The organism is Streptomyces sp. NPDC107550 (assembly GCF_055639095.1).
On record NZ_JBVKBC010000007.1, the window covers coordinates 115,343 to 169,816 of the forward strand.

54 protein-coding genes, 1 tRNA gene, 1 pseudogene and 1 riboswitch (2 of these 57 only partly in view) are annotated in these 54,474 nt (G+C 70.7%); of the genes and pseudogenes, 35 read left to right on the forward strand and 21 right to left on the reverse strand.

All coding sequences use genetic code 11. The annotated features are described in order from the left end of the window. The 3 genes from ACZ7LY_RS12605 to ACZ7LY_RS12615 all read left to right on the forward strand — a co-directional run. Positions 1–1,309, forward strand: partial view of a DEAD/DEAH box helicase gene (locus ACZ7LY_RS12605; protein WP_471624537.1) — the 3' portion only. It extends 482 nt beyond the left edge of the window; only the last 1,309 of its 1,791 coding nucleotides appear in the window; the start codon falls outside the window, past its left edge; it ends in the stop codon at positions 1,307–1,309. 315 nt (positions 1,310–1,624) lie between these two features. After that, positions 1,625–2,266 carry an IclR family transcriptional regulator gene (locus tag ACZ7LY_RS12610; protein WP_471624538.1) on the forward strand — a complete coding sequence of 214 codons (642 nt, stop codon included), beginning with the start codon at positions 1,625–1,627 and terminating at the stop codon, positions 2,264–2,266. Positions 2,267–2,675: 409 nt separating this feature from the next. Then, a complete protein-coding gene (locus ACZ7LY_RS12615; protein ID WP_471624539.1) occupies positions 2,676–3,473 on the forward strand; it encodes a S16 family serine protease in 798 nt (265 codons plus the stop codon). Between the two features lie 30 nt (positions 3,474–3,503). Here ACZ7LY_RS12615 and ACZ7LY_RS12620 read toward each other — a convergent pair whose 3' ends face one another. Genes ACZ7LY_RS12620 through ACZ7LY_RS12640 form a run of 5 tightly spaced genes read right to left on the reverse strand, consistent with a single transcriptional unit; the run spans position 3,504 to position 7,762 of the window. After that, positions 3,504–4,472, reverse strand: a complete 969-nt coding sequence (locus ACZ7LY_RS12620) for a glycine betaine ABC transporter substrate-binding protein (RefSeq protein WP_471624540.1) — start codon at positions 4,470–4,472, stop codon at positions 3,504–3,506. Next, on the reverse strand, positions 4,469–5,332 hold the full coding sequence (locus ACZ7LY_RS12625; protein WP_471624541.1) for an ABC transporter permease: 864 nt from the start codon (positions 5,330–5,332) through the stop codon (positions 4,469–4,471). Before ACZ7LY_RS12625 ends, ACZ7LY_RS12620 begins: the two co-directional genes overlap by 4 nt. Next, entirely contained in the window at positions 5,329–6,597 is a 1,269-nt protein-coding gene (locus ACZ7LY_RS12630) for a betaine/proline/choline family ABC transporter ATP-binding protein (RefSeq protein ID WP_471624542.1), read from the reverse strand. The genes ACZ7LY_RS12625 and ACZ7LY_RS12630 overlap by 4 nt, the downstream gene beginning before the upstream one ends. Next, entirely contained in the window at positions 6,590–7,237 is a 648-nt protein-coding gene (locus ACZ7LY_RS12635; protein WP_471624710.1) for an ABC transporter permease, read from the reverse strand. The genes ACZ7LY_RS12630 and ACZ7LY_RS12635 overlap by 8 nt, the downstream gene beginning before the upstream one ends. A 54-nt stretch (positions 7,238–7,291) precedes the next feature. Beyond that, positions 7,292–7,762, reverse strand: a complete 471-nt coding sequence (locus ACZ7LY_RS12640) for an Lrp/AsnC family transcriptional regulator (protein WP_471624543.1) — start codon at positions 7,760–7,762, stop codon at positions 7,292–7,294. 146 nt (positions 7,763–7,908) lie between these two features. Here ACZ7LY_RS12640 and hppD point away from each other — a divergent pair, with 146 nt between their 5' ends. The 4 genes from hppD (at position 7,909) to ACZ7LY_RS12660 (ending at position 12,196) form a co-directional block, all read left to right on the forward strand. Further along, a complete protein-coding gene (gene hppD / locus ACZ7LY_RS12645; protein WP_471624544.1) occupies positions 7,909–9,066 on the forward strand; it encodes a 4-hydroxyphenylpyruvate dioxygenase in 1,158 nt (385 codons plus the stop codon). 503 nt (positions 9,067–9,569) lie between these two features. Continuing rightward, complete coding sequence (locus tag ACZ7LY_RS12650; RefSeq protein WP_471624545.1) at positions 9,570–10,940, forward strand: FAD-binding oxidoreductase; 1,371 nt, start codon at positions 9,570–9,572, stop codon at positions 10,938–10,940. A gap of 166 nt (positions 10,941–11,106) precedes the next feature. Then, positions 11,107–11,940 (forward strand): helix-turn-helix domain-containing protein, encoded by an 834-nt coding sequence (locus ACZ7LY_RS12655; protein ID WP_471624546.1) that lies wholly within the window; start codon positions 11,107–11,109, stop codon positions 11,938–11,940. Further along, a complete protein-coding gene (locus tag ACZ7LY_RS12660) occupies positions 11,924–12,196 on the forward strand; it encodes a DUF397 domain-containing protein (RefSeq protein ID WP_471624547.1) in 273 nt (90 codons plus the stop codon). Before ACZ7LY_RS12655 ends, ACZ7LY_RS12660 begins: the two co-directional genes overlap by 17 nt. A gap of 26 nt (positions 12,197–12,222) precedes the next feature. Here the strand turns inward: ACZ7LY_RS12660 and ACZ7LY_RS12665 are convergent, their stop codons facing one another. Beyond that, on the reverse strand, positions 12,223–12,699 hold the full coding sequence (locus tag ACZ7LY_RS12665) for an SsgA family sporulation/cell division regulator (protein ID WP_471624548.1): 477 nt from the start codon (positions 12,697–12,699) through the stop codon (positions 12,223–12,225). Positions 12,700–12,965: 266 nt separating this feature from the next. Here ACZ7LY_RS12665 and ACZ7LY_RS12670 point away from each other — a divergent pair, with 266 nt between their 5' ends. Both ACZ7LY_RS12670 and ACZ7LY_RS12675 read left to right on the forward strand, forming a co-directional pair. Continuing rightward, a complete protein-coding gene (locus tag ACZ7LY_RS12670) occupies positions 12,966–14,426 on the forward strand; it encodes an RDD family protein (RefSeq protein ID WP_471624549.1) in 1,461 nt (486 codons plus the stop codon). A 98-nt stretch (positions 14,427–14,524) separates the two neighbouring features. After that, positions 14,525–15,232: an RDD family protein gene (locus tag ACZ7LY_RS12675; RefSeq protein ID WP_471624550.1), complete on the forward strand. Its 708-nt coding sequence runs from the start codon at positions 14,525–14,527 to the stop codon at positions 15,230–15,232. Between the two features lie 316 nt (positions 15,233–15,548). Here the strand turns inward: ACZ7LY_RS12675 and ACZ7LY_RS12680 are convergent, their stop codons facing one another. Then, positions 15,549–15,854 (reverse strand): hypothetical protein, encoded by a 306-nt coding sequence (locus ACZ7LY_RS12680; RefSeq protein ID WP_471624551.1) that lies wholly within the window; start codon positions 15,852–15,854, stop codon positions 15,549–15,551. 321 nt (positions 15,855–16,175) lie between these two features. Between ACZ7LY_RS12680 and ACZ7LY_RS12685 the strand changes: the two genes are divergently transcribed. Both ACZ7LY_RS12685 and ACZ7LY_RS12690 read left to right on the forward strand, forming a co-directional pair. Beyond that, positions 16,176–18,569: an immune inhibitor A domain-containing protein gene (locus tag ACZ7LY_RS12685; protein WP_471624552.1), complete on the forward strand. Its 2,394-nt coding sequence runs from the start codon at positions 16,176–16,178 to the stop codon at positions 18,567–18,569. 135 nt (positions 18,570–18,704) lie between these two features. Further along, complete coding sequence (locus ACZ7LY_RS12690; RefSeq protein ID WP_471624553.1) at positions 18,705–19,022, forward strand: hypothetical protein; 318 nt, start codon at positions 18,705–18,707, stop codon at positions 19,020–19,022. Between the two features lie 37 nt (positions 19,023–19,059). Here ACZ7LY_RS12690 and ACZ7LY_RS12695 read toward each other — a convergent pair whose 3' ends face one another. Continuing rightward, positions 19,060–19,650, reverse strand: a complete 591-nt coding sequence (locus ACZ7LY_RS12695) for an isochorismatase family protein (protein ID WP_471624554.1) — start codon at positions 19,648–19,650, stop codon at positions 19,060–19,062. A 107-nt stretch (positions 19,651–19,757) separates the two neighbouring features. Beyond that, the gene (locus ACZ7LY_RS12700) at positions 19,758–21,086 is read right to left on the reverse strand and encodes a nicotinate phosphoribosyltransferase (protein WP_471624555.1); all 1,329 of its coding nucleotides are present in this window, start codon (positions 21,084–21,086) and stop codon (positions 19,758–19,760) included. 145 nt (positions 21,087–21,231) lie between these two features. Between ACZ7LY_RS12700 and clpS the strand changes: the two genes are divergently transcribed. The 8 genes and pseudogenes from clpS to ACZ7LY_RS12740 all read left to right on the forward strand — a co-directional run. After that, entirely contained in the window at positions 21,232–21,549 is a 318-nt protein-coding gene (gene clpS, locus ACZ7LY_RS12705; protein WP_471624556.1) for an ATP-dependent Clp protease adapter ClpS, read from the forward strand. A 27-nt stretch (positions 21,550–21,576) separates the two neighbouring features. Beyond that, positions 21,577–22,182: a DUF2017 domain-containing protein gene (locus tag ACZ7LY_RS12710; RefSeq protein ID WP_471624557.1), complete on the forward strand. Its 606-nt coding sequence runs from the start codon at positions 21,577–21,579 to the stop codon at positions 22,180–22,182. A gap of 355 nt (positions 22,183–22,537) precedes the next feature. Continuing rightward, entirely contained in the window at positions 22,538–23,986 is a 1,449-nt protein-coding gene (locus ACZ7LY_RS12715; RefSeq protein WP_471624558.1) for an amino acid permease, read from the forward strand. 109 nt (positions 23,987–24,095) lie between these two features. Beyond that, positions 24,096–24,512, forward strand: coding sequence for a M67 family metallopeptidase (locus ACZ7LY_RS12720; RefSeq protein ID WP_471624559.1), 417 nt, complete (start codon positions 24,096–24,098; stop codon positions 24,510–24,512). A gap of 90 nt (positions 24,513–24,602) precedes the next feature. Then, on the forward strand, positions 24,603–24,704 hold the full coding sequence (locus tag ACZ7LY_RS12725; protein WP_471624560.1) for a putative leader peptide: 102 nt from the start codon (positions 24,603–24,605) through the stop codon (positions 24,702–24,704). Positions 24,705–24,796: 92 nt separating this feature from the next. Beyond that, on the forward strand, positions 24,797–25,075 hold the full coding sequence (locus tag ACZ7LY_RS12730) for a MoaD/ThiS family protein (RefSeq protein ID WP_471624561.1): 279 nt from the start codon (positions 24,797–24,799) through the stop codon (positions 25,073–25,075). Positions 25,076–25,095: 20 nt separating this feature from the next. After that, positions 25,096–26,046, forward strand: coding sequence for a PLP-dependent cysteine synthase family protein (locus tag ACZ7LY_RS12735; RefSeq protein ID WP_471624562.1), 951 nt, complete (start codon positions 25,096–25,098; stop codon positions 26,044–26,046). Positions 26,047–26,437: 391 nt separating this feature from the next. Then, a pseudogene (locus ACZ7LY_RS12740) lies at positions 26,438–26,647 on the forward strand (LysR family transcriptional regulator); the annotation flags it as partial. Between the two features lie 39 nt (positions 26,648–26,686). On the opposite strand, the gene ACZ7LY_RS12745 reads toward ACZ7LY_RS12740, so the two are convergent. Continuing rightward, the gene (locus ACZ7LY_RS12745; protein ID WP_471624711.1) at positions 26,687–27,163 is read right to left on the reverse strand and encodes a hypothetical protein; all 477 of its coding nucleotides are present in this window, start codon (positions 27,161–27,163) and stop codon (positions 26,687–26,689) included. A gap of 435 nt (positions 27,164–27,598) precedes the next feature. Between ACZ7LY_RS12745 and ACZ7LY_RS12750 the strand changes: the two genes are divergently transcribed. Continuing rightward, the gene (locus ACZ7LY_RS12750; RefSeq protein WP_471624563.1) at positions 27,599–28,351 is read left to right on the forward strand and encodes an MBL fold metallo-hydrolase; all 753 of its coding nucleotides are present in this window, start codon (positions 27,599–27,601) and stop codon (positions 28,349–28,351) included. Between the two features lie 88 nt (positions 28,352–28,439). On the opposite strand, the gene ACZ7LY_RS12755 is transcribed toward ACZ7LY_RS12750, so the two are convergent. From ACZ7LY_RS12755 to ACZ7LY_RS12765, 3 genes are all read right to left on the reverse strand, one after another. Then, on the reverse strand, positions 28,440–29,690 hold the full coding sequence (locus ACZ7LY_RS12755) for a PTS transporter subunit EIIC (RefSeq protein ID WP_471624564.1): 1,251 nt from the start codon (positions 29,688–29,690) through the stop codon (positions 28,440–28,442). Between the two features lie 295 nt (positions 29,691–29,985). Continuing rightward, positions 29,986–31,233 carry a PTS transporter subunit EIIC gene (locus tag ACZ7LY_RS12760; RefSeq protein WP_471624565.1) on the reverse strand — a complete coding sequence of 416 codons (1,248 nt, stop codon included), beginning with the start codon at positions 31,231–31,233 and terminating at the stop codon, positions 29,986–29,988. A gap of 263 nt (positions 31,234–31,496) precedes the next feature. Continuing rightward, on the reverse strand, positions 31,497–32,786 hold the full coding sequence (locus tag ACZ7LY_RS12765; RefSeq protein ID WP_471624566.1) for a PTS transporter subunit EIIC: 1,290 nt from the start codon (positions 32,784–32,786) through the stop codon (positions 31,497–31,499). 189 nt (positions 32,787–32,975) lie between these two features. Between ACZ7LY_RS12765 and ACZ7LY_RS12770 the strand changes: the two genes are divergently transcribed. From ACZ7LY_RS12770 to rdgB, 4 genes are all read left to right on the forward strand, one after another. Next, complete coding sequence (locus tag ACZ7LY_RS12770; protein ID WP_471624567.1) at positions 32,976–33,209, forward strand: PTS sugar transporter subunit IIB; 234 nt, start codon at positions 32,976–32,978, stop codon at positions 33,207–33,209. A gap of 523 nt (positions 33,210–33,732) precedes the next feature. Then, a complete protein-coding gene (gene rph / locus ACZ7LY_RS12775; protein ID WP_471624568.1) occupies positions 33,733–34,467 on the forward strand; it encodes a ribonuclease PH in 735 nt (244 codons plus the stop codon). Between the two features lie 122 nt (positions 34,468–34,589). After that, positions 34,590–34,985, forward strand: coding sequence for a hypothetical protein (locus ACZ7LY_RS12780; protein WP_471624569.1), 396 nt, complete (start codon positions 34,590–34,592; stop codon positions 34,983–34,985). Positions 34,986–35,007: 22 nt separating this feature from the next. Continuing rightward, positions 35,008–35,613, forward strand: coding sequence for an RdgB/HAM1 family non-canonical purine NTP pyrophosphatase (rdgB, locus tag ACZ7LY_RS12785; RefSeq protein ID WP_471624570.1), 606 nt, complete (start codon positions 35,008–35,010; stop codon positions 35,611–35,613). A gap of 50 nt (positions 35,614–35,663) precedes the next feature. On the opposite strand, the gene ACZ7LY_RS12790 is transcribed toward rdgB, so the two are convergent. From ACZ7LY_RS12790 to bcp, 3 genes are all read right to left on the reverse strand, one after another. Further along, positions 35,664–35,736: transfer RNA gene (locus ACZ7LY_RS12790), tRNA-Leu, on the reverse strand. Positions 35,737–35,798: 62 nt separating this feature from the next. Continuing rightward, complete coding sequence (proP, locus tag ACZ7LY_RS12795; RefSeq protein ID WP_471624571.1) at positions 35,799–37,301, reverse strand: glycine betaine/L-proline transporter ProP; 1,503 nt, start codon at positions 37,299–37,301, stop codon at positions 35,799–35,801. 128 nt (positions 37,302–37,429) lie between these two features. Beyond that, positions 37,430–37,906, reverse strand: coding sequence for a thioredoxin-dependent thiol peroxidase (bcp, locus tag ACZ7LY_RS12800; RefSeq protein WP_471624572.1), 477 nt, complete (start codon positions 37,904–37,906; stop codon positions 37,430–37,432). A gap of 150 nt (positions 37,907–38,056) precedes the next feature. Between bcp and ACZ7LY_RS12805 the strand changes: the two genes are divergently transcribed. The 3 genes from ACZ7LY_RS12805 to ACZ7LY_RS12815 all read left to right on the forward strand — a co-directional run bounded on the left by ACZ7LY_RS12805 (position 38,057) and on the right by ACZ7LY_RS12815 (position 39,299). Next, positions 38,057–38,413 carry a DUF3618 domain-containing protein gene (locus ACZ7LY_RS12805; protein ID WP_471624573.1) on the forward strand — a complete coding sequence of 119 codons (357 nt, stop codon included), beginning with the start codon at positions 38,057–38,059 and terminating at the stop codon, positions 38,411–38,413. Between the two features lie 43 nt (positions 38,414–38,456). Beyond that, positions 38,457–38,801, forward strand: a complete 345-nt coding sequence (locus tag ACZ7LY_RS12810; RefSeq protein WP_471624574.1) for a GroES family chaperonin — start codon at positions 38,457–38,459, stop codon at positions 38,799–38,801. 79 nt (positions 38,802–38,880) lie between these two features. Then, positions 38,881–38,946, forward strand: a riboswitch (guanidine-III (ykkC-III) riboswitch). Positions 38,947–38,978: 32 nt separating this feature from the next. Beyond that, positions 38,979–39,299: a DMT family transporter gene (locus tag ACZ7LY_RS12815; protein ID WP_471624575.1), complete on the forward strand. Its 321-nt coding sequence runs from the start codon at positions 38,979–38,981 to the stop codon at positions 39,297–39,299. On the opposite strand, the gene ACZ7LY_RS12820 is transcribed toward ACZ7LY_RS12815, so the two are convergent. Beyond that, positions 39,244–41,598, reverse strand: a complete 2,355-nt coding sequence (locus ACZ7LY_RS12820) for a transglycosylase domain-containing protein (RefSeq protein WP_471624576.1) — start codon at positions 41,596–41,598, stop codon at positions 39,244–39,246. The genes ACZ7LY_RS12815 and ACZ7LY_RS12820 overlap by 56 nt on opposite strands. Before the next feature lie 82 nt (positions 41,599–41,680). Here ACZ7LY_RS12820 and ACZ7LY_RS12825 point away from each other — a divergent pair, with 82 nt between their 5' ends. The 4 genes from ACZ7LY_RS12825 (at position 41,681) to ACZ7LY_RS12840 (ending at position 45,116) form a co-directional block, all read left to right on the forward strand. Next, entirely contained in the window at positions 41,681–42,571 is an 891-nt protein-coding gene (locus ACZ7LY_RS12825) for an ABC transporter permease (RefSeq protein ID WP_471624577.1), read from the forward strand. Positions 42,572–42,662: 91 nt separating this feature from the next. Further along, a complete protein-coding gene (locus ACZ7LY_RS12830) occupies positions 42,663–43,427 on the forward strand; it encodes an ABC transporter permease (RefSeq protein WP_471624712.1) in 765 nt (254 codons plus the stop codon). A gap of 7 nt (positions 43,428–43,434) precedes the next feature. After that, complete coding sequence (locus ACZ7LY_RS12835) at positions 43,435–44,436, forward strand: ABC transporter ATP-binding protein (RefSeq protein ID WP_471624578.1); 1,002 nt, start codon at positions 43,435–43,437, stop codon at positions 44,434–44,436. Next, positions 44,433–45,116: a DUF1707 SHOCT-like domain-containing protein gene (locus ACZ7LY_RS12840; RefSeq protein WP_471624579.1), complete on the forward strand. Its 684-nt coding sequence runs from the start codon at positions 44,433–44,435 to the stop codon at positions 45,114–45,116. The genes ACZ7LY_RS12835 and ACZ7LY_RS12840 overlap by 4 nt, the downstream gene beginning before the upstream one ends. Positions 45,117–45,426: 310 nt before the next feature. On the opposite strand, the gene ACZ7LY_RS12845 is transcribed toward ACZ7LY_RS12840, so the two are convergent. Next, the gene (locus tag ACZ7LY_RS12845) at positions 45,427–46,749 is read right to left on the reverse strand and encodes an SGNH/GDSL hydrolase family protein (protein WP_471624580.1); all 1,323 of its coding nucleotides are present in this window, start codon (positions 46,747–46,749) and stop codon (positions 45,427–45,429) included. A gap of 226 nt (positions 46,750–46,975) precedes the next feature. Here ACZ7LY_RS12845 and ACZ7LY_RS12850 point away from each other — a divergent pair, with 226 nt between their 5' ends. Both ACZ7LY_RS12850 and ACZ7LY_RS12855 read left to right on the forward strand, forming a co-directional pair. Then, complete coding sequence (locus ACZ7LY_RS12850) at positions 46,976–48,352, forward strand: DUF445 domain-containing protein (protein ID WP_471624581.1); 1,377 nt, start codon at positions 46,976–46,978, stop codon at positions 48,350–48,352. Between the two features lie 430 nt (positions 48,353–48,782). Then, entirely contained in the window at positions 48,783–50,249 is a 1,467-nt protein-coding gene (locus ACZ7LY_RS12855; RefSeq protein ID WP_471624582.1) for an MFS transporter, read from the forward strand. On the opposite strand, the gene ACZ7LY_RS12860 is transcribed toward ACZ7LY_RS12855, so the two are convergent. Next, on the reverse strand, positions 50,239–51,486 hold the full coding sequence (locus ACZ7LY_RS12860) for an MFS transporter (RefSeq protein ID WP_471624583.1): 1,248 nt from the start codon (positions 51,484–51,486) through the stop codon (positions 50,239–50,241). The genes ACZ7LY_RS12855 and ACZ7LY_RS12860 overlap by 11 nt on opposite strands. A gap of 161 nt (positions 51,487–51,647) precedes the next feature. Here ACZ7LY_RS12860 and ACZ7LY_RS12865 point away from each other — a divergent pair, with 161 nt between their 5' ends. After that, entirely contained in the window at positions 51,648–52,616 is a 969-nt protein-coding gene (locus ACZ7LY_RS12865; RefSeq protein WP_471624713.1) for a GlxA family transcriptional regulator, read from the forward strand. Next, a complete protein-coding gene (locus tag ACZ7LY_RS12870) occupies positions 52,613–52,981 on the forward strand; it encodes a VOC family protein (RefSeq protein ID WP_471624584.1) in 369 nt (122 codons plus the stop codon). Before ACZ7LY_RS12865 ends, ACZ7LY_RS12870 begins: the two co-directional genes overlap by 4 nt. A 165-nt stretch (positions 52,982–53,146) precedes the next feature. Here the strand turns inward: ACZ7LY_RS12870 and ACZ7LY_RS12875 are convergent, their stop codons facing one another. Together ACZ7LY_RS12875 and drmB are read right to left on the reverse strand one after the other, a co-directional pair. Beyond that, a complete protein-coding gene (locus ACZ7LY_RS12875) occupies positions 53,147–53,476 on the reverse strand; it encodes a hypothetical protein (protein ID WP_471624585.1) in 330 nt (109 codons plus the stop codon). Between the two features lie 140 nt (positions 53,477–53,616). Beyond that, positions 53,617–54,474, reverse strand: the final stretch of a protein-coding gene (gene drmB / locus ACZ7LY_RS12880) for a DrmB family protein (RefSeq protein ID WP_471624586.1). Its footprint extends 1,002 nt past the window's final position; 858 of the gene's 1,860 nt are visible here — the last part of the coding sequence; its start codon lies off the right edge, out of view; its stop codon occupies positions 53,617–53,619.

Genomic DNA, 54,474 nt, shown 5'->3' on the forward strand with positions numbered 1-54,474 from the left:
GGCGTTCGAACCGGCCACCCGCCGTCTCGCGCTCACCGGTACGCCGTTCCGCTCGGACACGAACCCGATCCCGTTCGTGCAGTACGAGGAGGGCAACGACGGCATCCGCCGCTCAGCCGCCGACTACACGTACGGCTACGGAAGTGCCCTCGCCGACGGCGTCGTCCGCCCGGTGATCTTCCTCTCCTACAGCGGCAACATGCGCTGGCGCACCAAGGCGGGCGACGAGATCGCGGCGCGCCTCGGCGAGCCGATGACCAAGGACGCCGTCAGCCAGGCGTGGCGTACGGCGCTCGATCCGCGCGGCGAGTGGATGCCGAGCGTGCTGCGCGCCGCCGACGCCCGGCTGACCGAGGTCAGGAAGGCCATCCCGGACGCCGGCGCGCTCGTCATCGCCTCCGACCAGGACTCCGCGCGCGCGTACGCCAAGCTCATCCGCGAGATCACCGGGTCCAGGGCGACCCTCGTCCTGTCCGACGACACGGGCGCCTCCAAGCGCATCGACGAGTTCAGCCAGAGCACCGACCGGTGGATGGTCGCCGTGCGCATGGTGTCCGAGGGCGTCGACGTGCCGCGCCTCGCGGTCGGCGTGTACGCGACGACGATCTCGACGCCGCTGTTCTTCGCGCAGGCCGTGGGCCGTTTCGTACGGTCCCGCAGGCGCGGCGAGACCGCGTCCGTGTTCCTGCCCACGGTCCCCGACCTGCTCGGCTTCGCCAACGAGATGGAGGTCGAACGCGACCACGTCCTCGACAAGCCGAAGAAGGACGGGGAGGAGGACCCCTACGCCGAGTCCGAGCAGGAGATGGACGAGGCGAACAAGCAGCAGGACGAGGACACCGGCGAGCAGGAGCAGTTCTCCTTCGAGGCGCTGGAGTCCGAGGCCGTCTTCGACCGCGTCATGTACAACGGCGCCGAGTTCGGCATGCAGGCCCACCCCGGCAGCGAGGAGGAGCAGGACTACCTCGGCATCCCCGGACTCCTCGAACCCGACCAGGTGCAACTGCTGCTCCAGAAGCGGCAGCAGCGGCAGATCGCGCACAGCAAGAAGAAGCCCGACACCGAGGCCGACCTCCTCGAACTGCCCGCCGAGCGGCGGCCCGTCGTCTCCCACAAGGAGCTGATGGAACTGCGCAAGCAGCTCAACACCATGGTCGGCGCGTACGTCCACCAGAGCGGCAAGCCGCACGGCGTCATCCACACCGAACTGCGGCGCGTGTGCGGGGGGCCGCCGAGCGCGGAGGCGACCGCGGGGCAGTTGCGCCAGCGCATCGACAAGGTGCGCGAGTGGGCCACGCGGATGGCGTGACGGGCCGGACGTGACCGGACGCGACCGGACCCCGCAGGAACCTGTGCGGGGTCCAAGTACGGGCAATCGCCCACAACTGGGGCCGGTTACTGACCGGATTCTGGACGGAGTCTTCCGCTCAGCGGGACGACCTCGCTAGATTCCCGGCTATACGCACGCCCCGTGGCAGCGCCGCCGCGGAGCGCAGCCGGTACGTACGAAGTAGAGCCAGCGCCTGATCACCGACCGGCGGCCTCTGACGCGCGTCGCCGCGGGACCGGTGGCGCGACCGCCGTGCAGGAGACCGCCGACCCTCACCACGAAGGAGTGGGCGTCGTGACCGCGGAGACCTCCCAGACGCTCGACCGGGGACTGCGCGTCCTCAAACTGCTCGCCGACACCGATCACGGGCTGACCGTGACCGAGTTGTCCAACAAGCTCGGTGTGAACCGCACGGTCGTCTACCGGCTGCTCGCCACGCTCGAACAGCACGCGCTCGTGCGGCGCGATCTCGGCGGGCGGGCCCGGGTCGGGCTCGGGGTGCTGCGGCTCGGACGGCAGGTGCATCCGCTCGTACGGGAGGCTGCGTTGCCGGCGTTGCGGGCGCTGGCCGAGGACATCGGGGCGACGGCGCACCTCACTCTCGTGGACGGGTCGGAGGCGCTGGCCGTGGCGGTCGTCGAGCCGACCTGGACGGACTATCACGTGGCGTACCGGGCGGGGTTCCGGCATCCGCTGGACCGGGGGGCGGCGGGGCGGGCCATTCTCGCCTCCCGGCAAGGCGTGCTGCCTGAGGTGGGGTACACGCTGACGCATGGGGAGCTTGAGGCGGGGGCGAGTGGGGCGGCGGCGCCGTTGTCCGGGGTGAGCGGGATCGAGGGGAGCGTGGGGGTTGTGATGCTGGCGGATGCGGTTCCCGAGCGGGTCGGGCCTCGGGTACTCGACGCTGCCCGCGAGGTATCGGAGGCCCTCCGCTGAACGCCGGCCCGCGCCTTTGAACCCGGGGTTCTCCGGCTGACGGCACTGTAGTGACCGCGCTGCGCAGTTCCCCGCGAGGTCGCTGTCCAGCGCGGGCGGGGTTTGCGGTGGCCGTTTCGCGCAGTTCCCCGCGCCCCTAGGCAGTCGTTCACCTGCGGCCCGGTGGGTGGCTGGTCGCGCAGTTCCCCGCGCCCCTGAAGCATGCACTTCGTGCAGCTTCCCCAGGGGGGGGGAGGCGGCGACGTAGTCGCCCCTCCAGGGGCGCGGGGAACTGCGCGACCAGCCACGACGAAAGTCGGGGATCCCCACCGGCCGGGGCCGCCCACCTACCCAGGGGCGCGGGGAACTGCGCATCGAGGTCACGATGGGCAGGCCCACCCTTCCAGGGGCGGCGGGATAGATTGGGCCCGTGTTCAGTCGTCGTCGTCTGTCGAGGCCCGCCGCGCTCACCCTGTGCGCCCTCCCCGTAGCCGCCCTACTGGCGGTAGCCACCCTCGCCCCGCTCCCGTTCTCCGTGGCCCAGCCCGGCCCCACGACGAACGTCCTCGGCGACTCCGGCGGCAAACCCGTGATCCAGATCACCGGCGCCCCCACCCGCCACCCCGAGGGCAAACTCCGCGCGGTGACCATCGTGGCGACGGGCCCGGACGCCTCCCTGCACCTGGGCGACCTCGTGGACGCCTGGTTCCGCGACGACCGCGCGGTGATGCCCCGGGGCTCGGTGTATCCGTCGGGCGGCACGACGAAGGACATCGAGGCGCACAACCGCCAGGAGATGAAGGGCTCGCAGGACGCGGCGACGGAGGCCGCCCTCGGCTACCTGGGCAGGAAGTCCTCCGACGTGAAGGTCAGCCTCCAGCTCGGGGACGTCGGCGGCCCCAGCGCGGGCCTGCTGTTCTCGCTCGGCATCGTGGACATGCTGGACGGCGACGGCAGCGGCGGCGATCTGACCGGCGGCAGGTCGATCGCCGGCACGGGCACGATCGACGACGGCGGCAAGGTCGGCGCGGTCGGCGGCGTCGCCCTGAAGGTGCAGGCCGCGCACCGCGACGGCGCGAGCGTCTTCCTCGTACCGAAGGCGGAGTGCGCCGACGCGAAGACGTCGGCGCCGAAGTCGATGCGGCTGATCCCGGTGACGACGCTGGACGGCGCGGTCGGCGCGCTGACGAAGCTGGAGAAGCACCCGGGCGCCGTCCCCACCTGCTGACCGGCCCGAACACCGCCGCGTCCGCCCGCGTCACTTCTTGACGAAGCCCTCCTTGATCAGCCAGTCGCGGGCCACGTCGTGCGGGTCCTGTCCCTCGACGTCGACCTTGGCGTTGAGGTCCTGCGCGACCGTGTTGTCGAGCTTCTTCGTGATCGGCTCGATGACCTCGGCCATCTTCGGGTACTTCGCCAGCGTCTTGCTGTTGATCTCCGGCGCGACGTTGTAGTTCGGGAAGAACTTCTTGTCGTCCTGCATCACGGTCAGCCGCATCGCCTTGACGCGTCCGTCGGTCGTGAAGACCTCCCCGTACGTGCAACTGCCCTTCGCCGCCTGCGTGTAGATGATGCCGGTGTCCATCTGCGTGACGTTGCGGGCGGGGATGGACATCCCGTACTTCTTCTCCATGCCGGGCAGGCCGTCCGCGCGGTTGGCGAACTCGCTCTCCACGCACAGCGTCACCGCCCCCGGCTTGGACTTGGCGAGCGCGGCGACGTCCGAGAGCGTCTTCGTGCCGTACTTCTTGAAGTTGGCGGCGTTCATCGCCAGCGCGTACGTGTTGTTGAGGCGGGCCTTGGGCAGCCAGGTCACGCCGTTCTTCTTGTCGGCGTCGCGCACCGCCTCCCACTGCCGCTGCGGGTCGGTGATGGGGCCGCTGTTGCCGAGGTACGTGATCCAGGCCGTGCCCGTGTACTCGTACATGGCGTCCGCGCCGCCGGACTTGACGGCCTCGCGGGCGCCGATGGAGCCCTGGATGCCGGTGCGGTCGAGCACGTCCGCGCCGGCCGCCTTGAACGCGATGCCCATGATCGCGCCGAGCACGAGCTGCTCGGTGAACTCCTTGGACGTGACGGTGATGTTGGCGCCCTTGAGCGGTTCGCCCTGCCCGACCGAGCCGGGCTTGACCGTGTCCACGAGCGGGCTGCCGCTGGTGAGCCCGCAGCCGGCGAGCAGCGCCAGGCCGCTCACGGTGGCCGCCGCCACCCGCATCCGGTACCTCATGTGCGTACCTCCAGACCGCGCGGACGCAACAGGAGTTCGGCGAGCGAGGCCAGCCAGTCCACGAGCAGCGCGAGGGCGATGGTCAGGATCGAGCCGAGCATCAGCACCGGCATGCGCTGGTTGGTGATGCCGGTCGTGATGAGGACGCCGAGCCCGCCGCCGCCGCCGAACGTGGCGAGCGTCGCCGTACCGACGTTGAGGACGAGGGCCGTGCGCACGCCCGCGAGGATCAGCGGGACGGCCAGCGGCAGTTCGACCTTGGCGAGCACGCCCAGCGGCGACATGCCGATGCCGCGCGCCGCTTCGAGGAGCGTCGGGTCGTTGGCCTTGAGGCCCGCGATGGTGTTGGAGAGCACCGGCAGGATCGCGTAGATGATGATGCCGATCAGCGCCGAGCGCTCGCCGATGCCGAGCCAGATCACGAGCAGCGCGAGCAGGCCGATCGCGGGGGTCGCCTGGCCCATGTTGGCGATGGCGAGCGCGACCGGCGTCGCCTTCCTGAACATGCGCCGCGTCAGCAGGATGCCCAGCGGGATGGCGATGATCAGCACGAAGAACGTGGAGATCACCGTGAGGACGATGTGCTGGCGCAGCGCCTTGCCCACCTGCCCGCCGGAGAGCGCGTTCTTCGAGATCGCGTCCAGGTCGGCGTTGTGGAACCACAGCCAGGTGAACAACAGGACCAGCACCAGCACCGCCGGCAGGAACGTCAGCTTCTGCCAGGTGATGCGGCGCGCGGGCCGCGGCGCGGGCGGGCGCGCCTCCTGCTCGCCGCGGCCCTCGTCGCGGAAGGCGAGGCCCTTGACCTCGTGCTCTCCCTCGGGCCGCTCGCCGCCGCCCTTGTGTGCGGGGGTGCTCACGCCTTCGCCTCCCCGTCCGGAGCCTCGAAGCCCTCCTGCGCCTGGTGCGTCTGCTGGGCGCGCTGCTCCTCCAGCTCGTGCTGGTGCTCGACCGCTTCGAGCCGGTCGGCTTCCAGCAGTTCGTGCACCGAGTTCATCAGGGTCTCCATGTCGACGACGCCCTCGTACTCGCCGCGCCGGCCGGTGACCGCGACCCGGCCCGCGTTGTCGGTGAGGACCGCCTCCAGCGCGTCGCGCAGGGTCGCGTCCCAGGTCACCGTGTCGTGGACGAGGGTGCCCGCGCGGGCGAGGGAGCCCTTGGCGCGCATCAGGTCGCCGCGCCGCAGCCACTTGTAGGGGCGGCGCCGCTTGTCGAGGAGCAGCAGCTCGTTCGTACCGGCGGCGCGCAGCTTTTCGAAGATGTCCTGGAGCGGGTCGTCGACCAGGACCGTCGGATAGTCGGTGACCTCGACGTCGCGTACGCGGGTGAGGTTGAGGCGCTTGAGGGCGGCGCCCGCGCCGACGAACCCGGACACGAAGTCGTCGGCCGGGTTGGTGAGGATCGCCTCGGGCGTGTCGAACTGGGCGATGTGCGAGCGTTCGCGCAGCACCGCGATCCGGTCGCCGAGCTTGATCGCCTCGTCGAAGTCGTGGGTGACGAAGACGATCGTCTTGTGCAGCTCGTGCTGGAGGCGGATCAGCTCGTCCTGGAGGTGGTCGCGGGTGATCGGGTCGACCGCGCCGAACGGCTCGTCCATGAGCAGGACGGGCGGGTCGGCGGCGAGCGCGCGGGCCACGCCGACGCGCTGCTGCTGGCCGCCGGAGAGCTGGCGCGGGTAGCGGCCGTGGAACTCGGCGGGGTCCAGGCCCACGAGGTCGAGCATCTCCTCGACCCGTGACTTGATACGGGACTTGGACCAGCCGATCATCTTCGGCACGAGCGCGATGTTCTGGGCGACCGTCATGTGCGGGAACAGGCCCGAGGACTGGATCGCGTACCCGACCTTGCGGCGCAGCTTCACCGGGTCCATCTCGGTGACATCCTCGCCGCCGATGCGGATGCGTCCGCTCGTCGGCTCGATCAGCCGGTTGATCATCTTCAGGGTCGTGGACTTTCCGCAGCCGGACGGGCCCACGAAGATGATCAGCTCGCCGGCCTTGATCTCCATGTTGACGCTGTCGACGGCCGGGTCGGAGGAGCCCGGGTAGCGCTTGGTGAGGGACTCCAGCTCGATGCTGGCCCCGGAAGCCTGCGCCGGGCGGCTCTCGGTGGTGGTCTCAGGCACGGATCCCCCTCGGGATGGTCAGCCGTCCGATGAGGACGTACGCGGCGTCGAAGAGAAGGGCGAGGACGATGATGCCGAGCGTCCCGGCGAGCACCTGGTTGAGCGCGTTCTTGCTGCCCAGGGAGGCGATGCCGCGGAAGATCTCGTTGCCGAGGCCCGGCCCCGAGGCGTACGCGGCGATGGCGGCGATGCCCATCAGCATCTGGGTCGAGACGCGGATGCCGGTCAGGATGGGCGGCCAGGCCAGCGGCAGTTCCACCTTGACCAGCCGGGCCAGGCGCGACATGCCGATGCCCTTCGCCGCGTCGATCAGGGCGGGGTCCACGCCGCGCAGCCCGACGATGGCGTTGCGGACGATCGGCAGCAGCCCGTACAGCGTCAGCGAGATGACGGTCGGCGCGACGCCGAGGCCCACGATCGGGATGAGCAGACCGATCATGGCGAGCGACGGGATGGTCAGGATGGTGGAGGTGGCGGTCGTCGCCAGGTTCCCCGCCCAGTCGCTGCGGTACGTCACGACCCCGATGAGCACGCCGATGAGGGTGGCGACGACCATGCACTGGAAGACGGCGCTGGCGTGCTGGCCGGCGTCGGCCAGCAGCTGCTGGTGCCGGTTGACCAGATAGTCCCAGAAGTTCATCGGCATCCCCGGAAGTCCATCGCGCCTCACTCCCGGGCGGTGCTCGGATAGCCGTCAGGAATCTCCTGACGCCTGTTCCACCAGCGGGATGATCCGCAGCGGAACAGGATTTTCCATGACGATCGCCGTGGAAGCCCGGACGATGCCATCAAAGCCGACAACCCGGTCGATCACACGTTGAAGATCGGCGTTCGAGCGGGCCACCAGCCGGCACAGCATGTCGCCGCGGCCCGTCGTCGTATGCAGTTCGAGGACCTCGGGGACGGTCGCCAAATGGGCTCTGACGTCGGCACCTTGGCCCTGGCGGATCTCAAGTGTGGCGAACGCGGTCACGGGGTACCCGAGGGCGGCCGGATCCACCTGCGGGCCGAATCCGCGGATGACTCCGTTCGAGGTAAGGCGGTCCAGGCGCGCCTGGACCGTGCCCCGGGCGACGCCGAGACGGCGCGACATCTCCAGCACGCCGATGCGCGGTTCGCGCGCCAGCAGCACGATGAGCCGCCCGTCCAGATGATCGATCGCCATGCGCGTCCCTCCGGGTCCCTCGCGGGGCCGATGCCGGGTGGTCATTGTGTACAACAAGCCCGCCGAACCGGGCCCGGTGCTGGTCATATTGCCCAGCGAAAACGCAAACTATTGCGCACCTTGCGGAACGGCGGGAGCCTCCAGACATGACGCAGACCACACACTCGTCCGAGCAGCACACCCCCGACACCGCCCGGCAGGCCGACCCCTTCCCGGTGAAGGGCATGGACGCGGTCGTCTTCGCCGTGGGCAACGCCAAGCAGGCCGCCCACTACTACTCGACGGCCTTCGGCATGAAGCTGGTCGCCTACTCCGGCCCCGAGAACGGCAGCCGCGAGACCGCCGGCTACGTCCTCACCAACGGCTCCGCCCGCTTCGTGTTCACGTCCGTCATCAAGGCGTCCACCGAGTGGGGCCACTTCCTCGCCGACCACGTCGCCGCCCACGGCGACGGCGTCATCGACCTCGCCATCGAGGTCCCCGACGCCCGCGCCGCGTACGCCTACGCCGTCGAGCACGGGGCGCGCGGGCTGACCGAGCCGTACGAGACGAAGGACGAGCACGGCACCGTCGTGCGCGCGGCCATCGCCACGTACGGCAAGACCCGGCACACCCTCGTCGAGCGTTCCGGCTACGACGGCCCCTACCTGCCCGGGTTCGTGGCCGCCGACCCCATCGTCGAACCGCCCGCCAAGCGCACCTTCCAGGCCATCGACCACTGCGTCGGCAACGTCGAACTCGGCCGGATGAACGAGTGGGTCGCGTTCTACAACAAGGTCATGGGCTTCACGAACATGAAGGAGTTCGTGGGCGACGACATCGCCACCGAGTACAGCGCGCTGATGTCCAAGGTCGTCGCCGACGGCACGCTCAAGGTCAAGTTCCCGATCAACGAGCCGGCCGTCGCCAAGAAGAAGTCCCAGATCGACGAGTACCTGGAGTTCTACGGGGAGGCCGGCGTCCAGCACATCGCCCTCGCCACGAACGACATCGTCTCCTCGGTACGGGCCATGCGCGCGGCCGGTGTCCAGTTCCTCGACACGCCCGACTCGTACTACGACACGCTGGGGGAGTGGGCGGGGGAGACGCGGGTGCCGGTCGAGACGCTGCGGGAGCTGAAGATTCTCGTCGACCGGGACGAGGACGGGTACCTCTTGCAGATCTTCACCAAGCCCGTGCAGGACAAGCCGACCGTCTTCTTCGAGATGATCGAGCGGCACGGGTCCATGGGGTTCGGCAAGGGCAACTTCAAGGCGCTGTTCGAGGCGATCGAGCGCGAACAGGAAAAGCGCGGCAACCTCTGACCGAGGGGGGCGCGTATTAGGTCCGGGCCCATTGCAGCGCGGGCCTGCGCGGTAGTCCTCCACCTGCGGCCCGGTGGCTGGCTGATCGCGCAGTTCCCCGCGCCCCTGACGGGGCGGATCTGTGCGTGGTCATCCTTCGCCCGGTGGGGGCTGGTCGCGCAGTTCCCCGCGCCCCTGAAGCATGCGCTGCGCGCAGCTTCCCCTATGGAGGCGGCGGCGAAGCCGCCCCTCCAGGGGCGCGGGGAACTGCGCGAGACGCCCCACCGGCCGAAAGGTGAAAGACAACGCCGAGGGGCAGCCCCGTAAGGGGCGCGGGGAACTGCGCGAGAGGCCCCACCGGCCGAAAGGTGAAGGACGACGGTGAGGGGCAGCCCCGTCAGGGGCGCGGGGAACTGCGCGATCGGCCACCGCCGGGCCGCACGTGGAGGACGACCTGATCAGGGGCGCGGGGAACTGCGTGAGAGCCTGTTCACAGGGGACCGCCCCGGTGGGAGGGTGTGATCATGAGCCGGAAACTCGTAGAACTCCTCCGCACAGAACTCCCCGCGGAAGCGCTCCTCACCGACCCGGAGATCACCGCCTCCTACGCCCACGACATGGCCAGCTTCTGCGCCGCAGGCACCCCCGCCGTCGTCACCCTGCCCCGCACCGTGGAACAGGTCCAGCACATCATGCGCACGGCGACAGCCCTCCGCGTCCCGGTCGTCCCGCAGGGCGCCCGCACGGGCCTGTCCGGCGCCGCGAACGCCGAGGACGGCTGCATCGTCCTCTCCCTCGTCAAGATGGACCGCATCCTGGAGATCAACCCCGTCGACCGCGTAGCCGTAGTCGAACCCGGCGTCATCAACGCCACCCTCTCCCGCGCCGTCGCCGAACACGGCCTGTTCTACCCGCCCGACCCGTCGAGCTGGGAGATGTGCACGATCGGCGGCAACATCGGCACCGCCTCCGGCGGCCTGTGCTGCGTCAAGTACGGCGTCACCGCCGAGTACGTGCTCGGCCTCGACGTCGTCCTCGCCGACGGCCGCCTCCTGCGCACCGGCCGCCGCACCGCGAAGGGCGTCGCGGGTTACGACCTGACCCGCCTCTTCGTCGGCTCCGAGGGCAGCCTCGGCATCGTCGTGGGCGCCACCCTCGCCCTGCGCCCGCAGCCGCCCCGCCAGCTCGTGCTCGCCGCCGAGTTCGCCTCGGCGGACGCCGCCTGCGCAGCCGTCTGCGCGATCATGGAGGGCGGGCACGTCCCGTCACTCCTCGAACTCATGGACCGTACGACGGTCAAGGCCGTCAACGCGCTGTCCCGGATGGGCCTGCCCGAGACCACGGAGGCGCTGCTCCTGGCCGCGTTCGACACCCCGGACCCCGCCGCCGACCTCGCCGCCGTGGGCGCGCTGTGCGAGGCCGCCGGGGCCACCCAGGTCGTGCCCGCCGAGGACGCCGCCGAGTCCGAACTGCTGCTCCAGGCCCGCCGCTTGTCGTTGACCGCCCTGGAGGCCGTCAAGGGCACCACCATGATCGATGACGTGTGCGTGCCGCGTTCCCGGCTCGGTGAACTGCTCACCGGCGTCGAGCGCATCGCGGAGAAGTACGGCCTGACCATCGGTGTCTGCGCGCACGCCGGCGACGGCAACACGCACCCCACCGTCTGCTTCGACGCGAGCGACGCCGACGAGGGCCGCCGCGCCCGCGAGTCCTTCGACGAGATCATGGCGCTCGGCCTCGAACTGGGCGGCACCATCACCGGCGAACACGGCGTCGGCGTCCTCAAGAAGGAGTGGCTGGCACGCGAACTCGGGCCGGTCGGCGTCGAGATGCAGCGGGCCGTGAAGGCGACGTTCGACCCGCTGGGCATCCTCAACCCGGGAAAGCTGTTCTGACCTGCGCGTCGATGGGTTGAGGGGCGCGTGCGCCTGGCCGGTGCGGACCAAACAGAACTTTCTGTTGGGTGTGGAGTCGGGGTGATTCGGGGTTGAGTCCGCTCACGTGTGGCTACCGTCAGTGACGGCGGGGATGCCACTGTGACAACTGTTGGGGGTCAGCCTCATGGCACCAATCCGGCAACTCGACGCGAGCGCGTCACCACTCGACCACTTCGGCTCGGAACTGCGCTTCTGGCGCGAGTCCCAGGGCCTCAGTCAGATTCAACTCGGCAAGCGGCTGTACTGCACCGCCTCGCTCATCGGGCAGATCGAGACCGCGCACAAGGTACCCACCCGGGACTTCGCGGACCGCCTGGACGCGGTCTTCGAGACGGGCGGTTCGTTCGGCCGCCTGGTCGGCCTGGTTCTGCGGTGTCAACTGCCGTCGTGGTTCCGGGAGATCGCCCGGCTGGAGGCCCAGGCGACCTACATCTCCGTGTACGAGGCGCAATTGGTGTACGGGCTTCTTCAAACGGAGGCGTACGCGCGCGCGGTGCTCGACGTGACGGAGACGGATCAACTCGACGGCCGAGTCGCCGCCCGCCTCGACCGGCAGCGGGTGCTGCATGGGGACAACTCGCCTGCCCTGTGGGTCGTCATGAGCGAGGCGGTGCTGCGCAACGAGATCGGCGGCCGCCAGGTGATGTGGAACCAACTCGCCCACTTGTTGAGCTTCCGGCGCCGGGACGACGTGAACCTCCAGATCGTGCCGTTCTCGACGGGGGCGCACCACGGACTCCTGGGCACCTTCACCCTCATGCGCTTCGAGGAAGACCCTGACATCGTCTATACGGAGGACTTCGTTCAAGGGCATGCGACCGCCAGCCCTGAGGCCTTCAAGGCAGGTTCGCTCCGTTACGCTCACCTCCAGGCCACCGCCCTCTCAGTGGAGGCGTCGGCGGCGCTGATCAGCCGCGTGATGGAGGAGAGTTATGGCGAACATGTGGGAGCCGACTGACGCTGTGTGGCGTAAGTCGAGCTACAGCGGTGACACGGGCGGCCAATGCGTCGAGTGCGCTCCTCTCAACGGCGCGGCATGGCAGAAGTCCTCGTACAGCAGTGACACGGGCGGCAACTGCGTGGAGGTCGCCGCCCAGCCTCACCGCGTGGCCGTCCGTGACTCGAAGAACCCGGAAGGCGGTGCTTTCGCCGTAAGCCCGAACGCGTTCGCCCAGTTCACCGCGTACGTGCGCGGTGAGGGCGCGGGCCGCTAGCGAGCGCCGCCGTCCCGAACGTCCTGTCACTGGTCGTCTGACCCGGATTCGTCCGCCGACCAGGGGTCACGCAGGTACAGGTCGTCGGCCGGGAGGGGTGCGAGCAGCTCGGCGAGGCCGTCGTCGATGCCGAGCCGCTCGGCCTCAGAGCCCGGAGGGACCACCCGCAGCGTCCGCTCCAGCCAGGCCGACACCTGCGCGGCGGGCGCTTCCAGGAGCGCGTCGCCGTCGGGTGAACTCAGCGCCATCAGGACGACACTGCGCCCGTCGACCTTCGTCGGCCACACCCGCACGTCCCCGTGCCCGCACGGCCTGAACACCCCCTCGACCAGCAGCTCGCGGGCGAACGTCCAGTTGACGGGGTGTTCGGAGCCGATGTGGAAGGTGATGTGGACGGCGTACGGGTCGTTCGTGCGGTACGTCAGCCGGGCGGGCACGGGGATGCTGCGCTCGGGCGACAGCACCAGCTTCAGCTCGAGTTCGCGTTCCACGACGCTGTGCATGTCCTGCGTTTCCTCTCCTCGGGCGGGCCCCGGAGTGGGCCCGTGACAAGGGAGAGCGCGAGACGTACGCGGCATTACGCGGGTTCGCAGAACTTTTTTTCGCGGATTTCTCCGGGGGCGTCGCGCGCGGGGGCGCGTGGGGGCGTGAAGTGGGGGCGCGTTGCCCGGAAAGTGGGGCGTACCGGCGGACGGGCCCGTGCGGGCGCGGCCGTCTGATAGACGTAGAGGCCACAACAAGACCCCCGAGCAGATACGGGACGACGGACATGAGCGCCCCAACCCCGGCCCCCGGTGACGACAGGCCCCGCGAAGGCTATTACCCCGACCCGTCCATTCCCGGATACGTCCGGTACTGGAACGGGGCGGCCTGGGTCCCCGGCACGAGCCGCCCGGCCCCGTCCGACGGCGAACCCCTGCCGGCGCCCCCCGGCGCGGCCTCCGCGCCCGCCCCGGCCCCGGCTCCGGAGCCCGCGCCCGCTGAGGAGACCGGGCCCGTGTTCCTCGACGAGGAGCCGTCCGTCGTCACGGAGACCGGCCCCGACGAGTCCGACGCCGCCGAGTCCGCGTCCGCCTGGCAGGCCGACGTGGCGCGCCAGTCCGGGTTCGGCGGGGAGCAGGACCGCCGCGTCTCCTGGGGCGCCCCCGACACCGAGGCGTCCGCGCCCGCCGCGTCCGCCGAGCCCTCCGTGCCCGAGCCCGCCGCGCCGGCCGCCGAGAAGCCCGTACGAGAGCCCGTACGAGAGGCCGTACCGGAGTCTGCTCCGGAGCCCGCGCCCGGGCGCACCGACGGGACGGTCACGTTGCGGGCCGTGCAGCCGGGCGCTGCCGGATCCGCGCCGCGTGGCGACGGCACGATGACGATCCGGGCGGTGCCGCCGCAGGGCACGGGCGGGAAGCCGGAGCGTGCGGAGGGCGCGAAGGCGGAGGATCGGGCGCGGGCGGGCCTGCACCCCCAGCCCGATCCCCGGGTCGCCCCGCAACAGGCGCCGCTCCCTGCCCAGCCCGCACCGCAGCCACAGCCGCAAGTCCAGCCTCAGCCGGGGTACGGGTATCCGCCGCAGGCTCCCCAGCCCGCCGCCGGATACGGCTACCCGCCGCAGGCCGCCGCTCCTGCCCCCGCGCCCGTGCCGACGCCCGTCACGCAGGGGCCCGGTGGCGGTTCGGCGTCCTGGGCGCAGGGGCCGGTGACGCCGTTCAAGCCGGTGGCCGCCGACCCGTTCCTCGCCGTCGCGCAGGCCGCCGCGTCCGCGCGCCCGGCCGGGCTCGGCAGGCGGTTCGTGGCGCGGCTGATCGACTCGCTGGTCCTCGGGGCGCTCACGGCGGCGGTGGCGCTGCCGCTCGGGGTGCGGGCCGCCGACCACATCGACGGCAAGATCGACGCGGCGAAGGCGTCGGGGCGGCAGGTCACGGTCTGGCTGCTCGACGGCACGACCGGCACGTACCTCGCTGTCGTGCTCGCGGTGCTGCTGCTCGGCGGGGTGCTCCTGGAGGCGCTGCCGACCGCGAAGTGGGGGCGCACGCTCGGCAAGAAGGTCGTGGGGGTGCGGGTCGTCGACATCGAGGAGCACGACAGCCCGACGTTCGGCGCGGCGCTCAAGCGCTGGCTCGTCTACAGCGTGCCGGGCCTGCTGGCGGTCGGGGTGCTCGGGGTGGCGTGGGGCGCGTTCGACCGGCCGTGGCGCCAGTGCCTGCACGACAAGGCGGCCCGTACGTTCGTCGCCGGGTAGGGCGCGGCGGGCGCCGGGCGGGCCGCGAGGTGACGGCGGGTCATCCGTACGGCGGCCCGCCGGGTGCGCCGGGGCCCGGTTCGCGGTCCACTCGGGCCATGAGTACCGAACCGCCGCCCTACGGCTCAGGCCCCTCGCCGGACGACGACCCGTTCCGCAAGCCGCCCCCGCCTCCGGGCGGCGGCGACCCGTACGGCTCCCAGCCGCCGCCCCCCGGCAACCCCTACAGCGGGGGTGCGCAGCCGCCGCCGTACGGCGGTGATCCGTACGGGGGTGATCCCTATGGGGGCGGGGGCGGCGGATACGGAGGCGGGGGCGGCTACGGGGGCGGATACGGGGGGCAGGATCCGCTCGCCGGGATGCCGCCGCTGGCCGACAGCGGGAAACGGGTGCTGGCCCGGATCATCGACCTGATCATCGTCGGAATCGTCACGGGGCTGCTGTCGTGGCTGTTCGGCACGGCCGGCTTCCGTACGGACCCGGACAAGATCCAGTACGGGAAACAGTTCGGGCAGTCGCTCATCGCGGCGGTGCTGTATGTCGCGTACGACACGATCCTGACGGCGCGTACGGGACAGACGCTCGGCAAGAAACTGATGAAACTGCGGGTGGCCTCGCTCGGCAACGGGGCGACTCCCAGCGTGCAGGCGAACCTGATCCGGGCGATCGTGCTGTGGGTGCCGGCGACGTTCTGCTGCGCGTGCTTCTGGCTGGCGATCAGCGGCGGCTGGAGCTTCTTCGACAAGCCGTACAAGCAGGGCCTGCACGACAAGGCGGCGAAAACGGTGGTAGTCAGCACGGCGTGACGGCGCCCCGACCTCACCGCTGAGGTCAGCCCCGTCAGGGGTGCGGGGGACTGCGCGCCCAGCCACATCTCACCCGGCACTCTGGGGCGCTGCCCCAGGCCCCGCTCCTCAATCGCCGGAGGGGCTTGATTTACCGGCGTTGGGGTCAGCCCCATTAGGGGCGCGGGGAACTGCGCGAGAAGCCTCACCGGGGCTGAACCGGATGTACAACGTCAACGCACCCGGCGCTGAGGTCAGCCCCGTCAGGGGCGCGGGGAACTGCGCGCTCGGCCACATCGCACCCGGCACTCTGGGGCTCCGCCCCAGCCCCCGCTCCTCAATCGCCGGAGAGGCTTGATGGGCCCGGGGCTGAAACCCTGCCGGGTACGGAGTTCCGGCCCGCGCCCCGCGCCACGAGAACACGGCCCGGCGCGGACACCCCCGCAGATTCCGAGGGCTCCGCCCCCGCCGGCTTGCGTACCGGCACGCTGAGGGCGACGAACACGCCGAGGATGAGCGCCGAGACGACGATCACCGGGATGCCCGGGCCCGAACTCGTACGGGACAGCAGGGACATGGCGACCGTGGAGCAGACGACGGTGGCCGAACCATAGGCGAGCTGTGCGACAGTCGGGCGAGGCATGGGCGTTGTCCGTCCTCGTGACATCGGGGGCCTGTTCTCACGGGACCTGTGCCCGACCCGCCCGCGCGGTAAGCCCGCCCTAACCCGGGGGGCCGGTGCACGGGGGGCGCACGGATTCACCGCGTCCAGCAAGTGGACGGCGGATGCGCCGGACGCATATGCGCCGCCGCGCGCGCGAGGCGTCCGGATTGCGGACAGCGCGGCCTGCTTAGCGCAACGGATTCGCCGCCGTCAAGGACTGTTATTTCTCCTTCACCTCCGGTCAAATGGCGTCACTTGTGATACGTGGCGCTGGACGCCACGGAGGAGGGGACCACTCAAGTGACCACCAAGAGACGGGCGTTGAGAACCGCCGCCGTCGTCGTGACCCTGGCCACCACCGCGGCCACCGGGGCACTCGCGGCGACCGCCGCCCAGGCCGACACCCCGGCCGCCACCAGCACCGCCGACGGCAAGACGTACGGCGGCAAGGGCCATGTCTTCGACGGCCCGTTCAGCAAGCAGATGGACCAGCAGCGCCAGGCGGCCCTGCAGAACGTGCTTCAGGGCACGTCGAAGGTCCAGGAGAAGCACGGCTCGAAGGTCGTCGACCTCGGCAAGGGCAAGTACGTCGAGATGGGCCGCGAGCGCACCGACAAGATCTTCACGATCCTGACGGAGTTCGGCGACAAGGTCGACAACACCACCCTCGTCGACCGCCAGGACGACAACACCGACGAGCTGAAGCCCAAGTACGGCGGCACGCCCGGCCCGTTGCACAACCAGATAGCCGCGCCCGACCGCACCAAGAACAACAGCACGGCGTGGAAGAAGGACTACGACGCCCAGCACTTCAAGGACCTGTACTTCGGTACGGGCAAGGGCGTCGACTCCCTCAAGACGTACTACGAGAAGACGTCATCGGGCCGCTACTCGGTGGACGGCCAGGTCTCCGACTGGGTCAAGGTGCCCTGGAACGAGGCCCGTTACGGCTCCAACTACTGCGGCGCCGACAACTGCCCGAACGTCGAGGACCTCGTGCGCGACGGCGTGAACGCCTGGGTCGAGCAGCAGAAGGCCGCCGGCAAGACCGACGCCGCCATCAAGGCCGACCTCGCCCAGTACGACCAGTGGGACCGTACGGACCACGACAACGACGGCAACTTCAACGAGCCCGACGGCTACATCGACCACTTCCAGATCGTCCACGCGGGCGAGGACGGGTCGGCCGGCGGCGGCGCGCAGGGCGGCGACTCCCTGTGGGCGCACCGGGGTTACGTCTACAGCCGCGACGACGGCGACACCGGACCGGCCGGCTTCAAGGCGGGCGGCACGCCCATCGGCGACACCGGCATCTGGGTCGGCGACTACACGATGCAGCCGGAGAACGGCGGCCTCGGCGTCTTCGCCCACGAGTACGCCCACGACCTGGGCCTGCCCGACCTGTACGACACGACGTACCGGGGCGAGAACTCGGTCGGCTTCTGGTCGCTGATGTCGGCGGGCTCCTGGCTCGGCACCGGCAAGAACGAGATCGGTGACATGCCGGGCGACATGACCGCCTGGGACAAGCTCCAACTGGGCTGGCTCAACTACGACAAGGCGAAGGCGGCGACCCGTTCGACGCACAAGCTGGGCGTGGCCGAGTACAACACCAAGCTCAAGCAGGCGCTCGTCGTCGAACTGCCGAAGAAGAACGTCACCACCGACATCGTCAAGCCCGTCCAGGGCGCGAAGCAGTGGTGGTCCGACTACGGCGACGACCTCTCCAACACCCTGGAGCGCACGGTCGATCTGACCGGCAAGTCCAAGGCCGCCCTCGAACTGGACGGCTGGTGGAACATCGAGAAGGACTACGACTTCCTCTACACGCAGGTCTCCACGGACGGCGGCGCGAGCTGGAAGACCATCGACGGCACCGCCGACGGCAAGGTCATCCCGCGCGACGGCGGCGAGAAGCCCGCGCTCACCGGTGACTCGACCGGCTTCCAGCACCTCGTCTTCCCGCTGGACGCCTACGCCGGCCAGAAGATCGGCGTCCGCTTCCGCTACAAGACCGACGGCGGCGCCGGCGGCATGGGCTTCACCGCCGACAACCTGACGGTCAAGGCGGACGGCGCGACCCTGTTCTCGGACGACGCCGAGGGCGACGACAACGGCTGGACCGCGCGCGGCTTCTCCCGCGTCGGCGCGAACATCAACGGCGACTTCCCGCAGTTCTACATCGCCGAGAACCGCCAGTACGTCAGCTACGACAAGACCCTCGCGGTCGGCCCGTACAACTTCGGCTGGCGCGACGGCGGCGAGAAGCAGAACTGGGTCGAGCACTACCAGTACCGCCCGGGTCTGATGATCTGGCAGTGGGACACCTCGCAGCGCAACAACAACGTCGGCGACCACCCCGGCCGCGGCCTGATCCTGCCGATCGACGCGCACGCCAAGCCGCTGTACTGGGCGGACGGCAAGACGAAGATCACCAACAAGATCACGCCGTACGACGCGGCCTTCGGCCGGTACCCCGTGCCCGGCATGACGCTGCACCGCCTGGGCGTCGAGAAGAAGATCCCGGCGCAGGCCGGCGTCCCGTTCTTCGACGACCACCAGGGCACGTACTGGTACGCGGAGAACCCGACCGGGAGCGTCCAGACGACTGACACCAACACCCGCATCTCGATCGTGAAGCAGCCCCTCGACGGCTCCTCGATCACGGTGAAGGTGGGCCCCTCCACCAAGTGACCCGGTAAAACCGCAGGTCAGAACGCGTATCGGCCGCGACTTCGCCAGCCAGGGCTAGCGGGTCGCGGCCGATCGTGTTTAGGTGCGTCCTGTGAGTTCCTTATTGACACCGCGTCTCACGGGGGTGTGACAGTCATGTCCGCAGGAGGGTTCTGCAAGCTGCCGGGCGGCAGCGTCGTCGTCGCTCTGACCCTGCCCGCACCGGGCCGTCCCGACGGTGCCGTACGGGTCCTGGTGCACGCGGCGAACCGCGCCCGCGCCCTGACCCGCCTGCGCAACCTCGGCCTGCGCGCGGTCTACCTGCGGGGCAACGCGCACCCGCCCACCCCGGACGAGATCACCGCCGTCCTGCACCACCCGGACGGGCTGCTGTGGCGGGAGGCGCCCGTGGAGCGCGCGGGGGAGCTGTGGCACCCCATACGCAGCCTCCTCAGACCCGTCGGCACCGCCTGAGCCCGCGCGGGACCTGCCCGCGTCCGGGGCGCCCGGCTCAGGCCACGACCGGCTTGCCGGTCAGTTCCACGCCCGCCGCCCGCAGCTCCGCGAGCGCCGCCTCGGTCGTCGCGGCGGCCACCCCGGCGGTGAGGTCGAGCAGCACCCGCGTACGGAACCCCTCGCGCGCCGCGTCGAGAGCGGTGGCCCGTACACAGTGGTCGGTGGCGATGCCCACCACGTCCACCTCGGTCACCTCGTGGCCGCGCAGCCAGTCGGCCAGCGCCGCGCCGTTCTCGTCGGTGCCCTCGAAGCCGCTGTACGCGGCCGAATAGGCGCCCTTGTCGAAGACCGCGTCGATGGCGCCGGAGGCGACGGCCGGCGCGAAGTTCGCGTGGAAGCCGACCCCCTCCGTCCCGGCGACGCAGTGCGCGGGCCAGGAGTGCACGAAGTCGGGGTTCTCGGCGAAGTGGGCGCCGGGCGCGATGTGGTGGTCACGGGTGGCGACGACGTGCTGGTAGCCGCCGCCGGCGCTCTGGCCGACGAGATCGGTGATCGCGGCAGCGACGTCGGCACCCCCCGTCACCGCGAGGCTGCCGCCCTCGCAGAAGTCGTTCTGCACGTCGACGACGATCAAGGCGCGGCGCATGGTCGGTGTCCTTCTGCTGGGAGACGTAAGGAAGCGTAAGAGCTGCGGGCGCCGCGCGGGAGGGGGCGGACCGGGTCCGTCGCCCCCGCCGCGCCGCTCCCGGGGCCTCAGACGTACTCGGTGGGGATGACAGCCTCGCCGCGCGAGAGCTGCGTCGCCGACATCGGCAGCGCGTCCCGGGCCGCGATGTGCCGCGCGCGGGCGGCGTCCAGCGGCTCGCGGGCCACGACCGTGCCGCCCTTGACCAGCTCGACCTGCAACGGCCGGCCGGCCGGCTCGGCGGGGACGGCGCCGGTGCCGACGACCTCCGCCTCCGCGATCCCGGAGGCGTCCAGGCGCCGCGCCGCCCACTTGCGGCCGCCGATCGACGTCTTGCCGCCCGCCGACTTCTTCGCCACGGGCAGCAGCGGCGCGCCCGGGTCGGCGGACTCGGCGCGCGCGACCAGCTTGTAGACCATGGAGCAGGTCGGATGCCCCGAACCGGTGACGAGCTGCGTGCCCACCCCGTACGCGTCCACAGGCGCCGCCGCGAGCGAGGCGATGGCGTACTCGTCGAGGTCGGAGGTGACCACGATCTTCGTCTGGTGGGCGCCCAGCTCGTCGAGCTGCTGGCGCACCCGGTGGGCGACGAGCAGCAGGTCGCCGGAGTCGATGCGCACGGCCCCGAGCCCCGGGCCCGCCACCTCGACGGCCGTACGGACGGCCTCGGTGACGTCGTAGGTGTCCACGAGCAGCGTGGTGCCCTCGCCGAGCGAGTCGACCTGGGCGCGGAAGGCGTCGCGCTCGGAGTCGTGCACGAGGGTGAAGGCGTGCGCGGACGTGCCGACGGTCGGGATGCCGTAGCGGAAGCCCGCCGCGAGGTCGGAGGTGGTGGCGAAGCCGCCCACGTACGCGGCGCGGGAGGCGGCGACGGCGGCCAGCTCGTGGGTGCGGCGGGCGCCCATCTCGATCAGCGGGCGCTCACCGGCGGCCGACGCCATGCGGGAGGCGGCGGCGGCGATGGCCGAGTCGTGGTTGAGGATGGAGAGGATCACCGTCTCCAGGAGCACGCACTCGGCGAAGGAGCCCTCGACGCGCAGCAGCGGCGAGCCGGGGAAGTACACCTCGCCCTCCGGATAGCCCCAGATGTCGCCGGAGAATCGATACTCCGCAAGCCACCGCAGGGTCGGCTCGTCCACCACCCGGCGCTCGCGCAGGAAGCCGAGGACGGCCTCGTCGAAGCGGAAGTTCTCGACGGCGTCCAGGACGCGCCCGGTGCCCGCGACGACGCCGTAGCGGCGGCCCTCGGGCAGCCTGCGGGTGAAGACCTCGAAGACCGAGCGGCGGTCGGCCGTGCCGCCGCGCAGCGCGGCCTGGAGCATCGTCAGCTCGTAGTGATCGGTGAAGAGGGCTGTCGACGGAACATCCACCGGCAGGCCAAGGTCCGCTGTGTTCATGGAAGGGATGCTACCCCGGATTAACGTCAGTGTGACGATTTCTGGCGTCCGTCCGTGCGGCGGCCCGCCTCAGCGGCCGGCGTCCGTCCGTGCGGCGGCCCGCCTCAGCGGCCCGTTTGTGCGGTTGAGCGCTCAGGGTGGCAGCATGGGCCGTGTGAGCGCACCGGCACCCCTTGAGATCGAAAGCCCCGAGACGACCGAGGACCTCTCCGTCGTCCCCGAGCCGGACGTCCCCTGGATCACGCTGGTCCACAACGACCCGGTCAACCTCATGAGCTATGTGACGTACGTGTTCCAGGCGTACTTCGGATACTCCAAGGAGAAGGCCACCAAGCTCATGCTGGACGTCCACCACAAGGGCCGCGCCGTCGTCTCCAGCGGCAGCCGCGAGGAGATGGAACGCGACGTCCAGGCCATGCACGGCTACGGCCTGTGGGCCACGCTGCAACAGGATCGGAAGTAGAGAAGCGATGAGGGGTGCAGCGCTCTGATGCCCGGCCACTTCGAACCGATCCCCGGCGGGGGCGCGGCCGTCGCCCTCGACGACGTCGAGATCTCCATCATCCGCTCGCTCGCCGTCCAGCTCCTCGAACTGATCGGTCCGGGCCCCGGCGGCGAGACCTCCGAGGACCCGCTCGCCGAACTGTTCGCCGACGGTCCCAGCGAGCCGCCCACGGACGCGGTGCTGCGCCGCCTCTTCCCCGACGCGTACGGGGGTCCCGGCGCCGCCGGGGCGAGCGCGCAGGACGAGGACGAGCTGCGGGCGTACTCCTCGGAGTTCCGCCGCTTCACCGAGAACGACCTGCGGGCCGGCAAGCGCGAGGACGCCCTCGCCGTCATCCGCAGCCTCGACAGCCTCGGCCCGGCCGGCGAGGGCGGGGCGGTGCTCAAGCTCGGCCACGACGAGTCGGTGTGCTGGATGCGCGCGCTCAACGACCTGCGCCTGGCCATCGGCACCCGCCTCGACATCACCGACGAGGAGGACACCGACCTCCTGTACCGGCTGCCCGACGAGGACCCGCGCAAGCCGATGGTGATGGCCTACCTCTGGCTCGGCGGGCTCCAGGAGACCCTGGTCGAAACCCTTATGCCCTGACGTGTCCGGACACATCGGGTCAGCTCACGCATGATCGATGTAAGCGCGTTCGCTCATCGGACGCTCAAATCCGGATAACGATCAGGTCACCGCACCCACCCCCAATGTGGCCTCAGGTTCCTTTTGTCGTATTTTCCTGGTGGCGTGTGCCACACGCGCACCCGTTCGCCGCTGTGAACGGCGTGATAAATCTTCACGACCGCCTGACGGACGCCACCCCTGTCCGTTCAGGTGCGCCCCGACCGGCCGACCGCCGGTAGGCACAGCTCCATCCATCCAGGGGCCCGTCCCCTAAGGATCGTCACAGTCGATCCGAGCCGCACGGCACGGATCGGCATGGAGAAAGGCGCACACCATGACCTCAGTGCAGGTCGACAAGCAGCACGACGGCAATGAGGCCGCGGGGGCCGACGGCACCGAGACCTCCGCCGAGGGTTACAAGCGGGGCCTGGGCGCCCGGCAGATCCAGATGATCGCCATCGGCGGCGCGATCGGCACCGGCCTCTTCCTCGGCGCCGGCAAGGGCATCTCCAAAGCGGGCCCCAGCCTGATCCTCGCGTACGCCGTCGCCGGCGTCGTCATCTTCGCCATCATGCGGGCGCTGGGCGAACTGCTCATGTACCGCCCGGTCTCCGGCTCCTTCTCGGAGTACGCGCGCGAGTTCATCGGCCCGTTCGCGGGCTTCGTCACCGGCTGGACCTACTGGCTGTTCTGGGTCATCACCGGCATGACCGAGGTGACCGCCGCCGCCACCTACATGACGTACTGGTGGAACATCCCGCAGTGGGTCTCCGCGCTCGTCTTCACCGTCATCCTCTACGGCGCCAACCTGATCTCCGTGAAGCTCTTCGGTGAGCTGGAGTTCTGGTTCTCCATGGTCAAGGTCACCGCCATCGTCGGCATGATCCTCATCTGCGCCGGCATCCTGACCCTCGGCTTCTCCGACGCCGGTCCGACCGCCTCCGTCACCCACCTGTGGGACCTCGGCGGGTTCTTCGCGGGTGAGAACGGCATCGGCTCGACGCTGATGACGCTCCAGATGGTCATGTTCGCCTTCCTCGCCGTCGAGCTGGTCGGCGTGACCGCGGGCGAGGCCAAGGACGCCCGTACCGTGCTGCCCAAGGCGATCAACACCGTGCCGTGGCGCATCGCCGTCTTCTACGTCGGCGCCCTCATCATGATCCTCTCGGTCGTCCCGTGGACCGTCTTCAAGCCGGGCGTCTCCCCGTTCGTCGAGGCGTTCGACAAGATGGGCATGGCCGCGGGCGCGGGCATCGTCAACTTCGTCGTGCTGACCGCCGCGCTGTCCTCCTGCAACTCCGGCATGTACTCCACCGGCCGTATGCTGCGCGACCTCGCCCTCAACAAGCAGGGCCCGCAGTTCTTCACCAAGCTGACCCGCAACGGCCTGCCGCTCATCGGCACCTCGTTCTCCGCCGCGATGATGCTGGTCGGCGTCTGGATCAACTACCAGTGGCCCGGCGAGGCGTTCAACTACGTCGTCTCCTTCGCCACCATCTCCGGCATGTGGGCCTGGATCATCATCCTCATCTGCCAGATCCGCTACCGCCTCAAGTCCGACCGCGGCGAGCTGCCCAAGTCCGAGTTCCGCGCGCCCGGCGGCGTGTGGGCCTCCGGCGCCGCGCTCGCCTTCATCGGCCTGGTCATCGTCCTCATGGGCATCGACAAGGACGCCCGCGTCTCCCTGTACGCGGCTCCCGTGTGGGGCGCCATCCTCGGCGTCGCCTTCCTCGTCCTGAAGGCCCGCAACCCCGAGGGCGCCGCCTTCGCCAAGCGGAGCTGACCCTCCCGGCGGGCCCCGGCCGACCCCGGCCGACCGGCACAGTCTCACCAGGCGGGCCGCCCCGTATCGCACCGCGGTACGCGACGGCCCGCCTGCTTATGCTGACCGCATGCTGAAGATTTCCCAGGCCCTGTACGACCAGATCGTGGAACACGCCCGTAAGGACCACCCCGACGAGGCGTGCGGCGTCGTCGCCGGGCCGGTCGGCGAGGGCCGCCCCGAGCGCTTCATCCCCATGCTCAACGCGGCGCGCTCGCCCACCTTCTACGAGTTCGACTCCGCCGACCTCCTCAAGCTGTACCGCGAGATGGACGACCGGGACGAGGAGCCCGTGATCATCTACCACTCGCACACGGCCACCGAGGCGTACCCCTCGCGCACCGACATCACGTACGCCAACGAGCCGGGCGCCCACTACGTCCTCGTCTCCACCGCCGACACCGACGACGCGGGCCCCTTCCAGTTCCGCTCGTTCCGCATCGTGGACGGCGAGGTCACCGAGGAAGAGGTCCAGGTCACCGCCTGAACCGGGAGCGGTCCCAGCAGGCGGACGGTTTTCGACCGCATGGTGAGATCACACTCTCGGGCCCCGGGCGGGAATCGATACGATGAGCGCATGGTTCCCCACGACGTGAGCGAGAAGACGCCGGGCACACTGCTCGTGGCGCGGCTGCACGTCGACCTGTGCCGCCTCGCCAGCGCCATCTGTCCGCGCTGAGCCGCACCGCCGCAACCGGCCCCAGCAGGCCGCTGCCGGGCGCCGCCGCGCGCTCACCCACACGACGTCCGACTCCTGACAGGAGCTCCAGCATGGCCATCGAGGTCCGCATCCCGACCATCCTCCGCACCTACACCGACGGCGCCAAGGCCGTCGACGGCAACGGGGACACCCTCGCCGCGCTGTTCGCCGACCTCGACACCCGGCACGCCGGCATCGCCGACCGGATCGTGGACGGCGGCCAGCTGAGGCGCTTCGTCAACGTCTACCTCAACGACGAGGACGTCCGCTTCCTCGACGGCATCGACACCAAGCTCGCCGACGGCGACAACGTCACGATCCTGCCGGCCGTCGCCGGCGGCATGCGCTGAGCCGCGAGGCACGCCGACTCATGCGCTACGACAGCCCATTGGCCGCGGTGGGCAACACCCCTCTGGTGCGCCTGCCGCGGCTCTCGCCCTCCGAGGACGTACGGATCTGGGCGAAGCTGGAAGACCGCAACCCCACCGGCTCGATCAAGGACCGCCCCGCGCTCCACATGGTCGAACAGGCCGAGAAGGACGGCCGGCTCAAGCCCGGTGACACCATCCTGGAGCCCACCTCGGGCAACACCGGTATCTCGCTGGCGATGGCCGCCCGCCTCAAGGGCTACCGCATCGTCTGCGTCATGCCCGAGAACACCTCCCAGGAGCGGCGCGACCTGCTCGCCATGTGGGGCGCCGAGATCATCTCCTCGCCCGCCGCCGGCGGCTCCAACACGGCCGTCCGCATCGCCAAGGAACTCGCCGGGCAGCACCCCGACTGGGTGATGCTCTACCAGTACGGCAATCCGGACAACGCGGGCGCGCACTACGCCGGCACCGGCCCCGAGATCCTCGCCGACCTGCCCTCCGTCACGCACTTCGTCGCCGGGCTCGGCACGACGGGCACGCTGATGGGGGTCGGGCGGTACCTGCGCGAGCACAAGCCCGGGATCACCATCGTCGCCGCCGAGCCGCGCTACGACGACCTCGTCTACGGGCTGCGCAACCTCGACGAGGGGTTCGTGCCCGAGCTGTACGACGCGGCTGTGCTCAGCACGCGGTTCTCCGTGGGGTCGGCCGATGCGGTGGCGCGTACGCGGGAGCTTCTGCGGGAGGAGGGGATCTTCGCCGGGGTCTCCACGGGGGCCGTTCTGCATGCTGCCATCGGGGTGGGGCGCAAGGCGGTTCGGGCGGGGGAGTCCGCGGACATCGTCTTCGTCGTCGCCGACGGGGGCTGGAAGTATCTGTCCACGGGGGTTTATACGGCCCCCACGACGGAGGCGGCGATCGAGTCCCTCCACGGCCAACTATGGGCCTGACGGCCCTTCAGCGCGGGTCAGTTCGAGCTGCCGCCCGGGGGTAGTCGTCCACCTTTCGCCCGGTGGGGGCCGGCCGCGCAGTTCCCCGCGCCCCTGTCGGGGCGGACCTGTGCGTGGTCACCTGCGGGCCGGTGGGGGCCGGTCGCGCAGTTCCCCGCGCCCCTGTCGGGGCGGACCTGCGCGTGGTCACCTGCGGGCCGGTGGGGGCCGGTCGCGCAGTTCCCCGCGCCCCTGGAGGGGCGACTGCGTCGCCACCTCCTCCCCTGGGGAGCTGGGGCGCAGCCCCGCTCCTCAGGGGCGCGGGGAACTGCGCGATCAGCCACGACGAATGTCGAGGAAACCCACCGGCCGGAGCCACCCACCTACCTGGAACCGACCCGCCCGGTCGCCACGCGATTCCGACCTCCTGATCTGCGTCCCCGAAGCCACCACGCACTCAGCGGTCACCGACCTCGGCCTGACCGCTCTCCCGCTCCCACTCGAACTGCCGCCGACCCCGATATACCTGTCATGGCATCAGCGCTACGACACAGACCAGGCCCACACCTGGCTACGTGGCCTGGCCCGAACCATGCTGACCAGACACGGATCACCGTCGTAACGGCTGTCCCGTAAAAGGTCTCCCGGGGACGGCGGTGCGCTAGCCCATGATCGCGCGAGCCGCGTCCAGAAACGCCAGCCGGTTGTCCTCCAGGTAGTCCCGCACGCTTTCACCGTCGGGCAAGCCTTCCCATACCGTCCGGTTGAGGTCGAGGAAGTACGCGCGGGCCGCGTCGTGCACCGGCAGAGGGAACTGGATACGGATGAGCCGCTCCGCAACCCACAGCCTGTTCATGACGTCCCGGGTCGTGAGGAACCAGGCGTCCGTGTCCTCCCACTCGGAAGGCCGGCTGAAGGCGGAACGTTCGGCCTCGGCCCCCACCTCGACGAACCGCTCCAGCAGCGCCAGCCGTTCCCCGCGCCGGGCCTCCGACAAGGCGAGCTGCTGTCGGCGCTGTTCAGCGCGTTCCGCCGAGAGTTGAGTTCTGTGCTGGACGAGGTAGGACAACGAACCGCCGAGGACAACGCCGCCCAGCGATATGAGTGACACCCAGACCTGACCTGACATGGCGGTCATCGTGCCATGCGGTCCGCCCCGCGAGCGGTTCACCAATGACACCGTGCTCATCGTGGACGGCCCGGTGGGCGGCCGGCCGCGCAGTTCCCCGCGCCCCTGGAGGGGCGACTGCGTCGCCACCTCCTCCCCTGGGGAGCTGGGGCGCAGCCCCGCTCCTCAGGGGCGCGGGGAACTGCGCGAGCGGCCACGGCGCTAGTCGAGGATTACCGCCGGCCGGGGCCACCCACCCACCCCCGCGGTGAGCGGAGGGTGCTGGGGGAGTGAAGGGTGTGCTGGGGGCGCGCGGAGCGCGGGGCGTGCCGCCCGAACCGGTGACACGACAGGTGAGTTCGCCCACAACGGCCGTTACAGAAGGACCCGCCCGCCCCGGAGCGGCTTAGGCTCAACGAACCCCCAAAAGGTCATCGCCCGCCAGCGCGGAGGTTCAAGGCTCTTATGAAGCTCACCGTCGTCGGCTGCTCGGGGTCGTTCCCGTCCGCGGATTCGGCCTGTTCGAGCTACCTCGTAGAGGCCGACGGCTTCCGGCTGCTCCTCGACATGGGCAACGGCGCCCTCGGCGAGTTGCAGCGCCATTGCGGCCTGTACGACCTGGACGCGATCTTCCTCAGCCATCTGCACGCGGACCACTGCATCGACATGTGCGCCTACTTCGTCGTGCGCTACTACCGCCACGACGGCGGCCGCTGCGCCCCGATCCCGGTCTACGGCCCCGAGGGCACCGAGCAGCGCCTGACGACCGCGCACGCGGACGCGCCTTCCCCGTCCGCGTTCAGCGAGGTCTTCGACTTCCACACCGTGAAGCCGGGCGCGTACGAGATCGGCCCGTTCTCCGTGCGGATGGAGAAGGTCTGCCACCCGGTCGAGTCGTACGCCATCCGCGTCGAGCACGGCGGCCGCTCCCTGACGTACTCGGGGGACACGGGCCCCTGCGCGGCGCTGGACGAGCTGGCGGAGGGCACGGACCTGTATCTGTGCGAGGCCGCGTTCACGGACGGCAAGGAGAACATCCCGGCGCTGCACCTCAACGGCCGGGAGGCGGGCCAGTCCGCGCGCCGCGCCGGCGCCGGCAAGCTCGTCCTCACGCACATCCCGCCGTGGACGGACCCGCAGGTGAACCTGGTGGACGCCCGAGCCGTGTACGACGGCCCGGTGGAACTGGCGGCGCCGGGAGTGACGTACCAAATCTGAGCCCGCGCGCACCGGCGCGTACGTACGGCGAGGCCCCCGCGACCTGTCGAGCGTCGCGGGGGCCTCGCCGGTGCCGGTGGGGGAGGGCTCACGCCTTGGTGAGGTCCTCGACCTCCTCCTCGGGCTCGCGGCCCGGGGTCTTCAGGTCGAACTTGACGATGGCGAAGCGGAAGACCACGTAGTAGATCACCGCGAAGACCAGGCCGATCGGGATGATCATCCAGGGCTTGGTCGCCAGGTGCCAGTTGAGCGCGTAGTCGATGAAGCCCGCGGAGAAGTTGAACCCGTCGTGGACGCCGAGGCCCCAGGTGATCGCCATGGAGGCGGCGGTGAGGACGGCGTGGATCGCGTACAGGAGCGGCGCGATGAACATGAACGAGAACTCGATCGGCTCGGTGACACCGGTCACGAACGAGGTCGCGGCGAGCGAGATCATCATGCCGAGGACGGCCTTGCGGCGCTCGGGGCGGGCGGTGTGCGCCATGGCGAGCGCGGCGGCCGGCAGACCGAACATCATGATCGGGAAGAAGCCCGCCTGGAACATGCCGGCGGTCGGGTCGCCGTGCAGGAAGCGGTTGATGTCACCGTTCCAGACCTGACCGGCGGAGTCCGTGAAGTCACCGAGCTGGAACCAGGCGACCGTGTTGACGAACTGGTGCATGCCGACCGGGATCAGCGCGCGGTTGACGCCGCCGAAGAGGGCCGCGCCACCGGAGCCGAGGCCGGTCATCCAGTTGCCGAAGTCGGAGATGCCGTTGCCGATGGGCTCCCAGACCAGGCCGAAGAAGACACCGACGACGATGCCGACGAAGGCCATGATGATCGGGACGAGCCGGCGGCCGTTGAAGAAGCCGAGCCAGTCGACGAGCTTCGTGCGGTGGAAGCGCTGCCACAGGACCGCGGCGAGCAGACCCATGACGATGCCGCCGAGGACACCGGGGTTGTTGTAGACCGCGGGGGTGTCGGCGCCCTTCTTGATCACCGCCTCGGAGACGGGGAACGCCTCCAGGACCTTGCTGTAGACGAGGAAGCCGACCAGCGCGGCGAGCGCGGTCGAGCCGTCCGCCTTCTTGGCGAAGCCGATGGCCACGCCTATGCAGAACAGGAGCGGCAGGCTGCCGGTGATGGCACCGCCGGCGTTGTTGAAGACGGCGGCGACCTTGTCCCAGCCGAGGCCGTCCTTGCCGAAGATGTCGTCCTGGCCCAGCCGGACCATGATGCCGGCGGCGGGCAGGACCGCGATCGGGAGCTGCAGGCTGCGGCCGACCTTCTGCAGTCCCTGGAACAGGCCGGAGCCCCGCTTCTTCGCGGGCGCCGCCGTAGCGGTGGCCGTACTCATGTGCTTCCTCCAAGAAGGCAAGGCGCCGCCCTGGACAGGAAGTTGACGGGGGGACGGCGGCGTCTCGACAGTGGGGTGGGTGCTGAGGGAGCGCCCTCGGGCGGCCCTCATGGTCTACACCACTCACTGGTGTAGACCAGTTGTAACACGTGAGTTCCGCGTAAGGAACCCGTCGCTTGAGGGGTGTGGGAGAAGCCATGACGAATCCCCCTGAACCTGTTCCGGTTCAGGGGGATTCGGGGTGTTTCGCGGCCCGGGGTCGTTATCTCTTCGTGAGCTGCCCCGGGGGCGGGGGCTACGCCTTGGTGATGTCCTCGACCTCTTCCTCGGGCTCGCGGCCCGGGGTCTTCAGGTCGAACTTCACGATCACGAAGCGGAAGACCACGTAGTAGATCGCGGCGAAGACGAGACCGATCGGGATGATCATCCAGGGCTTGCTCGCCAGGCTCCAGTTCAGCGCGTAGTCGATGAAGCCGGCCGAGAAGTTGAACCCGTCGTGGACACCGAGGCCCCAGGTGATCGCCATGGACGCGGCGGTCAGCACCGCGTGGATCACGTACAGCAGCGGCGCGATGAACATGAACGAGAACTCGATCGGCTCGGTCACACCGGTCACGAACGAGGTCGCCGCGAGGGAGATCATCATGCCGAGGACGGCCTTGCGGCGCTCCGGGCGGGCGCAGTGGGCCATGGCGATGGCGGCGGCCGGGAGGCCGAACATCATGATCGGGAAGAAGCCCGACTGGTACATGCCGGCCGTCGGGTCGCCCGCGAGGAAGCGCGGGATGTCGCCGTGGACGATGTCGCCGGCCGCGTTGGTGAAGTCACCGAGCTGGAACCAGGCCGTCGCGTTGACGAACTGGTGCATGCCGATCGGGATCAGTCCCCGGTTGATCAGGCCGAACAGGGCGGCGCCGCCGGAGCCGAGGCCGGTCATCCACTCCGCGAAGTGCGTGATGCCGTTGCCGATGGGCTCCCAGATCAGGCCGAAGAAGACGCCGATGACGATGCCGATGAACGCCATCAGGATGGGGACGAGCCGGCGGCCGTTGAAGAAGCCGAGCCAGTCCACCAGCTTCGTACGGTGGAAGCGCTGCCAGACCATCGCGGAGATCAGGCCCATGATGATGCCGCCGAGGACACCGGGGTCGTTGTAGACGGCCGGGGTGTACTCGCCGCCCTTGACGAACGCCTCGTGGACCGGGAACGCCTGGAGCACCTTGCTGTAGACGAGGAAACCGACCAGGGCGGCCAGCGCGGTCGAGCCGTCGGCCTTCTTGGCGAAGCCGATGGCGACACCGATGCAGAAGAGGATGGGCAGATTGCCGGTGATGGCCCCGCCCGCGTTGTTGAAGACCTCCGCGACGCGGTGCCAGCCGAGCCCGTCGTCGCCGAAGATGTCGGGCTGGCCCAGGCGGACCATGATGCCCGCCGCGGGCAGCACCGCGATCGGAAGCTGCAGGCTGCGGCCGATCTTCTGCAGCCCCTGGAACAGTCCGGAACCCCGCTTCTTCGCGGGAGCCGTGGCCGTGGCCGTACTCATGGATCTTCCTCCGTGTCGTCTGACGCCGCCCGGGGGTGGGGTGGGAGGGGGCGTACGTCTGGCGGCGGGCGGCGCCATGTACTGGTGTAGACCACTTGTGCGGGGTAGGGACACGGTAAAAGTCCTGAAAACGGAAACTGGTGACTTTCACCGGACAGGACATGACGAAGGGCCCCCGGACCGAGGTCCGGGGGCCCTGTCGCGCGCGGCTCGCGCCGCGCTCACACGGTGGTGCTCATACGGTGGTGCTCACCTCATGGCGCTCACGCCTTCGTGATGTCCTCGACCTCTTCCTCGGGCTCGCGGCCCGGGGTCTTCAGGTCGAACTTGGTGATCGCGAAGCGGAACACCGCGTAGTAGACCACCGCGAAGCACAGGCCGATGGGAATGATCATCCATGGCTTGGTGGCCAGCCCCCAGTTGATCACGTAGTCGATCAGGCCCGCCGAGAAGCTGAAGCCGTCCTTGACCCCCAAGGCCCACGTCACCGCCATCGACACACCGGTGAGCACCGCGTGCACCGCGTACAGGACCGGTGCGATGAAGACGAACGAGTACTCGATCGGCTCGGTGATACCCGTGACGAACGAGGTCAGCGCCAGCGACAGCATCATGCCGCCGACCGCCTTGCGCCGCTCCGGCCGCGCGCAGTGGTACATGGCGAAGCAGGCCGCCGGCAGCGCGAACATCATGATCGGGAAGAACCCGGTCTGGTAGATGCCCGCGTGCGGGTCGCCGCTGAGGAACATGTTGATGTCACCGTGCACCTGCGTGCCGTCCGGCTTGGTGTATGTGCCGAACTGGAACCACAGCGGGGTGTTCAGGAACTGGTGCAGGCCGATGACCAGCAGCGCGCGGTTCGCCACACCGAAGATGCCCGAACCCCAGGCGCCGAGGCTCTGCAGCCAGTTCGAGAAGGACTCCAGCGCGTCACCGACCGGCGGCCACACCCACAGGCAGATCACGGCGAAGAGGATGCCGACGAACGCCATGATGACCGGCACGAGCCGGCGGCCGTTGAAGAAGCCGAGCCAGGACACCAGCTTCGTACGGTGGAACCGCACCCAGAAGAACGCGGCGAGCAGGCCCATGATGATGCCGCCGAACACGCCCGGATTCTGGTACGAGAAGGCCGCCACCGTGTGATCCGCGGCCACCTGGCAGCCGGTCGCCACGGGCGCGGAGCCCTTCGGGCAGTCCTGCGGGAACTGGTGCAGCACGCCCCGGTAGACGAGGAAGCCGGCGACCGCCGCGAGCGCGGTCGAACCGTCCGCCTTCTTCGCCATGCCGATGGCGACACCGATGCAGAACAGCAGGGGCAGGCCGATGTCGGCGTCGAGCAGGGCGCCGCCGGCGCCCTTGAAGACCTTGGCGACATCGACCCAGTTCAGGCCGTCGGGGCCGAAGACATCGTCCTGCCCGAGACGGTTGACGATGCCCGCGGCGGGAAGCACGGCGATGGGCAGTTGCAGGCTGCGGCCCATCTTCTGGAGCCCCTGGAAGAAGTTCTTCCAGGGGCTCGGCCGGGGTACGGCGGCGGCGTTCGCGCTCATGGGCTTCCTCCGGGAACACGGGTCACTTGGCGGCCGTTGCATACTGGTGTAGACCAGTTGCGACGAGTCCTCGCGTGATCGTCATCCTTCGGGATGAAAGGCGTTGCCGCTCGTGAAGTTGGTCCAACCGTGGGTTACCGTGACAAAACGGTCCCATGGCGGGTCGTCCAGAGAGTCAGGGAGTAAGCAATGGCCAGCAAGGCTGAGAAGATCGTCGCCGGGCTCGGCGGCCTCGACAACATCGAAGAGGTCGAGGGCTGCATCACCCGTCTCCGTACCGAGGTCATCGACCCCTCGAAGGTGGACGAGGCCGCGCTGAAGGCTGCCGGGGCGCACGGGGTCGTCAAGATGGGCACGGCCATTCAGGTCGTCATCGGGACGGATGCGGATCCTATTGCGGCGGACATCGAAGACATGATGTGACCTACGCGCAAGCGTCCCGCGAAGGCCCCGGTTCCTGCTGAACCGGGGCCTTCGCGCTTCCCGCGCCTTCTTTCGGTAAGTGGGCCTGCCCGTCAGCTTGTACCTGCGGGTTCGTCGTGGCTGGTCGCGCAGTTCCCCGCGCCCCTGGAGGGGCGACTACGTCGCACCCTCCCCCCTGGGGGCAGCGGGAGGGGAGACTGCGTCGCCCGCCCCCGCCGGGAAGCTGGGGCGAAGCCCCGCTTCCCCAAGGGGAAGCTGCACGGAGTGCATGCTTCAGGGGCGCGGGGAACTGCGCGAGAAGCCCCACGCACCCGCAGATGACCACGCACGGTAGTGCCCCGAAGGGGCGCGGGGAACTGCGCGAGACGTCCCACGCACCCGCGGATGACCACGTACCAGGTGTGCCCCGATAGGGGCGCGGGGAACTGCGCGAGACGCCCCCACCGGCCCGCAGGTGAACGACGACCCCCGGCGCCGGGCCCACCCGGAGAGAACCCCGGGCCACCCCCGATACGCTCACCCCATGTCTCGTATCGACGGCCGCACCCCCACCCAACTCCGCCCGATCACGATCGAACGCGGCTGGAGCAAGCACGCAGAAGGCTCCGTCCTCGTCTCCTTCGGCGACACGAAGGTCTTCTGCACCGCCTCCTTCACCGAAGGCGTCCCCCGCTGGCGCAAGGGCAGCGGCGAAGGCTGGGTCACCGCCGAGTACTCCATGCTGCCCCGCTCCACCAACACCCGCGGCGACCGCGAATCCGTGCGCGGCAAGATCGGCGGCCGCACCCACGAGATCAGCCGCCTGATCGGCCGCAGCCTCCGCGCCGTCGTCGACACCAAGGCCCTCGGCGAGAACACCGTCGTCCTGGACTGCGACGTCCTCCAGGCCGACGGCGGCACCCGCACCGCCGCCATCACCGGCGCCTACGTGGCCCTCGCCGACGCCATCGCCTGGGCCCAGGCCAAGAAGATCGTCAAGGCCGGCCGCAAGCCCCTCATCGGCTCCGTCGCCGCCGTCTCCGTCGGCATCATCGACGGCGTCCCGATGCTCGACCTCCCGTACGAGGAAGACGTACGCGCCGACACCGACATGAACGTCGTCTGCACCGGCGACGGCCGCTTCGTCGAGGTCCAGGGCACCGCGGAGGCCGAACCGTTCGCCCGCGACGAGCTGAACGCCCTGCTCGACCTGGCCGTCGCTGGCTGCGAGGAACTGGCCGCCCTCCAGCGCGCCGCGCTTGAGGCGCCGCTCGCCTGACCGGAGGGTAAAGAGAGCCCCAAGCCGCGCGGCAACCGGGTGACCCTTCCTCGCGTCACTACGAACAGGTGGACGACCAACACCGGTCGTCCACCTCTTCGTTCCCACGGGAGGACCCACCCATGGCCGCCGCGCGCCCACACCGCCGCACCGCCCTGCTCGCCGCCGCCGCGGCCCTCGTCGCCGCCACCGCGGCCACCGGCTGCTCCGCCGTCGACAAGGCCATGGACTGCGTCCGCACCGCCGACGCCATCGCCGACAGCGTCACCGACCTCCAGACCGCCGTCGAGAACGCGGGCGACGACCCCACCCAGGCCGACCAGGCACTCGACGCCATCGACAAGAACCTCAAAACCATCCGCGACAAGACCGACGACACCGACGTCTCCACCGCCGTCGACCACCTGGGCGACGCCGTCGGCAATGTCCGTAAGGCCATCGAGGACGGCGACACCACCCCCGACGTCAGCCCCGTCACCGACGCCGCCGGCGAACTGACCAAGGTCTGCACCCCGTGAGCGGCCCGCGATACTGGGGACCATGACCCGCCTCATCCTCGCCACCCGCAACAAGGGCAAGATCGTCGAACTCCGCGCGATCCTCGCGGAAGCCGGCCTCCCGCACGAACTCGTCGGTGCCGACAGCTACCCCGAGATCCCGGACGTCCGCGAGACCGGCGTCACCTTCGCCGAGAACGCCCTGCTCAAAGCCCACGCACTCGCCAAGGCCACCGGCCTGCCCGCCGTCGCCGACGACTCCGGACTCTGTGTCGACGTCCTCGGCGGCGCCCCCGGCATCTTCTCCGCCCGCTGGGCCGGCAAGCACGGCGACGACCAGGCCAACCTCGACCTGCTCCTCGCCCAGCTCGGCGACATCGACGAGGACCGCCACCGCGGCGCCCACTTCGCCTGCGCCGCAGCCCTCGCCCTGCCCGACGGCACCGAGCGCGTCGTCGAGGGCCGGATGCGCGGCACCCTGCGGCACGCCCCGGCGGGCACCAACGGCTTCGGCTACGACCCGATCCTCCAGGTCGAGGGCGACACCCGCACGGCCGCCGAACTGACCCCGGCCGAGAAGAACGCCATCTCCCACCGAGGCCAAGCCTTCCGAGCCCTGGTCCCGGTGCTCGGGGAACTCCTCGCCTGACCCCACGCACACAGAAGGGCGCTCCCCACGGGGAGCGCCCTTCTGGCATGTACGCCCGGTCGGATTCGAACCGACAAACACGGCCACCTAAAGACCGCCGCTCAGCCCTTGGCGTACGGGCGCAGGGCCCGTCCAGCTTACTGGCTCCGCAGGGCGGCATGTCGAGGCCGATGGAGCGGTCCGGGTCAGAACTTGGGGGTCTGGGCTTGGGATTCGACCATTTCCGCGGCCTCTTCCGGGGTCTCCACCGAGGGCGGGGAGCCGGCGAGGGGCTGCTGGGCCGTCTCCTTCATGCAGGCGACGGCGATGACGCCGACGAGGGCGGCGGCCATCGCGTAGTACGCGGGCATCATGTCCGTGCCGGTCGCCGAGATCAGCGCGGTGATGACCAGCGGTGTCGTACCGCCGAAGATCGACGCGGAGAGGTTGTAGCCGACGGACAGGGAGCCGTAGCGGACCTGCGTCGGGAACAGGGCGGGCAGCGCCGCGGACATCGTGCCGAGCATGCAGACCAGGGAGAGGCCGAGCATCAGCATGCCGAGCGAGACCGCCCACAGGGCGCCGTTCTTCACCAGCAGGAACGCGGGGATCGACAGCACGAAGAAGCCCAGCATGCCCGCCATGAGCAGCGGCTTGCGGCCGAACCGGTCGGACAGCTTGCCGACCTGGTTGATCACGCACATGAGGATGATCATCGTGGCGATGAGGATGAGCAGCCCGTGCGTCTCGGAGTAGCCCATCTCGTCGGACAGGTACGTCGGCATGTACGACAGCAGCATGTAGTCGGTGATGTTGTACGCGCCGACCAGGCAGATGCACAGGATGAGCGTCGGCCAGTAGTCGCGGAAGATCTTGGCGAGGTCGCCCTTGGCCGTGGTCTCGACGGCGCCGGCCGCGTCGGACGCCTTGTGGGAGGTCTCGTCCTCCAGCTTCTGGAAGGCGGGCGTCTCGTCCAGGCGCAGTCGCAGGTAGAGGCCGACGAGGCCGATGGGGCCCGCGACGAGGAACGGGACGCGCCAGCCCCAGGACTCCATGCCGTCGCTGCCGAGCCACGTGGTGAGGATCGTGACGAGGCCGGCGGCGCCGACGTACCCGGCGAGCGTGCCGAACTCCAGGAAGCTGCCGAAGTAGCCGCGCCGCTTGTCCGGCGCGTACTCGGCGATGAAGGTGGACGCGCCGCCGTACTCGCCGCCCGTGGAGAAGCCCTGGATGAGCCGGAAGAAGATCAGCAGGACCGGCGCCCAGAAGCCGATGGTGGCGTACGAGGGGATCAGGCCGATGGCGAAGGTGCCGATGGCCATGAGGATCATGGTCATGGCGAGGACCTTCTTACGGCCCAGCTTGTCACCCATCGGGCCGAACACCATGCCGCCGATGGGGCGGACCAGGAAGGACACGGCGAACGTGGCGAACGACGAGATGAGCTGCACGGTGTCGTTCCCGGACGGGAAGAAGACGTGTCCGATGGTGACGGCGAGGTAGGAGTAGATACCGAAGTCGAACCACTCCATGGCGTTGCCGAGCGACGCCGCCTTCACGGCGCGCTTGACCGCGGCCTCGTCGGTGACGGTGATGTCGGTGCGCCGCAGGGGCGGGTTCCGGCGCCGTCTGACAGCGCGGAACAGGTTGCGGTGCCGTTTGACCGCCTCCGGGTCGAGCTCGGGCTCTTCCTCGGTCCCGGTGGTCATGGAGTGGATCCCTTCTCTGGACGCAGAATCGTTCCAGGGGATCACTTGCTCGATCGTGGCGGTTGCAAACGAAAGTCCCCGGGAGAGGGGACTTTCGTCACAGGATGCGTACCCGTGGGAGGCACGCGTCATTCGGCGGCGATGCCCAGATCCTTGATGATCTTCGCCACGTGACCGGTCGCCTTCACGTTGTACAGGGCGCGCTCGACCTTGCCGTCCTCGTCGACGACGACGGTGGAGCGGATGACCCCGGTGACGACCTTGCCGTACAGCTTCTTCTCGCCGAAGGCGCCGTACGCCTCCAGGACCTTCTTGTCCGGGTCGCCGAGCAGGGTGACCTTCAGGTGCTCCTTCTCGCGGAACTTGGCGAGCTTCTCCGGCTTGTCGGGCGAGATGCCGATGACGTCGTAGCCGGCGCCGGCGAGCAGCTCCAGGTTGTCGGTGAAGTCGCACGCCTGCTTGGTGCAGCCGGGGGTGAGGGCGGCCGGGTAGAAGTAGACGATGGTCTTGCGGCCCTTGTGGTCGGCGAGGGAGACCTCGTTGCCGTCGGCGTCGGGCAGGGTGAAGGCCGGGGCGGTGTCGCCGGGCTGCAGTCGCTCGCTCATGTCGCTCGCATCTCCTCGCGGATCGGGTGATACGGCTTGAGCGTAATGGGGGGTGCCGGGGGGTGGTGTGAGCGGTGAGCTGACAGACTGTCCGTCAGTACAGTGCCTTTTCCAGCAGTGCCATTTCCCAGCGACCACGGAGGCAGCGCGGTGTCGGACAGGTCCAGCACGTCTCACACGCCCGACGGCCCGGATACGCGGACGCCGGCGCAGATCGAGGCGGACATCAGGCGTCGCCGCGAGACCCTGGCCGAGACGCTCGACGAGATCGGGGTGCGGGTGCACCCGAAGACGATCGTGGGCGACGCGAAGGCCAAGCTCGTCTCGAACGTCGACCACACCCTCGGCCGCGCCTACGTCGGTGCCAACCGGCTGGTGTCGGAGGTGAAGGGGCAGTTCGTGACGGAGGACGGCGCGCCGCGCGTGGAGCGGATCGTGCCGGTCGCGCTCGTCGTGGTCGGTGTCGTCGGACTGCTCACGGTGGGTGCGCGGCGCCGCAAGCGCTGACCCGGTAGCGCGCGCCGGCGCGTGGGGCGGGTATTTTCGTCGCGTGAGCGAGAAGACCCAGCACGACGACAAGTTGCCCATCCGGATGCTGCACGACCGTGTGCTCGTGCGGCAGGACACGTCGGAGGGCGAGCGGCGCAGCGGCGGCGGCATCCTGATCCCGGCGACGGCCGCGGTCGGCAAGCGCCTGGCATGGGCCGAGGTCGTGGCCGTCGGGCAGAACGTGCGCACGGTCGAGCCCGGTGACCGGGTGCTGTTCGACCCGGAGGACCGGGCGGAGGTCGAGGTGCGCGGCGTGGCGTACGTGCTGATGCGCGAGCGGGATCTGCACGCGGTGGCCGCCGACCGGTTCGAGGGCTCGGAGGACTCGACGGGCCTGTATCTGTAGCGCGTCCTTCTCCGGCGCCGCGCGTTCGCGGAGTGTGCCGAGGGGCTGGTGACCATGGTCACCAGCCCCTTTTGCCGTGCTTTTGCTACCGTGGAGGCACCCGACGAGACGCGCCGTACCGGGCTCTACGCAAAGACGACGCACCCCCTGTTGAAGCTCAAGACGGAGGTGCCTGTCATGGCCTGGATTCTCATCGTGATCGCCGGCTTTCTCGAGGTCGGCTGGTCGATCGGCATGAAGTTCACGAACGGGTTCACGCGGCTGTGGCCGAGCGTGTTCACCGGCGCCGGGATCGTCGCCAGCATGCTGCTGCTCTCGTACGCGGCGAAGTCCCTGCCCATCGGTACGGCCTACGGCGTCTGGGTCGGCATCGGCGCGGCCGGCGCCGCCGTCGTCGGCATGCTCGTGCTCGGGGAGCCGGCGACGGCCGCGCGGATCTTCTTCATCGCCCTGCTGCTTGTGGCGATCGTCGGTCTGAAGGTGACGTCAGGCCATTGAGGCCGCCGAGGTCGCCGCTGCCTCCGGTGTCGCCGGGGCTCTGACCCGTGTCACCGCTCCCGCCCGTGTCCCCGGCGGTGCCGCCGTCCGTGCCGCCGCCGGTCTGCGGTGACGCGGTCGCCGTGGGCACCGGCTCGCTCGGCGTGTGGTCCGTGGACGGCGCCGACGGGCTCGTGGTGTCGCCGGAACCGGACGCGGACGGCGTGGCCGGCCCCGTGCCGGAGCGGCCCGGGGAGGGCACCGGCGCGGGCTCGTCGGCGCCGCTCTCCAGCCGCAGGTCGAAGTCGCGGGCCGGGGTGCCGGCGAGCGCGTCGCGGGTGAACTGGGCCCAGATCTGCGCGGGGAAGCCGCCGCCGTTGACGCGGGCGAGGCCCGCGGTGCCGTAGAGCGGGGTGTGGGCGCCGGTGTCGGGGTCCTGACCCATCACGGCGACGACGGTGGCGAGGTCGGGCGTGTACCCGGCGAACCAGGCGGCGGTGTCCTCCTCGGCGGTGCCCGTCTTGCCGGCGGCGGGGCGGCCCGCGGCCTTGGCGGCGGTGCCGGTGCCGCCCTCGACCACCGAGCGCAGCATGGACGTCGTGGTGTCGGCCGCTTCGCGGTTGACGACGGAGCGGGTGTCGCGGGCCGGCAGGTCGACGGCCTCGCCGTCCTTGCTGACCGCGTTCACCAGCGTGTACGTGCCGTGCTTGCCGTGTCCGGCGAGCGTGGCGTACGCCTGCGTCATGTCGAGGACGCTGGCGGTGGCGGGGCCGAGCGCGATGGACGGCGTGGCGGTCAGGTCGGGGGTGTTCGCGGGCAGGCCGAGGTCGATCGCGGTCTGCTTGACCTTGTCGGAGCCGACGTCGACGGCCATCTGCGCGTACACCGAGTTGACGGACTTGTCGGTGGCGGTGCGCACGGTGATGGGGCCGTAGGAGCGGTTGTCCTCGTTCTCCGGGGCGTAGGAGCCGCCGTTCCAGCCCTGTACGGGACGTTTGTTGCGGCCCTCGTAGACGGTGTTGGGGGTGATGGCGCGGCCGTCCTGGGTGGTGGCGGCGTTCTCGACGGCGGAGGTGAAGACGAACGGCTTGAACGTGGAGCCGACCTGGTAGTCGCGGCGGGTCGCGTTGTTGACGTACTGCTTCGTGTAGTCGATGCCGCCGTACATGGCGAGGACCTTGCCGGTGGCGGGGTCGATGGCGGCGCCGCCGGCGCGGACGTTCCGGTCGACCTTGCGGTTCTTCTTGTCGATCTGCGCCATGAGACGGTCGTCGACGGCCTTGGTGAACGCGTCCTGCTTCTTGCGCTGGAGCGTGGTCGTGATGCGGTAGCCGCCGGTGGCGAGCGTGTCCTCGTCGAGGATCTTGTGCTCGGTGATGTAGTCCTTGACGGCCTGCACGAGGTAGCCGCGCTGCCCGGACATGCCGGCGGGGCCCTTGGCGTCGTCGGGGGTGGGGAAGGTCATGCGGGCGCGCTCGGCGGGGCTGAGCCACTTCTCCTTGACCATGCCGTCCAGGACGTAGTTCCAGCGGGCGACGGCCCGGCCCTTGTTCTCGGGGTGCGCGATGACGTCGTAGGCGCTGGGGGCGTTGAGGAGGGCGGCGAGGTAGGCGCCCTGAGCGGTCGTCAGCCTGCCGACGTCGACGCCGTAGTACGCCTGGGCGGCGGCCTGGATGCCGTAGGCGTTGCGGCCGAAGTAGCTGGTGTTGAGATAGCCCTCCAGGATGTCGTCCTTGCTCGACTCGCGGTCCAGCTTGATGGAGATGAAGAACTCCTTCACCTTCCGCGAGATCGTCTGCTCCTGGCCCAGGTAGTAGTTCTTCACGTACTGCTGGGTGATCGTGGAGCCGGACTGCCTGCCCTTGCCGGTGACCGTGTTCCACGCCGCGCGCAGCATCGCCTTGGGATCGACGGCGGACTCGGAGTAGAAGTCGCGGTCCTCGGCGGCGAGGACGGTGCGCTGGACGGCCTTGGGGACCTGGGCGAGCTTCACGTTCTCCCGGTTGACCTCGCCGTCGCGGGCGATCTGGGTGCCGTCGGCGTACAGGTAGACGTTGCTCTGGGCGGTCGCCGCGGAGTTCGCCGCGGGGATGTCGACGAGGTAGTAGCCGAGCGCGAACAGGCCGGCGCACAGCAGCAGCACGGCGAGGACCGTGCCGAGCAGCATCCGCCAGGTGGGGATCAGCCGCCGCCAGCCGGTGCGCTTCGGGCGCCGGCCCTTCCGGGGCGGCTCGCCGTCGTCCCGGGTGCTGCCGGCCTCGGCCCCGGGCTCGCGCTCGGGCCGGGGCTGCTCGGGCGGGTGCGGCTCGTCGCTGCTCATGTCCTGTGGAACTCCTGTTTCGCGTCGTACGTCACGTACGCCTCGTACGACATACAAGACTCCTACATCACCCGGAAAATGCATGGCAGGCGACACCCGGCCCGCGCTAGGGTCCTGCGCTCGGCGCAGGGGAGACGAGGCGACGGCGGCACGGGGAGGGCGGGCGCGGGTGGAGCGGGTGTGGCTGTACGGGGCCGTGGGCGCCGGCGCGTTCCGGCGGTACGCGACCTACCGCAGGGCGACCTGGGCGGGCGTCTTCACCAACGTCGTCTTCGGCGTGATCATCGCCTCCACGTATCTCGCGCTGTGGGCCGAACGCCCGCATCTCGGCGGCTACGACCGCGCGCAGGCACTGACGTACGTGTGGGTCGGCCAGGCGCTGTACGCGGTGATGATGATCCAGCTCGGGGGCGGTTTCGAGGCGGAGCTGATGGAGCGGATCAGGAGCGGTGACATCGCCGTCGACCTGTACCGGCCGGCCGACCTCCAGGCGTGGTGGCTCGCGCACGACCTGGGGCGCGCCGCGTTCCAGCTCCTCGGGCGGGGCGTGGTGCCGATGGGCGTGGGGGCGCTGCTGTTCCCGCTCGCGCTGCCCGCCGCGCCGGCGCGCTGGGCGGCTTTCCTCGCCACGCTGGTGCTCGGCGCGGTCGTCAGCTTCGCGCTGCGGTATCTGGTGGCGCTGTCCACGTTCTGGCTGCTGGACGGGTCGGGCGTGGCCCAACTGACGGGCCTGGTCTCGACGTTCCTGTCGGGCATGCTGCTGCCGCTCACCGTGTTCCCGGGCGCGCTCGGCGAGGTGGCCCGCGCGCTGCCCTGGTCGGCGCTGCTCCAGGTCCCCGCCGACGTGCTCCTCGGCCGCAGGGGCGCGGCGGGCGCGCTGGCGTTCCAGGCGGGCTGGGCGGCGGTGCTGCTGGGCGCGGGGCGGCTCGCGCAGCGTACGGCGACGCGCAGGGTGGTGGTCCAGGGTGGCTGAGCCGAGGACGGTCCGGGTGCGCCGGGCGGGGCGGGTGCGTCAGGCGGGGCGGGTGCGTCAGGCGGGGCGGGCGTATCTGCTGATCTGCGCGATGTGGGTGCGCGCCACGATGGCCTACCGCGCCTCCTTCGTCCTGGCGACGGCCTGCACGTTCGCGCTGACCGGCCTGGAGTTCGCGGGCATCCTGCTCATGTTCACGCGCGTGGACCGGCTCGGCGGGTACGGGCTGCCCGAGATCGCCTTCCTGTACGGCGCGGCCGGCACCTCCTTCGGCCTCGCCGACCTCTTCACCGGCTCGGTGGGGCGGCTCGGGCAGCGGGTGCGCGACGGCAGCTTCGACGCGTTCCTCGTGCGGCCCGTGCCGGTCCTCGTGCAGCTCGCCGCCGACCGGTTCGCGCCGCGCCGCCTCGGCCGCATCCTCCAGGGGCTCGCCGTGCTGACCTGGGGCGTCAGCGCCGCCGACGTCACCTGGACGCCCCTGAAGGCGCTGTGCGTGCCCGCGCTCGTGGGGTGCGGCGCGCTCATCTTCACCGCCGTTTACGTGGCGGGCGGCGCCTTCCAGATCGTCGCGCAGGACGCCTCCGAGGTGCAGAACGCGGCGACGTTCGGCGGCGTCACCCTGCTCAGCTACCCGCCGAGCGTCTTCGGCCGGCACCTGCTGAGCGGCGTCACCTTCGTGTTGCCGCTCGCCTTCGTCAACTGGCTGCCGGGCCTGTACGTCCTCGGCCGCCCCTACCCGCTCGGCCTGCCCGCCTGGGCCGCGTTCGCGCCGCCCGTGGTCGCCGCCCTCGCCCTGTCCCTCGCGCTGCTCGCCTGGCGGGCCGCGCTCCGCCGCTACCGCAGTACAGGGAGCTGAACAGCCCGTGCACGACGACGAGTTCATCGCGGCCGACCGCGTGGAGAAGGTCTTCGACGTACGGCGCAGGACCGGGTTCCTGCGCCGCGAGCGACGGCTCGTACGGGCCGTCGACTCGATCTCCTTCCGGGTGCCGCGCGGCGAGATGGTCGGCTGCATCGGCCCGAACGGCGCCGGGAAGTCCACGACGATCAAGATGCTGACCGGCATCCTCACCCCGAGCGGCGGGCGGCTGCGCGTCGCCGGCATCGACCCCGCCCGCGACCGCACCCGCCTCGCCGCCCGCATCGGCGTCGTCTTCGGCCAGCGCACCACCCTGTGGTGGGACCTGCCGCTCATCGACTCCTACCGGCTGATGCGCCGCCTGTACCGCATCGAACGCCCCCGCCACGAGGCGAACCTCGCCCGCTGCGTCGAACTCCTCGACCTCGCCGACCTGTTGGACGTACCCGTACGGCAGCTCTCCCTCGGCCAGCGGATGCGCGGCGACATCGCGGCGGCCCTGCTGCACGACCCGGACGTGCTCTACCTGGACGAGCCGACGATCGGCCTCGACGTCGTCTCCAAGGCCAAAGTCCGCTCCTTCCTGCGGGAGTTGAACACCGAACGCGGCACGACCGTCCTGCTCACCACGCACGACCTCGGTGACATCGAGCAGTTGTGCCGCCGCGTCCTCGTCGTCGACCACGGCCGCCTCATGTACGACGGTGCCTTCGACGGCCTGCACCGGGCGGCCGGCGCCGCGCCCGAGCGGACCCTCGTCGTCGACCTGGAGCGCGAACTGCCGCCGCTGGACCTGGAGTCGGCCCGGGTGGTGAAGGTGGAGGGGAGCCGGCAGTGGCTGGCGTTCGCGGCGGACCGGCCGGCGGCCCCGCTGGTCGCCGACGTCGCCGCGCGCTATCCGCTGGTCGACCTGTCCGTCCGCGAACCCGACATCGAGGCCGTCATCGCACGGATGTACGCGAACGAGGGCTCCGCCGCGCCCGTCGCCCGTACGCTGATGCCATGACGGACGACTCCCGCCCCGGTGCCGACCCGACCCCCGCGCCCCCGCCCGTTCCCGCGCCCGCGCTGCGGGCCTCGGACGCCGACCGGGAGGCGGTCGCCGCGCGGCTGCGGGAGGCCGTCGCCGAGGGGCGGATCGACATGGAGGAGTTCGGCGAGCGCCTCGAATCGGCCTACGCGGCGCGTACGTACGGGGAGTTGGCCCCGCTGACGGGTGACCTTCCGGCGGTGACGGGTGCGGCCTCGGCCTCCGTCGACTTCGTGAAGCGGCCTGAGGGCGGTGTCCACTGGCCCGCGCGGATCGGCGGGCGGGCCACGTCCAGCGGGGCGTTCGCGTTCTGGAGCGGGTTCAGCCGGCGGGGGCGCTGGACGGTGGGCGAGCGGTTCACGGCGTTCGCCATGTGGGGTGGCGGTGACATCGATCTGCGCGAGGCGAACTTCGCGTCCCGTGACGTCGAGATCCGCTGCTTCACGATCATGGGCGGCATCAATGTGACGGTGCCGCCGGAACTGGACGTCGCCGTGCACGGCTTCGGTGTCATGGGCGGCGTCGACGACAAGGGGACGGGGGCGGGGTCGCCGGGGTCGCCGCGGGTCGTGGTCCGGGGGTATGCCCTGATGGGCGGGATCGGGGTCGAGCGGAAGGCTCCGCGGGGCGAGCGGAAGCGGCGGGGGCCTGTGTAGTCGGGCCTGCCCCTGATCTTCCCTGCTCGCCTTTCGTCGTGGCTGATCGCGCAGTTCCCCGCGCCCCTGGAGGGGCGACTGCGTCGCCGCTTCCCCCCTGGGGAAGCTGGGGCGGAGCCCCGCTTCCCCAAGGGGAAGCTGCACGGAGTGCATGCTTCAGGGGCGCGGGGAACTGCGCGAGAAGCCCCACCGGGCCGCAGATGACCACGCACGGTCATGCCCCGATAGGGGCGCGGGGAACTGCGCGAACGGTCACTGCAAGGGGGCCTGTGCTGGGGAACTTCCCGGCGCCCGAGGCTAGCCGCAGGCGTTAGAGTTCCGCGCCGGTGGTGCCCTTGAGGGACGTCAGGTCGAAGGCGTCGGCCATCTTGCGGTAGCCCAGGTCACTGGGGTGCAGATGGTCACCGGAGTCATACTGCGGCAGCAGCTTCCGCGGGTCGTAAGGATCCCGCAACGCCCGATCGAAGTCGACGTACGCGTCATAGACCCGCCCCGCACGGATCTGCGCGTTCACCCCCTGACGCACCGTCTCCAGCCGAGGCTCATACCCCCGGTGCCCCTCGAACGGCATCAGCGTCGCCCCGACAACCCGCAGACCCCGCTGATGAGCCTGCCGCACCAGCTCCCGCAGCCCGTCGGTGATCTGACGCGGATCGGTGCGGTGCGGGTTGCGCAGGATGTCGTTGATGCCGAGGTCGATGACGACGGCCCGCACACCCGACCGCGCCAGCGCGTCCCGGTCGAAGCGGGACAGGGCGCTCGGGTTGTTCGCCGGGCGGCCGAGGCCGTCGGAGAGCACGCGGTTGCCGCTGATGCCCTGGTTGGCGACGCCGTAGCGCGGGGCGCCAGGCTCGTTGCGCAGCCGGTCGGCGAGCACGTCGGGCCAGCGCCGGTTCGCGCCCATCGTCGAGGTGATGCCGTCGGTGAGCGAGTCGCCGACGACGACGACGGTGCCCTCCGCCTCGTGGCTGAGGACGTCGAGCGCGGTCAGATAGCGCCAGTACGGGCTCTGCTCGGTGTAGTGCGTGCCGCTCGGGTCCTCCGTGCGGTCGCCTTCGGCCACGTACGAGATCTGCCGGGCCTGCGGGTGGTAGGTGACCGGGCCGGACGGCGTCGGCGAGTACGTCGTGACGAGCATGTCGGAGTCGGCGGGCACCTGGATGCGGGCCGCGTCGCTCATGACCTGCTGGCCGGCCGGGATGACGACCGAGGTGTCGCCGGAGAAGGTCAGCCGGCGCACGGTGCCGGCGAGCGCGGTGGCGCTGCCCGGCGCGGACGCCACGCCGACGGAGGCGTGCGTGATGCTCAGCGGCTGCTGCCCGTAGAGGTTGGAGAGGGTGATGCGGGCCCCGGTGCCGCCGATGCTGGTGTGCACGATGTTGCGGAGGGAGCGGCCGTAGAAGCCCTTGGCCTCGGTGCCGGGCTCGGCGCCCGCCGGGGAGGCGGACCAGCTGCCGGCCCAGGTGCCGGTGGACGCGGGGGCGGCGGAGCCGCGCGGATGGGCGCCGCCCGCCTGGACGGAACCGTCTTCGCCGCGCAGCACGCCGGAGAAACCGACGTAGATCGCGGCGGAGATCACTACGGCGACCGCGACGAGCGCCGCCAGCAAGGCATAACCGTGACGCTTGGTCATGCGGCGTGAGTCTCCTCGGGCAGGGGGAGCCCGAGGCTCCGGGGTGATGATCCCATGATGCGACACGGGACAGATTCGGCAACGAGTGGGGGCGACTCTGCCCCCCTCCGACCATTCAGACGCCGGGAACTTGTCGTTCGTTCCGCGAGTCGGTCAGGAAGGGACAATGTGTGAGGGGAATGACAATGCCGGGACCGGCAAGAGATGCGCGGACGGGACGTGAGCCATGAGCGAGCCGGACAAACGGGATGAGCGCGACGAGCGGGATGGCGTGGGCGGCACTGCCCACGGCCAGTATGCCCGCGCGGACACCGCCGCGCCCCGTGCCGCCCGCCGGTTCACCGGCGAGTTCAGCCCGGCGGACGAGGAGAAGCGGCGCGGCGTGCGCCGCATGAAGCTCACCGCCACCGCCCTGCTCGTCCTGGTCGCCCTCGTCTACGTCCTCACGACCTGGGCGGGGCACACGGGCGCCGGCGCCTGGACCGGGTACGTGGCGGCCGCCGCCGAGGCCGGCATGGTCGGCGCCCTCGCGGACTGGTTCGCCGTCACCGCCCTGTTCCGCCATCCGCTCGGCGTGCCCATCCCGCACACCGCGATCATCCCGAGGAAGAAGGACCAGCTCGGCACGTCCCTCGGCGAGTTCGTCGGCGAGAACTTCCTCTCCGCCGACGTCGTACGGGACAGGCTGCGCGCCGTCGGCATCGGCTCCCGCCTCGGCACCTGGCTCGCCGACCCCGCCCACGCCGACCGCGTCACCGCCGAACTGGCGACCGCGCTGCGCGGCGCGCTGACCGTGCTGCGCGACTCCGATGTGCAGGCCGTCGTCGGGGAGGCGATCACGCGCCGCGCGGACAACGCGGAGATCGCGCCCGGCATCGGCAAGATGCTGGAGAAGGTCGTCGCCGACGGCGGCCACAAGCGGGTCGTCGACCTCGTCTGCGTACGGGCCCACGACTGGCTCGTCGCGCACGCCGACTCCGTCATGGACGCCGTGCAGGGCGGGGCGCCGGGCTGGACGCCCCGGTTCGTCGACAAGCGTGTCGGGGAGCGCGTCTACAAGGAACTGCTGCGGTTCGTCACCGAGATGCGCGACATGCCCGGGCATCCGGCGCGCGGGGCCGTCGACCGGTTCCTGCGGGACTTCGCGGCGGACCTCCAGGCCGACTCCGACACGCGGGCGCGCGTGGAACGCCTGAAGTCCGAGGTGCTCGGCCGCTCCGAGGTGCAGGACCTCATCGCGTCCACGTGGTCCGCCGTACGGGCGATGATCGTGGCCGCCGCCGAGGACGAGCGCAGCGAGTTGCGGTTGCGGGTGCGGGCGTCCTTGTTGTCGCTCGGGGCGCGGATGGCTTCCGACGCGAAGGTGCGGGCGAAGGTCGACGGGTGGGTCGAGGGGGCGGCGGTCTATGTCGTGACGACGTACCGGGCGGAGATCACGTCGCTCATCAGTGACACGGTCGCCGGGTGGGACGCGGAGGTGACGTCCCGCAAGATCGAGGCGCATATCGGGCGTGACCTGCAGTTCATCCGTATCAACGGCACGGTGGTGGGGTCGTTGGCGGGGTTGGTCATCTACGCGGTGTCCCAGGCGTTCGTCCGGTGACGGTGGCCTTCCGGCGCGGGGTGCGGTTCAGTTCCTTCGTCTGACGGCTCGTCGTGGCCGCTCGCGCAGTTCCCCGCGCCCCTGGGTGGGTGGGTGGCCTCGGCCGGTGGGTTTCCTCGACTTTCGTCGTGGCTGGTCGCGCAGTTCCCCGCGCCCCTGGAGGGGCGACTGCGTCGCCACCTCCCCCTGGGGAAGCTGGGGCGAAGCCCCGCTTCCAGGGGCGCGGGGAACTGCGCGATCAGCCCCCACCGGCCCGCAGGTGACCACGCACCAGGTGTGCCCCGATAGGGGCGCGGGGAACTGCGCGATCGGGCGGTCACCGGGGCGCCGGTGATGGGCGGAGTCAGGGGCAGCCCCCTTAATAGGCGCGGGGGCGTGAGGACGGGCCGTGGGGGAAGACGGGGGTTCCCCGGGGAGAAGGAGGCGCGCCGTGAGCGAACCCACCGTCACCACATCCGTCCCCGCCCGCCTGGACAGACTCCCTTGGTCCCGCTGGCACTGGACGGTAGTCATCGGCCTCGGCACAGTCTGGATCCTGGACGGCCTGGAAGTGACCGTCGTAGGAAACATCGCCGGCCGCCTCTCGGAGTCCGGCAGCGGCCTCCCCGTAACATCCGCCCAGGTCACCGGCCTGGCCGCAGCCCTCTACGTAGCCGGCGCCTGCGCGGGAGCCCTGTTCTTCGGCCGCCTGACCGACCGCCACGGCCGCAAGAAACTCTTCCTGCTGACGCTCGGCGTCTACCTCGCCGCGACCGCGCTGACAGCGGTCTCGTTCTCCTCCTGGTGGTTCTTCGCGTTCCGCTTCCTGACCGGCTTCGGCATCGGCGGCGAGTACGCGGCCATCAACTCCGCCATCGACGAGCTGATCCCCTCCCGGTACCGGGGCCGCGTCGACCTGATCATCAACGGCAGTTTCTGGCTCGGCGCGATCGGCGGCTCGCTCCTGTCGATCGTGGCGCTGAACACGGACCTGTTCGCGAAGAACGTCGGCTGGCGCCTCACGTTCGCCCTCGGCGTCGTCCTCGGCCTGGTCATCCTGCTCGTCCGCCGCAACGTCCCCGAGAGCCCCCGCTGGCTCATCATCCACGGCAGGCAGCGAGAGGCCGAGGACCTCGTCGCCGGCATCGAGGACCGCGTACGCGCCCAGCACCACGACCGCGAACTCCCCGCGCCGGACGGCGAGATCACCATCCGGCAGCGCGGCAGCGTCGGCTTCGGCGAGATCGCCCGTACCGTCTTCACCACGTACCCCAAGCGCACCACGCTCGGGCTCGCCCTCTTCATCGGGCAGGCGTTCCTCTACAACGCGATCACCTTCGGCTTCGGCGCGATCCTCACCACGTTCTTCGACGTGCCGACCGGCTCCACCGGCTACTACTTCGCCGTCGTCGCCGCCGGCAACTTCCTCGGCCCGTTGCTGCTCGGCCGGTTCTTCGACACGCTCGGGCGCCGGATCATGATCTCGTCGACGTATCTGCTGTCGGGGCTGCTGCTGTTCGCCACGGCGTATCTGTTCAGCCGGGGCTCGCTCAGCGCGACGACGCTCACCGCCTGCTGGTGCGTCGTGCTGTTCTTCGCGTCGGCCGGCGCCTCCAGCGCGTATCTGACCGTCTCGGAGATCTTCCCGATGGAGACCAGGGCGCTGGCCATCGCCTTCTTCTACGCGATCGGCACGGCCGCCGGCGGGATCAGCGGGCCGCTGCTGTTCGCGGACCTCACCAAGAGCGGCAAGATCGCGGACACCGCGCTCGCGTTCCAGATCGGCGCGAGTCTGATGTGCGTGGCGGGTCTGGTCGCCGCGTTCCTCGCCGTACGGGCAGAGGGGCGCTCCCTTGAGGACATCGCGCGCCCGCTGTCCGCCGCGCCGCCCACCGGGCCCGGCCCCGCTACACCGTGACCCGGCGCGCCCCGCACCCCGCCCGCGCCGGCCGCCGCCCGGCGATGGTCAGCGCGAGCAGCGACGCCACCGCGCACAGCACGCCCGCCCCCACCCAGACGAGGTCGTACGAGCCGAGGGCGTCCCGCACCGCGCCCCCGGCGTACGCCATCGCGCCCGCGCCCGCCTGGTGCGCGGCGCCGACCCAGCCGAAGACCAGCGGCGCGCGCGAGCCGTAGTGCACGCGGCACAGCGCGAGGGTCGGCGGCACGGTCGCCACGTCGAGCAGCCCGAACACCACGGTGAACGCCACCAGCGGCGGCCCCACCGTCGCCGTCAGCAGCATCGGCAGCGCCAGCAGGCTCAGCCCGCGCAGCGCGTAGTACGCGGCGAGCAGCCGGCGCGGGTCGGAGCGGTCGGTCGCCCAGCCGGAGCCGACGGTTCCGGCGACGTTGAAGATCCCGACGAGGGAGAGCAGCGAGGCGGCGAGCGTCGCCGGCATGCCGTGGTCGTGGGCGGCGGGCGCGAAGTGCGTCCACATCACGCCGTTCGTCGACGCGCCGCACACCGCGAACGTGCCCGCCAGCAGCCAGAACGGCCCTCCGCGCAGCCAGGAGGCGGCCCCTGGCCCCCGTACCGGGAGCGACGCCCGCTGCCGGGCGGGGTCGCGGACGGCCGCGTACACGAGCGGCAGCGCGCCGGCCGCGGCCAGCGCGAGCCCGTACGCGGCGGCCCGCCACCCGTACGCGCCGATCACCCACGACAGCAGCGGCAGGAACACGAACTGGCCGACCACGCTCGCCGCCGTGAGCAGCCCCGCGACCAGGCCACGCCGCGCCGTGAACCAGCGCTCGGTGACGGTCGCCGCGAACGTCGACGCGCACGCCCCCGTGCCGAGCCCCACCAGCACCCCCCAGTACAGGGCGAACTGCCAGGGCGCGGTCACCGTCGTCGTCAGCAGCGCCCCCGCACCGACCAGCGCGAGCGCCCCCACGGCGACCTTGCGGATGCCCGCGCGGTCCATGAGGGCGGCGGCGAACGGCGCGGTCAGCCCGTACACCACCATGTTCACGAGCGAGCCGAGGCCGATCGCCGCGCGCGACCAGCCCAGTTCCGCGTGGAGCGGGCCGACGAGGAGGCCGGCGAGCGTGCTGAAGGCGCCGGCGACGACGAGGGCGAGCGCGGCCCCGGCGGCGACCACCCACGGCCGCCGGCGATCCGCCTTCTCACCCGTGCCTCGAGTTGTCATCTGGTCCATGCCCCGAGCCTGCGCCGGTCCGTACGGGCTTCACGAGTGGCCAGATGGTCGTGATGTGAAAGAATCTGGCCATGAGTGTAGGCGGGGAGGCTTCGATGGACGGGGAGGACGGCCGGCGGGCCGCGACGTCGGTGGCGACGTCGGTGGCGACGTCGGTGGGGATGACGGTGGCGGTGCTGGTCAGGGACGGTGTGCTGCCGATGGAACTGGGCCTGGTCCACCAGTTGTTCGGCGCCGCCCGCGACCCGGCGACGGGCGCGCCCCTCTACACCGTCCGCACCTGCGCGCCGCGCCCCGGGCGGGTCCGTACGGACGCCGACTTCCCCATCGAGGCGGCGCACGGCCTGGAGACGGTCGCGGCCGCCGACGTCGTCCTCGTCCCCGCCTCCCACGAACTCGACGAGGCCCTCGCGCCCGGCACCCTCGACGCGGACCTCGCGCGGGCGCTGTGCGTACGGCGGCCGGGACGGCGGGTCGCGTCGATCTGCACGGGCGCGTTCGTCCTCGCCGCCGCGGGGCTCCTCGACGGGCGCGGGGCGACCACGCACTGGCTGTCGTCGGCCCGCTTCGCCGCTACGTTTCCGCAGGTCACGGTCGATGCGGACGTGCTGTACGTGGATGAGGGCGCGGTGTTGACGTCGGCGGGGGAGGCGGCGGGCATCGACCTGTGCCTGCACATGATCCGCGCGGACCACGGCGCGGCCGTCGCGGCGGAGGTCGCCCGGCGCACGGTTGTGCCGCCGCACCGCGAGGGCGGTCAGGCGCAGTACATCCGGCGGCCGGTGGAGGCGGAGGGCGGCGCGTCCACGGCCGGCTCGCGCGCCTGGGCGCTGACCCGCCTGGCCGAACCGCTCACGCTGGCCGACCTCGCGGCGCGGGACGCGATGTCGGTGCGTACGTACAGCCGCCGGTTCCGCGAGGAGACGGGCCTGACCCCGATGACCTGGCTAGCGGGCCGCCGCCTCGACCGGGCGCGGGAGCTGCTGGAACGCACCGACCGCACGATCGACCGCGTCGCCGCCGAGACGGGCTTCGGCACGGCGGCCTCCCTGCGCCAGCACTTCCAGTCGGCGCTCGGGGTGTCGCCGGGCGCGTACCGGGCGACGTTCCGGGGCAGGCAGGGCGCATGACCGTACGAAGAATCGTGCCGAACGTCCGGATCGACTCCGAGCGGACCCTCGCCGCGCACCGCGCCTTCTACGGGCGGCTCGGCATGGCGGAGGCGATGGACCTCGGCTGGATCACGACCCTCGCGTCCCCGGAGTCCCCCACGGCCCAGCTCAGCTTCCTCACCCACGAGGCGACGGCCCCCGTCGTCCCCGACCTCAGCGTCGAACTGGCCGACGCGGGGGAGGTGGACGCGGCGTACGAGGCGATGCGGGAGGCGGGCGCGGAGATCGTCCACAGCCTGCGGGACGAGGACTGGGGAGTCCGCCGCTTCTTCGTCCGGGACCCGCAGGGCAGGGTGATCAACGTGCTGGCGCACGGGGGGTGAGGGGGGTTCCGTCCGGCGCCGGGGGTTTGGGTGACGGGGGTTCCGGCCGGCCGGTGCGGGTTCCGGGTGACGGGGGCTCCGGCCGGCCGGGGGTTCCGGTGGCGGCAGGGGCTTCGGCCGGCAGGCGGGGGCTTTGGGTGACGGTCCGCTTCTGACGGCGGTGGGTCAGCCGGCGGTGCTGCCCGTGCCGGAGGCGTGACGGTCGACGAGGGCGTAGGAGGCGGCGGCGACGGCCCCGGCCACGCCGAACACGGCCGGCCAGGCACCGACCTTCTTCGCCAGCGGATGCGACCCGGCGAACGCCGCGACATACGCCCCGGTCAGCGCCCCGGCGACGGCCCCGCCCCGCGCCTTCGTCCACTGCGACGCGGCGGCGGCCCCGGCGACGGCCAGCACGACACCCCCGAGCGGCCGCTTCTTCGTGAACCGAGCGGTGGCGTAACCCCCGATGAGGCCGGCGGCGGCGAGGGGAGCGGTAGGAACACGAGCGGCCATGGAAACCTCCGGCGAATCGGCAATCAGCAGACGTCCACACGCTGCACCAGCGAGGCTACGCCGGGGGCGGGGAGAGCGCCGGGGCGGGTCCGCGGCGGTCGGCACGGGCGAGCCCGCGACCGACCGCCACGTCTCGCCGTTCAGCTCTGCACGAGTTCCGCGAAGTAGCCGATCTCGGGGTCCTCCGGGGTGCCGACGAGCATCGCCCGGTCGAGCAGGATGTTGTTCTGCTCGCAGCTCGTCTCCGGGAGCATCAGGCACGCGTGACAGGCCGCGAGGTTCGCCCCGTAGGTGCCGGACGGGCCCGACTCGACGCACAGCGGATCGGCCGAGCACCAGCACGCGCGGCGCAGTGCGGAGGTGAGGCTCCGCGCCAACGTCTTCGGCTCCCCCTGGGCGACGAGACCGCCCAGGCTGCCCGCGGAGTCGCTCGTCGCCGTGTAGATGAGGAAGCCGGCCATCTGCTCGTCGGCGTAGAGACGTTCGCGCAGCGACGCGGCCGGATAGCCCGCGTCCAGCGACCACTCGTCGATGAGCACGTGCGCGAGGGTGTGCAGAAGGATCACGCGGGGCGACCCGGGCGACCGGCGAGGCGTCGCACCCTTCGGCGTCGCCTCGACCAGCGCGTCGTCGTGGCGCCGGGTCATGGAGGCGGCCCGTCGGCGGACCTCGCGGTGCTGAGCCCACTTGTCGAGGCGCCGGTTGTCGAGGCGCAGGAACACGCCCTCGCCACTCACCTCCATCGCGGGCAGCCACGGCAGAGGACGCGACGACAGAGGCGCCGCGGTGCTGTCGGGCGCCGCCTCGGCCTGCACGACCCGAGTGAACCCCTTCAGTGCGCGGACCTCCCGCAACCGCTTGACCAGCATGGGTCGTTGGAGGCCGCAGGGGTCGAGCGCGCCCCCGTCGTCCTCGGCGGGCGGCTCGCACACGAACTGCTCGCTCCGGTCCGCCCGCTCCGGGTTGCCCTCCGAGAGCTTGCGGTACTCCTGCCGCAG

Excerpts from the sequence above, each read along its gene's own strand:
- ACZ7LY_RS12650 (WP_471624545.1), top strand. The coding sequence starts at position 9,570 with ATGAGCCGGAAACTCGTAGAACTCCTCCGCACAGAACTCCCCGCGGAA.
- ACZ7LY_RS12640 (WP_471624543.1), bottom strand. The coding sequence starts at position 7,762 with ATGGCGATCGATCATCTGGACGGGCGGCTCATCGTGCTGCTGGCGCGC.
- ACZ7LY_RS12860 (WP_471624583.1), bottom strand. The coding sequence starts at position 51,486 with ATGGACCAGATGACAACTCGAGGCACGGGTGAGAAGGCGGATCGCCGG.
- ACZ7LY_RS12665 (WP_471624548.1), bottom strand. The coding sequence starts at position 12,699 with ATGCACAGCGTCGTGGAACGCGAACTCGAGCTGAAGCTGGTGCTGTCG.
- ACZ7LY_RS12675 (WP_471624550.1), top strand. The coding sequence starts at position 14,525 with ATGAGTACCGAACCGCCGCCCTACGGCTCAGGCCCCTCGCCGGACGAC.
- ACZ7LY_RS12815 (WP_471624575.1), top strand. The coding sequence starts at position 38,979 with ATGGCCTGGATTCTCATCGTGATCGCCGGCTTTCTCGAGGTCGGCTGG.
- ACZ7LY_RS12750 (WP_471624563.1), top strand. The coding sequence starts at position 27,599 with ATGAAGCTCACCGTCGTCGGCTGCTCGGGGTCGTTCCCGTCCGCGGAT.
- hppD (WP_471624544.1), top strand. The coding sequence starts at position 7,909 with ATGACGCAGACCACACACTCGTCCGAGCAGCACACCCCCGACACCGCC.
- ACZ7LY_RS12680 (WP_471624551.1), bottom strand. The coding sequence starts at position 15,854 with ATGCCTCGCCCGACTGTCGCACAGCTCGCCTATGGTTCGGCCACCGTC.
- rdgB (WP_471624570.1), top strand. The coding sequence starts at position 35,008 with ATGACCCGCCTCATCCTCGCCACCCGCAACAAGGGCAAGATCGTCGAA.
- ACZ7LY_RS12690 (WP_471624553.1), top strand. The coding sequence starts at position 18,705 with ATGTCCGCAGGAGGGTTCTGCAAGCTGCCGGGCGGCAGCGTCGTCGTC.
- ACZ7LY_RS12820 (WP_471624576.1), bottom strand. The coding sequence starts at position 41,598 with ATGAGCAGCGACGAGCCGCACCCGCCCGAGCAGCCCCGGCCCGAGCGC.
- ACZ7LY_RS12755 (WP_471624564.1), bottom strand. The coding sequence starts at position 29,690 with ATGAGTACGGCCACCGCTACGGCGGCGCCCGCGAAGAAGCGGGGCTCC.
- ACZ7LY_RS12715 (WP_471624558.1), top strand. The coding sequence starts at position 22,538 with ATGACCTCAGTGCAGGTCGACAAGCAGCACGACGGCAATGAGGCCGCG.
- clpS (WP_471624556.1), top strand. The coding sequence starts at position 21,232 with ATGGGCCGTGTGAGCGCACCGGCACCCCTTGAGATCGAAAGCCCCGAG.
- ACZ7LY_RS12725 (WP_471624560.1), top strand. The coding sequence starts at position 24,603 with ATGGTTCCCCACGACGTGAGCGAGAAGACGCCGGGCACACTGCTCGTG.
- ACZ7LY_RS12620 (WP_471624540.1), bottom strand. The coding sequence starts at position 4,472 with ATGAGGTACCGGATGCGGGTGGCGGCGGCCACCGTGAGCGGCCTGGCG.
- ACZ7LY_RS12695 (WP_471624554.1), bottom strand. The coding sequence starts at position 19,650 with ATGCGCCGCGCCTTGATCGTCGTCGACGTGCAGAACGACTTCTGCGAG.
- ACZ7LY_RS12660 (WP_471624547.1), top strand. The coding sequence starts at position 11,924 with ATGTGGGAGCCGACTGACGCTGTGTGGCGTAAGTCGAGCTACAGCGGT.
- ACZ7LY_RS12780 (WP_471624569.1), top strand. The coding sequence starts at position 34,590 with ATGGCCGCCGCGCGCCCACACCGCCGCACCGCCCTGCTCGCCGCCGCC.
- ACZ7LY_RS12710 (WP_471624557.1), top strand. The coding sequence starts at position 21,577 with ATGCCCGGCCACTTCGAACCGATCCCCGGCGGGGGCGCGGCCGTCGCC.
- bcp (WP_471624572.1), bottom strand. The coding sequence starts at position 37,906 with ATGAGCGAGCGACTGCAGCCCGGCGACACCGCCCCGGCCTTCACCCTG.
- ACZ7LY_RS12825 (WP_471624577.1), top strand. The coding sequence starts at position 41,681 with ATGGCAGGCGACACCCGGCCCGCGCTAGGGTCCTGCGCTCGGCGCAGG.
- ACZ7LY_RS12720 (WP_471624559.1), top strand. The coding sequence starts at position 24,096 with ATGCTGAAGATTTCCCAGGCCCTGTACGACCAGATCGTGGAACACGCC.
- ACZ7LY_RS12760 (WP_471624565.1), bottom strand. The coding sequence starts at position 31,233 with ATGAGTACGGCCACGGCCACGGCTCCCGCGAAGAAGCGGGGTTCCGGA.
- proP (WP_471624571.1), bottom strand. The coding sequence starts at position 37,301 with ATGACCACCGGGACCGAGGAAGAGCCCGAGCTCGACCCGGAGGCGGTC.
- ACZ7LY_RS12875 (WP_471624585.1), bottom strand. The coding sequence starts at position 53,476 with ATGGCCGCTCGTGTTCCTACCGCTCCCCTCGCCGCCGCCGGCCTCATC.
- ACZ7LY_RS12765 (WP_471624566.1), bottom strand. The coding sequence starts at position 32,786 with ATGAGCGCGAACGCCGCCGCCGTACCCCGGCCGAGCCCCTGGAAGAAC.
- ACZ7LY_RS12730 (WP_471624561.1), top strand. The coding sequence starts at position 24,797 with ATGGCCATCGAGGTCCGCATCCCGACCATCCTCCGCACCTACACCGAC.
- ACZ7LY_RS12700 (WP_471624555.1), bottom strand. The coding sequence starts at position 21,086 with ATGAACACAGCGGACCTTGGCCTGCCGGTGGATGTTCCGTCGACAGCC.
- ACZ7LY_RS12770 (WP_471624567.1), top strand. The coding sequence starts at position 32,976 with ATGGCCAGCAAGGCTGAGAAGATCGTCGCCGGGCTCGGCGGCCTCGAC.
- ACZ7LY_RS12845 (WP_471624580.1), bottom strand. The coding sequence starts at position 46,749 with ATGACCAAGCGTCACGGTTATGCCTTGCTGGCGGCGCTCGTCGCGGTC.
- ACZ7LY_RS12850 (WP_471624581.1), top strand. The coding sequence starts at position 46,976 with ATGAGCGAGCCGGACAAACGGGATGAGCGCGACGAGCGGGATGGCGTG.
- ACZ7LY_RS12830 (WP_471624712.1), top strand. The coding sequence starts at position 42,663 with ATGTGGGTGCGCGCCACGATGGCCTACCGCGCCTCCTTCGTCCTGGCG.
- ACZ7LY_RS12870 (WP_471624584.1), top strand. The coding sequence starts at position 52,613 with ATGACCGTACGAAGAATCGTGCCGAACGTCCGGATCGACTCCGAGCGG.
- ACZ7LY_RS12670 (WP_471624549.1), top strand. The coding sequence starts at position 12,966 with ATGAGCGCCCCAACCCCGGCCCCCGGTGACGACAGGCCCCGCGAAGGC.
- ACZ7LY_RS12840 (WP_471624579.1), top strand. The coding sequence starts at position 44,433 with ATGACGGACGACTCCCGCCCCGGTGCCGACCCGACCCCCGCGCCCCCG.
- ACZ7LY_RS12635 (WP_471624710.1), bottom strand. The coding sequence starts at position 7,237 with ATGAACTTCTGGGACTATCTGGTCAACCGGCACCAGCAGCTGCTGGCC.
- ACZ7LY_RS12745 (WP_471624711.1), bottom strand. The coding sequence starts at position 27,163 with ATGACCGCCATGTCAGGTCAGGTCTGGGTGTCACTCATATCGCTGGGC.
- ACZ7LY_RS12655 (WP_471624546.1), top strand. The coding sequence starts at position 11,107 with ATGGCACCAATCCGGCAACTCGACGCGAGCGCGTCACCACTCGACCAC.
- ACZ7LY_RS12735 (WP_471624562.1), top strand. The coding sequence starts at position 25,096 with ATGCGCTACGACAGCCCATTGGCCGCGGTGGGCAACACCCCTCTGGTG.
- ACZ7LY_RS12865 (WP_471624713.1), top strand. The coding sequence starts at position 51,648 with ATGACGGTGGCGGTGCTGGTCAGGGACGGTGTGCTGCCGATGGAACTG.
- rph (WP_471624568.1), top strand. The coding sequence starts at position 33,733 with ATGTCTCGTATCGACGGCCGCACCCCCACCCAACTCCGCCCGATCACG.